The organism is Nonomuraea sp. NPDC049400, from assembly GCF_044466425.1.
GTDB lineage: Bacteria > Actinomycetota > Actinomycetes > Streptosporangiales > Streptosporangiaceae > Nonomuraea.
The window spans coordinates 338348-391338 of sequence record NZ_JBITMP010000004.1 but is presented as its reverse complement, the minus strand read 5'-3'; the positions used below and the strand labels follow the sequence as shown (position 1 = coordinate 391338).

Sequence of the window (52991 nt, the reverse complement as noted above, 5' to 3'; positions counted from 1 at the left end):
GGTAGCCGATCGCGCCCGAGCCGTCGGCCAGCAGCTCGCGCGCGTACAGCTGCTCGACGTGCTGGGACAGCACCAGGATCGGCAGCCCGGGCACCTTCTCCCTGGCCGCGAGCGCGGCCTGCAGGCCCTCGTCCGTGAACGTGGGCGGCAGCCGCACGTCCACGATGGAGACGTCGGGCCGGAGCTCCAGCAGGCCCTTCAGCAGCTCGGGCCCGCTCTCCACGGCCGCCACGACGGAGAAGCCGTGGGCCTGGAGCAGGTGCACCAGCCCGTCCCTGAGCAGGTAGAGGTCTTCAGCGATCAGTACGTTCATCAACACGACATTTTGCTCGGCTGGACACGTTCGAACCAGCGCTCGCGGTTGTGGGTGGAAGGCAGCCAGATGGCCATGGCGTGCATGAAAGTGCCCAACGTGATCATGCCGAGGATGACCGGCCACTGCCAGACCTCGGGCAGGTGCAGCGCGAGGAACCAGGTCTTCTCGTCGACGTCGAAGATCTTGAAGATGCCCGCCACGAGTCCCTGCGGGAACGTCGGGCACCAGGCCGTGGCCCAGAGCAGGATGACCGCGGCCGCCTTCCAGCGCGGCATCTTCGGGAGGTTGCCCGCCCAGTGCTCGGGCAGCGCCCGGGGCAGTTCCATGGTCACGGTGGTGGGGCCGCCGGGCGGGCTGTTCAGGGCGAGCACCCCGTCGAAAGCGGCCAGCCGCCGTTCGATGCCGGACAGGCCGCTGCCCTTGGCCGGGTCGGCGCCGCCCAGTCCGTCGTCGGTGACGGTGACGCGCAGGTCGGGGCCGTTGGAGCTGATGTCCACCGTCGCCGAGCGCGCGTCGCCGTGCCGGGCGGCGTTGGACAGCAGCTCGCTGACCGCGAAGTACACCGCCGCCTCCACCGGAGGTTCAGGCCGGTGCGGCAGATCGACGTCCACCGTGACCTGCATCGGGCTGTCCATGGCCAGGGCACGCACGGCGTCGGCCAGTCCGCGCTCGGCCAGCACCGGCGGGTGGATGCCGCGGATGACCCTGCGCAGCTCGGTCAGCGTCTCGGCGGAGGCCTCCCTGGCCTTGGCGAGCAGGGTCTTGGCCGCTGAGGGATCGTCGTCGACGAGCTGCTCGACCGCGCCCAGCGTCATGCCGATCGCCACCAGCCTGGCCTGCGTGCCGTCGTGCAGGTCGCGTTCGATCCTGCGCATCTCGGCCGCCTGCGAGTCGGCGGCCAGGTTACGCGTCCGCCTGAGGTGGCTCACCTGGCTCGCCAGGCGGCTGGCGGCGGTCGCGCCGAGCAGCAGCTCGCTCCAGAGCGCGTAGACGCGCAGCCCCCGCTCGGGGACCAGGACGAACAGCGGCACCAGCGCCGCCTTCACCACCGGGTCGAGCACCAGCCAGGCCTCGTCCCGCCAGGTAGCGGGGTCGCCGACCAGCCACTTCCACCGGTTGTTCCAGGCGGGTATCCGCGGCGTCTTGTAGAGGGTCCGGTCGGAGCGGTACATGCCGTCCGCCTGAGGCACCGGAGGCGGCGGCTCGGGCAGGTACGGCGGCTCGATGCCGGCGCCGACCCACTGCCGCATCAGCCGCCGGTTGAGCTCGGCGAGCCTCCTGACCATCATGACCTGCGGGGGGAACAGGAAGACCATGCCCAGCGCGAGCGACAGCAGCAGCGTGGCGATGCTCAGCACGATCGCGGGCACCTCGACGAGGAGGAGCGCGAGCAGGGCCACGACCTGACCGAACCTTCGCGACAGCATGCTCTCAGTCTGCGGCAACGGGTACGGTCCGGCCATTGCACCTAGGTACACCCTTGACCGACACCCAGCCGGATTCCCCGATAAAGCCCGGGTTTCTAGCGTCGATGGCATGAAAGTCATCGAAGTCAGGAATCTGCGCAAGCAGTACCCGAAGCACCTGGCGGTCGAGGACGTCTCGTTCGACGTCGCGGAGGGTGAGATCTTCGGCATCCTCGGGCCGAACGGCGCGGGCAAGACCACCACAGTGGAGTGCGTGGCCGGCCTTCAGGCGCCGGACGGCGGCACCGTACGCGTGGCCGGTCTGGACCCGCGGCTGGACAGGGGCGAGCTGCGGCACGTGCTGGGCATGCAACTGCAGAGCGCGGCACTCCCGGAGAAGATCAAGGTGTGGGAGGCCATGGACCTCTACGCCTCCTTCTACCCCGACCCGGCGGACTGGCATGAGCTGCTCGACCGGGTCGGCCTCGCCGGCAAGCGCGACACGGCGTTCAAGAAGCTCTCCGGCGGGCAGCGCCAGCGGCTCTCGGTCGCGCTGGCCCTGGTGGGCAGGCCGCGCGTGGCGGTGCTCGACGAGCTGACGACCGGACTCGACCCGCAGGCGCGCAGGGACACCTGGGAGCTGGTCGAGCAGGTACGCGAATCCGGCGTGACGATCGTGCTGGTCACCCACTTCATGGAGGAGGCAGAGCGGCTCTGCGACCGGCTCGCGCTCATCGACGCGGGCAAGGTGGTCGCCACCGACACGCCCGCCGGGCTCATCGCGCAGGTGGGCGTGGAGCAGCGGCTGAGGTTCCGCCCGTCGGCGCCCGTCGAGGACGGCGTGCTGCTGGCCCTGCCCGAGGTGCGCGAGGTCGCCAGGAGCGGCGACCAGATCGTGGTGAGCGGTACGGGCAACCTCGCTCCCGCCGTCACGCTCGCCCTGGCCCAGCACCAGATCGTCCCAGGAGACCTGCGGATCGAGCAGGCCACGCTCGACGACGCGTTCCTCGCACTCACCGGAAGGAAGCTGTCATGAAGCTGCTCCTCGTGGAGACCAAGCTGTACCTGCGCGAATGGCCCTTCTTGATCTTCACGATCGGGCTGCCGGTCGGGCTCCTGGTCGTGCTGGGCCTCAGCATCCCGGACATGACCCAGCGCGCGGCGTCGGGGGAGAGGGCCGTGGACACGCAGATGCCGAGCCTGATGACGCTGCTCGCGCTGCTGACCCTGGCCTGCAGCGTGGTGCCCGCGGTGCTGACCGCGTACCGCGAGCAAGGGGTGCTCAGGCGGATGTCCACCACGCCCGTGCACCCGGCAAGACTGCTGGCTGTGCAGCTCCTGATCAACCTGGCGGTCGGAGCGGTGTCCACGGTCCTGCTGATCGTGACGGGCTCGCTGCTCTTCGGCTCGTCGGCGCCGCGGCAGTGGGTGGGATTTGTCCTGGTCTTCCTGCTCGGCAGCGCCGCGCTGCAGGCCATCGGGCTGGTGATCGCCGCGCTGGCGCCCAACGCGAAGGTCGCGCCCGGGATCGGGTCGGCGGTGATGTTCCCGCTGATGTTCCTCGGGGGCATGTGGGTGCCGCGCGACGTCATGCCGGACGCGCTGCGGGCGGTCAGCGACTACTCCGTCGCGGGGCCGTTCGCCCAGGCGCTCAGAGACACCTGGGCGGGTCACCCGCCGCAGCTCGCGCACCTGGCGGTGGTGGCCGCCGGGCTGGTGATCTTCGGCGGGCTGGCCGTGCGGCTGTTCAGATGGGAGTGAGGCTAGCGCCTGGCCCAGACCGGGCGCGCGCCGGTGACGTTGGTCATCAGGGAGTAGAGCGAGGACGAGGCCGTGATGAACATCCGGTTGCGCTTGAGCCCGCCGAACACCAGGTTGGACGTGGCCTCCGGCAGCTTCAGCCGGCCGATCAGCGTCCCGCCGGGGTCGTAACAGAGCACCGCCTTGTCTGCCGCGGCCCAGACGCGGCCGGTGTCGTCGAGCCGGAGGCCGTCGAAGTTGTCCTGCTCCGTGCCTTCGGCGAAGACCTTGCCGCCCGCCAGCGTGCCGTCCTCGCGCACGTCGAACACGCGCAGGTGCTTCATCCTCGTGTCGGCGATGTAGAGCCGGCTCTCGTCGAGCGAGAACGCCAGTCCGTTGGGGCGGACGAAGTCGTCGGCCACGATCCGGACCTCGCCCGTCACCGGGTCGGCGCGGTAGACGTGGCAGCCGTCGATCTCCTGCTCGGCGGCCCAGCCCTCGTAGTTGCTGATGATCCCGTACGGCGGGTCGGTGAACCAGACGGACCCGTCGGAGCGCACCACGACGTCGTTGGGGCTGTTGAACCGCTTGCCCTCCCAGCGGTCGGCGATCACCGTGATCGAGCCGTCGTGCTCGGTACGGGTGACGCGGCGATTGCCGTGCTCGCAGGAGATCAGCCGGCCCTCGCGGTCGAGGGTGTTGCCGTTGGTGTAACCGGACGGCTGGCGGAACGGGCCGACCGCACCGGTCATCTCGTCCCAGCGCAGCATCCGCTCGTTGGGGATGTCGCTCCACACCAGGAACCGGCCGGCGGGGAAGTAGACAGGGCCCTCCGCCCAGCGTGTGCCGGTGTGGAGCCGTTCGATCTGGTCGTCTCCGCCGATCGCGGCGAACCGCTCGTCGAGCACTTCGAACTCAGTAGGGATCGTGTCCGTCATGCCGCCTACCATACGCTGTTCGGCATGAAGGGCATATCACCGGATACCATCTAGTCGTGGATGATATCGACAGGATGCTGATCGGCCTGCTGCTGGAAGACGCGACGCAGTCCTACGCGGTCCTCGGCAAGGCGGTGGGGCTGTCGAGCGGGGCCGCGCACGAACGGGTGCGCAAGCTGCGCGAGCGCGGCGTGATCAGGCGCACGACGATCGAGGTGGACCAGGCTGCGCTCGGGCGCTCGGTCACGGCATACGTGCTCGTGGACGGCAGCACGTGGATGGGCGACAGCGCGGACCGGCTGGCGGCGATCCCGGAGGTCGAGGAGGCGCACGTGATCGCAGGTCCCGCGTCGGTGCTGCTCAAGGTCCGTACGTCCGGGACGGCAGAGCTGCAGGACGTGTTGCGCCGGGTGTTCGGCCTGGACGGTGTCACGGGGACGCAGACGGTCGTGGTGCTGGAGACGTTCTTCGAACGAACTCTCAAGTAATCTCTAGGTATGACGAAGGTCGCCTGGAACACAAAGGAGCTCTCGGTCGGCCAGCTCGCCGAGCGCAGCGGGGTCGCCGTGTCCGCCCTGCACTTCTACGAGGCCAAGGGGCTGATCAAGAGTCGTCGTACGGCGGGCAACCAGCGCCGCTACCACCGCGACACCCTGCGCAGGGTCGCGTTCATCAGGCTGGCCCAGCGCATCGGCATCCCGCTCAAGACCATCAAGGACGCCCTGTCCAAGCTGCCGGACGAGCGCACCCCCAACCGCGAGGACTGGGCCCGGCTGTCGGCGGCCTGGCGCGGCGAGCTGGACGACCGGATCGAGCAGCTCCAACGGCTGCGTGACGACCTCACCGACTGCATCGGGTGCGGGTGCCTGTCGCTGGACCGGTGCCCGGTGGCCAACCCGCACGACCGGCTGGGTGACGAGGGGCCGGGCGCGCGCCGCATCGACGTCCAGCTGTGCCGGCCGCAAGCCTCCGGCGGCCCGTGCGCGCCCGCGGCTGCCGGCGGAGCTCCACAGGCCGCCTGCTCCACAATTCCCGCAGCCTCGTAGCGGCCGGTGTGAGGGCCGAGGGGGCGGCTCAGCGCGGGGTCTTGGCGGGCGGGACGATGAGGGTCGGCCGGTGCGCGTGGTGCAGCACATGGTTGGACACGCTGCCGAGCAGCACCGACCTGACCCCGGCCAGACCGCGCGAGCCCGTGACGATCAACGAGGCGTCGATCTCGTCCGCCACGTCCACAATTGTCTTCCAGATCGACTCGTTGTCGGCCACCGCCCGGTAGGAGACGTCGGTGAGCCCGGAGGCGATCGCCAGCTCGGCACCCTCCTTGGCGTGCTGCTCGGCCAGGACCTTGGCCTCGTCCTCGGTGCCCGGGTCAATGGCGGCCGCGGCCAGCGGATACTTCTTGAGCTGGACGAGCAGCGGCTCCCACACCGTGATGACGACGGTGGGCTCGGCGGCAAGGTGCTTGGCCGCGAACTCGATCGCGGCGCGCGAATCGGCGGAGCCGTCGTAGGCGACAAGAATGGTCATGACGTTTTCCCTTTCGCTATTCGCTCTTTCGCTAGAGCAATGAAGCGATCAGGTGCCATTCCTGGGTGAGTTGTCTGTTTTGTCACACCCTTTTAGGGGTGGCAGGCAGTCAGGACTCGGTGAGGGCGATGAGGATGTGCTCCATGCAGGCGTGGCCGGCCCGCTCTGCCGCCGCCGCGTCGCCCGCCGCGATGGCGCGGGCGATGGCGTCGTGCGGGATGTAGGTCTTGTTGAGCGAAGTGCCCGCCGCCGTGATGCTGGCCCGCAGAGCCGCCGAGAAGTCCTCGTACAGGTCGATCAGCACCAGGTTGTGCGTCGCGTGCGCCACGGCCATGTGGAAGGCCAGGTCGGCCTCCACGAAGAAGTCGGGGTCGTCCAGCTCCCAGGCCCGGTCCCGCTCGGCCAGCGCCGCCTCGATGCGCTTGATGTCGTCGTCGGTACGCCGGGTCGCGGCCAGGCGCGCAGACTCGACCTCGAGCGCGCGCCGTACCTCGAGGATCTCCAGCTGCTCGGCCTGCTTCAGCCGGCGCAGCATCGCGCCGGACAGCTCGCTGGTCGCGCGGACGTAAGTGCCGTCCCCCTGACGGCACTCGAGCAGCCCGGCGTGCGTGAGCGCGCGTACGGCCTCCCGAACGGTGTTGCGACCCACTCCGAGTTGCTCGGCGAGCACCGTCTCGGTCGGGATCTTGCCGTTCATCGGCCACGACCCTGAGGTGATCTGCTCCTTGAGCTGATCGATCACCTGGTCGACGAGCGAAGCCCGCTGCGCCGTACGCAGACTCACAGTCCGCCTCCTCCGGGGAAACCAATCATCCTATGAGTCAATGACTGGTAGACCCTAATTATTCCACGCTCCAAACGCCAAATCGGAGCGGGGGGAGGTTCAGCGGGGAACTGCGGCGTCCACCGTCACCCCTGCCAGCGCGGAGCGGACTCCGGCGGCTTCGAGCGCTTTACGATATGCCGCCGTCTGCTGTGCCCTGGAGTCGACGTGGCCGTACAGATCGCCGAGCTCGCGCCAGCAACGGGCGGCCTGCCGATCGGAGCCGAACACCGGCCGGTCGAGCGCGTCGAGCGCCCGGTGCGCGTTGCCCAGATGCGTGGAGGCGTCGCCGCCGAGCTCGATCGCGATGGTGGCCAGCACGAGGTGGGCCTCGGCAGCCGTCGTGCCCATGCGGTCGACCACCGGCTCGAGAGCGGCGCCCGCCAGCTCGCCCGCGCGCGCCGGCTTGCCGGCACGCAGGCTGACCCGCGCGTGCACGATGAGGCTCTCGCCGTGCTCGCTGCCGGTGGCAGGGGAGCCCGCGAACGCCTTGGACGCGGCCGCGATGAGCCGCTCGGCCTCGTCGACCGGCACCGTGGCCAGCCTGGACCAGTGCATGGCGGTCCTGGCGAGCTGCAGCGACAGCCGGGCCTGGCGGCCCGCCATGATCGCGTCGTCGGCCAGGCGCACGGCCAGCGCGGAGTCCTCGCCCGCCGCGGCGGCGGCACTCGCGTACCACAGCGCGCGAATCTCTCCGGAACGGTCCACAACTTCAGGAACGCCGGTCAGGTCCAGCACCCGCTTGACGTATTGGAGCTCGGGGGAGTCGCTCTCGCGCTCGCTGCGCGCCTCGACCAGCGCGGCGGCCAAGTCGATGGCGATCTCGCCCTGCGTGATGGACAGCCGCACGGCCTGCTCGAGGGCGGCGGAGGCCAGGTCACGGGCCCGCAGCCGGTCGCCCGCCTGCTGGTAGCAGCGGCTCAGCGCGATCGTGAGCGGCAGGTCGGCCAGCCGCTCGGGGTGGGCCGCGGCCTCCCTGCGCAGGCGCTCGAACGCCTCCACAGCCTGACCGAGGCGGCCTTGGGCTTCGAGGGCGCGCGCCCTGCCGAACCGGGCGTGCGCGGTCAGCATGGCGTTTTCCTCGTCGGCCGCCTTCACGATCTCCGTGAAGCGGTCCGCCGCGACGGCCGGGTCGCCGTGCTGCAGCTCCAGCTCGGCGTGGCGCAGCCCGAGCTCGGTGTCGATGCGCTGCCGAGGCTCGATCCCGTGAAGGAGGAACTCGGTCGTGCACCCCAGCCGCTCGGCGAGCAGCCGAGCCACAACAGGAGTCGGCGTGCGCTTGCCCGACTCAATGAGCGAGACATAACTGTCAGACAGGTCGGGTCCGGCCAGTTGGGCCTGGGACATCCGCCTGTTCAGCCGCAGTCCGCGGACGCGGTCACCGATGGTTCCCTGACTCGGCATCTCATCTCTCAAGGCGGGGAAGGGTCAACAACACGCAATGATTGCATGAAGTAGCCGAATCGGGTATCCCTGCTGAAGAATTCCCCGCCGGGAGATTAATCGTCGCTCTCGTCCTTGCTCGGAAAAAGCATGCCGCAGACCTCGAGGTACAGGGTCTCCGGATACGGAATGTACTCAACTGTGGACAGTGCTTGATCCTGACCGGCCGACTCAAGGATGAACTCACCGTAACCGAGCATGCGCCCAAGCAGAGATCTTTGGAAGCTCATGTCGGTGACCTTGCCCAAAGGCATCATCGCGACCTTCCGGGTGATGAGCCCGGTGGTCAGCAGCATGCGCTTGGAAGTCACCACAAAGTAATCGACCGACCACTCCGCGACCTTCCATACGAAACGGACAAGTAGCAGGAGCCACAGCCACCACACGACGACCAGCGCGGTGCCGCCCTGATCGCTGCCGCCGAAGACCTTGCTGAGCAAGCCGGCGACGATCAGTCCGGCGAGCACCTCGGCGACCGGGCGCAGCAGGATGGCAGGATGCCGCCGGACCATGATGAACTGTTGTTCTTGGGGGAGGAGGTAGCGGTTGACCGACGACGGAGCGGAGTCCCCGTGGGTCACAAGTCTCATGAGAGGCTGTTCACAAATTGCGCCAGCGAGTCGGCTGCGTTGAACACTGTGTCGAACGCTCCCTTCACCGAGTCCGCGGCGTCAGATGGACGCGCGAACAGGTAGTACGCCACAAATGCGATGCCACCGTATGTGAGGACTTTTTTGACCTGCACCGTTGCCTCCGTGCCCTTACCCACTCCACCCGCCCTATACATTACCCACCCGGCTGCCCGGGTAAAGGTGACTTGACGGGATAGTTTTGATCTTGCTTAGCCTCGTTCGCTGGCCACCAGGGCCAGGACGTGAAGGTGCTTGCGCGCGATGCGCTCAACAAGGCTCGGATGGGCGTAACCGGTGACCTCCAGCGCGCCGTAGTGCGCCGCCTCGACGCACCGCGTTACGGTGGTCGCGGAGTGGATGCCGGCGAACTCGTCGCACAGCACCGTCTCGACCTCCGCGTACGGAGTCGGATCCGCCTCGGTGTGATCGCTCATCGTGCTCCCCACGCGCATGCGGAAGTTGCCTTCCTACCTCTTCGTACCCACCTGACAACAGTATGTAACGAAGCGGTGACTGCTTGTGACGGGAAGGGTGCTTTTAAGCCCACGTCGCAGGATCAGACGACGCCGTAGAGCCGGTCTCCCGCGTCGCCGAGGCCGGGCACGATGTAGCCGCTCTCGTTGAGCCGCTCGTCGAGCGCGGCGGTCACGACACGGATGGGCTTGCCCGAGTTGGCGAACACCTTGTCCATGTAGGCCAGCCCCTCGGGAGCGGCCAGCAGGCAGATGGCCGTGACGTCCACGGCGCCCCGGTCGAACAGGAACTGCACGGCCGCCGCCAGCGTGCCCCCGGTGGCCAGCATGGGGTCGACGACGAAGCACTGCCGGCCCGAGAGGTCGTCGGGCAGCCGCGTGGCGTACGTCTCTGCCTTGAGCGTGGACTCGTTCCTGATCATGCCGAGGAACCCGACCTCGGCCGTGGGCAGCAGCCTGGTCATGCCGTCGAGCATGCCGAGCCCCGCACGCAGGATGGGCACGACCAGCGGCTGGGGCTTGGCCAGCCGGACGCCGTGCGCCGGGGCGACCGGCGTCTCGACGGTGACGTCGGTGACCCGCACGTCGCGGGTGGCCTCGTACGCCAGCAGCGTCACCAGCTCGTCGGCGAGCCTGCGGAAGGTCGGCGAGTCGGTGCGGACATCACGCAGCGTGGTCAGCTTGTGCGCCACGAGCGGATGATCTACGACGAGGGTTTCCATAAGGGACAACGTATCTGGTGGTGGACAATGATGTGGACCCCTGTCAGCTGCGCATGATCACAGAACGCGGCCGCCTCGGAGTCATTGGTTTTGATCACAATTTGGTCGGAGAGCCACACGCGGAGTGGCCGGTTCTGGAACGATTGGGTGCTGGTGATATCTGTCGGGTGAGGTCGGGTGGAGATGGCGATGACAGACGAAGACTCTCTCGACTTCGCCATCGTGGTCTACCGCGAGGACGATCGCTGGGATGCCGAGCTCCTGCCGGCCACGCTCACGTCCGACCTGAAGGGGCTCATCCACGCCCTGCGCCAGCAGCCGAGCGAGAGCGGCACGATTGGCCTGGTCGCCGTGGGGGATGAGTTCTTCGTGGCGCTGCGGGTCCTTGGCGAGCGGGTGGACGTCTTCCTGTCCGACATCGCCGCCTCCTGGGACTTCCCGCTCGCGCGCCAGGTTCTCGACTATCTGGACGTGCCGGTGCCGGACGAGGAGGAGCTCGACGAGATCCTCCAGGACGAGGAGACCGTGCTCCCCGCCGGAGATCTGTCGATCTTCGCCGATCTCGGGTTGGACGAGATGGAGCTGGGCATCCTCTCCGGCGACATTGACCTGCTGCCCGAAGATGTGCTGTCCAGCATCGCCGCGCGGCTCGGCTTCTCCGAGCCGTTCGAGCGTGCCATCGAATCGGTCTTCGGCTGACCCCCCTGGAGCGCGGACATGGCGTCCAACACCTTTTCTGCGGCCTTCGTCAGGACCTCCGACGGCTGGAGCGGCGCCGAGGTCGATCTCAGCGACGCCGAGATCGTCGACGACCTCGGTGACACGGTCACGGAGGCGCTGGGGCTCGGCGGCGACGAGCTGGCCCTGCTCTGCGTCGAGGTCGAGGACGAGTGGTTCGCCATCGCCCGATACCGGGGCGAGGACGAGCCGCGCGTCTTCCTGTCCGACGTGCACGCGGTGCTCTCCGACCGGCTGGGCGAGCTGTTCGCCGAGTTCGCCGGCGTGGTGCCCGACAAGGAGGGCAACGGCCTCGGCGTGCGCCCTGCCGGCGACTTCGAGCTGCTCAGCGACCTCGGGGTGAGCTCTGAGGAGCTGCTTGAGCTGAGCATGGAGGAGGGCATGCTGCCGGCCGACATCCTGTCGGTGATCGCCGAGCGGCTGTCCTTCGCCGACGAGCTCGACCGGCTGCGGTGATCTGGCTCTCGCCGTGACGTACGAGGAGGCCATGCGCCTGGCGCTGGCGGAGGCCGTCACGGCGGGCGCCGGCGGCGAGATCCCCGTGGGCGCGGTCGTGCTCGGCCCGCTCGGCGAGGTCCTGTCCATGGCGGGCAACGACCGCGAGTCCTCGGCCGACCCGACGGCCCACGCCGAGGTGCTCGCGCTGAGGCAGGCGGCCATGGGGCGCGGGCAGTGGCGCCTGGGCGGCTGCACGCTCGTCGTGACGCTGGAGCCCTGCACGATGTGCGCGGGCGCCGCGGTGCAGGCCAGGGTGGACCGGATCGTGTACGGCGCCGTGGACGAGAAGGGCGGAGCCGTGGGCTCGCTCTGGGACGTCGTACGCGATCGCCGGCTCAACCATCGGCCCGAGGTCGTCATGGGGGTGCTGGCCGATGAGTGCTCGTCTGTACTAAAGCGGTTCTTCGCCACTCGGCGGATCCGGTAAGCTCATGCGCGGTGGTGTCGCCTAGTGGCCGAGGGCGCACGCCTCGAAAGCGTGTGATGGGGCAACTCATCCGTGGGTTCAAATCCCACCACCACCGCCGCTCAAGAGGGCCTCCGACCTGTGCGAACAGGTCGGAGGCCCTCTTGTCTTCCAAGGTCATGGGGCATTCGGGGTGCACATGGCATCGGCCGAACCGCCCAAAGGCGGCGGGACATACCAGAGCTGGTGGTCAGCAACGTGGTGTGGCGCTTTAATGTCTTTGACCCTCCTGTGTCAGATGTGGTTTTTGGGACTGGAGTGATGACATGGCTGCGGCAGCCCAGGATGACGAGCCCACCGGCGAAGCGGAGGCCGCCGGAGGATTAGTGCGTGCCGTCGTCGGTGAGGACGGCCTGCTGGCCGGACTGCGGCTGGACGCGCGGGCGATGCGGTTCGCGTCTCAGGACCTGGCGGAGCACATCGTCTCCGCCGTACGGGCGGCGCAGCAGGATCGGCTGAGGCGCGTCGGCGATCCTCCGGAGCCTCCTGAGGAGGGCGTCGACATGGAAGAGTTCCTGCGCCGATTGGACGCCATGGAAGAGCAGGCGGCCCACGATTTCGGCAAGTTGACGGCGAGCCTCGATGAGACGCTGCGTCGCCTGGACGAGAGGTGACCTATTCGTGACAGATGATGGCGTCGTGTGGGATGTGGCTGGTCGGCAGGCGTCCGCTCAGCAATTCCGTACGCTCACAGATGAGCAGCAGCAATTCCTGCAGAGCTTTCGCGCGGAGCTGGGCACCGGAAGCCTGTTGCAAGATCCCGACTTCGATGGTCCTTACCAGACATTCTTGAGCGCGTTGTTCGGTGGCTTCGAAGAACAGGTCGCCGATCTGGGGCGCGTGGGAGAAGGTCAAGCCCTGATGGGCGCCAGGGACAGGGAGGCCGAGAAGGCGAACGAGGTGATCTTCGACCATGGCGGCAGCTGGGCTTGAGGCGGTCGGTTTCAACATGCTGGGTGTGGCGCCGCCACCGGACACCGGCGAGCTCGCGCGTCATGCCGGCCTGCTGGAGTCGGTGGCGGGTGTGCACCGGTCAATCGGCGATGACGGCGCTCGCGCGTACCTGGCCGCCGGGAGCAACGTCGGCGCCGCGACCGACGCGCTGGCCGAGCACGTGGCGGGGAAGGACGGCGTGTTCCCGCGGAGCACCGCGGACGGTCTGCATGTCTCGGTGGCGGCGAGCGTGATGAAGGTCACGTTCGCCGGGCACGAGTGGGCCAAGAACCTGCTCATCGGGCTGGCCGGGATCGCGGGCGGGGTGGCCGCGGTCGCCGCCATCAGGCCGGAGCTGGTGGTGGCGATTCGGGCACGGTTGCGGCTGTTCGCTCAACGGGTGCAACAGTGGATCAGAATCATCAGGCAGACCATCGGCCGGCACATCTCGCGCCTGGCCGAGCTCCTGCGCAGGCATCCCTCCAAGAAACAGATCGGCAACAACCTGGCGGCGAAGCAGCAGCTGATGGCGGCACGAGGGCGGAGCACCTTGGCAGCGCGCGACACGACCAGGGTCGCACATGCCGCACAGGCCAGGACCTCACTACACCGGGCCACTGAGGGCCTGGATCAGGCCGGGCGCGGGGTGAGCAAGGCCGAAATGAGCGTGAGCAAGGCCAGGAGCAGGGTCAACGCCGACATCAACGCGGCAGTCCGCCGCGGAGACATCGATGCCGACACTTCGGTATCGATCAAGGCCGATCGCAAGGGCCTGATCCACCACGATTCGCTGGACTACGACACCAGGCAGGAGCTCTCCCAACACGCGGCAAAGTTGAAGCAGGTCGAAGCGCAGCTCGGCGGGCACGCCCGCGAGCTGTACAGCGCGGGACGCCACGTGGACGAGGGGCTCGACATCGCAAGGAAATACGGGCTGGATGCCTCCGAGCTCCAGAGTCTGCAGCAGAGGGTGCACGAACTTAGCGTCCGGCGTGGCGACTTGGCCCACAGGGCGTCGACCACCCGAATGGACATCGAACGCCCCGACGACCTCTACAACGTGCACCCCTTCTGACGGCGATCCATCGGGAAACGCCGGGCATCGGCACCAGGACGCCTCGAAGGCGGCTGCCACGACCGTGCGGACCTCGTCCATGGAGCGCGGAGCCCGACGCGCGGCGCGACATTCTTCATAAATGATGTTGGAAAGGCGCGGCGTCCGGGCTGCCGGGCAGGCGCGCATACGAAAAGGGAGCCGCGAATCGCGCGGCTCCCTTTTCCATTCTCAGCTGGGCAACTCCAGGACTCTGGCGTGCAGGATCGATCGTTGGTGCAGGGCCGCGCGCAACGCGCGATGCAGGCCGTCCTCCAGATACAGCTCGCCCTGCCACTGCACCACGTGCGGGAAAAGATCCCCGTAGAAGGTGGAGTCGGCGGCGAGCAACGAGTGCAGGTCCAACATGGCCTTCGTGGTGATCAACGAGTCGAGCCGGACCTGCCGTGGAGGGATCTGCGCCCACTCTCGGTGCGTCAGACCGTGTTCGGGATAAGGGCGTCCGTCGCCGACAAGCTTGAAGATCACCCCCCCGATTTTAGGAGAGAATTCGAATCCTTGCGTTGTCAGGACGCGTCAGCGCAGTTCAGCCAGCCCACAGTCGTCGGGCCGGCCGTTTTCGTAGCCGCGCTGGAAGGCGTTGACGCGTTGCTCGGAGCTGCCGTGCGTGAACGATTCAGGATCGATTCTGCCGGTGGTGCGCTGCTGGATTCTGTCGTCGCCGACCGCGGCGGCGGCGTCCAGGGCCTCGGAGATTTCCGGTGCGGTGAAGGGCTTGTCGTAGAAGCCGGTCTTGACCGCGTTGTGCGCCCAGACGCCCGCGTAGCAGTCGGCCTGGAGCTCGATGGGGACCGACGAGGCACCTGAGCCGAGCGCGCCCAGCAGGTCCTGTACGTGGTGGCCGTACTCGTGGGCGATCACGTACGCCTGCGCGAAGGGGCCGCCCTTGGCGCCGAGCTGGCTGTGAAGCTGTTCGAAGAAGCTCAGGTCGAGGTAGACGCGCTGGTCGCCGGGGCAGTAGAACGGGCCGACCGCCGAGCTGGCCGTGCCGCAGCTCGTCCGTAACCGGCCCGAGTAGAGGACGGTCTTGGACGGCCGATATCCGGAAATTTCCTGCTTCCAGTAGTCCTGGATGCTGTTGACCACGCCCACCACCCGGCACCGCTCCGACTGGTCGGCGTCCTTGCCCGTCTGGCACTGATCGGACAGGTTGGAAGGAGGCCGCCGCTGGGCCGGCTCGGCGCCGCCGCCCATGTTGTTCAGCACGAAGACCAGCACGAGGGCGATCAGGCTGACGATGCCGCCACCGCCGATGATCATGCCGCCGGGGAAACCGCCGCCTCCGCCTCCGCCCGAATAACCGCCGGCGTCCTCCACCTGCGAGGGGTCGAGTTTGACGTCGTCTCTGAAGTCCATCCTGACGTCCCTTCTGGGGTGCCGCCCGACTGACAGCTTCCCCGGCGGTCCGTCTAAATGCCTCCGGAGAACGTGTCGCACCGCTTCGGGTCCCCGCTCTCGTACCCGGCGGTGAACCACTTCTCCCGCTGCAGCGACGTGCCGTGCGTGAAGGCGTCGGGGGTCACCCGGCCCTGCGTGCGCCGCTGGATGCTGTCGTCCCCCACCGCCGCGGCGGCGCTGAGCGCCTGATCGATGTCTCCCTGGGAGAACGGCTCACGGTAGAAGCCGGTCTTGACCGCGTTGTGCGCCCAGACGCCCGCGTAGCAGTCGGCCTGGAGCTCCAGTCGTACCGACGGGCTGCCGGCGCCCGGCCTGCTGTTGCGGCCGACCCTGCTCATGGTGCCGAGCAGGTTCTGCACGTGGTGGCCGTACTCGTGGGCGATCACGTACGCCTGCGCGAACGGGCCGCCCTCGGCGCCGAAGTCGCGCTGGAGCGTGTTGAAGAACGTCAGGTTGAGGTAGACCTTGCGGTCGGCGGGACAGTAGAAGGGGCCCACGGCGGAGTCGGCCGTGCCGCAGGCGGTGTTGACCGCCCGCGAGAACAGCACGGTCTTGGCGGGCGCGTACGTCTTGCGTCCGCGCTCCTCGAACGCCTGCCGCCAGTACGACTGGATGCTGTTGACCGTCCCCACGACGCGGCAGTCCTCGGACTGCGCGGCGTCGGCCCCGGTACGGCAGCGCGCGGCCAGGTCGCCGGTCGGGGCGCGTCCGGCCGGCGCGCTCGGCTGCTGGCCGCCACCCTGAAGGCCGCTCTCGTTATCGCTGAACGGCGACGGGAAGACCCCGAACAGGAACATCCCGGCCACCGCCAGGATCAGCAGGAGGCAGCCGCCGCCCCTGCCGCCGATGGGCAACATGCAGCCGCCCCCGCCCGGTTGCGGACCCGAGGCCCGCACGTCCTCGACCTGCGACGGGTCAAGCTGCGCGTCGTCGTCGAACTGCATGTCCCACCTCCTCCCCCGTAGCGACCTGATTACGCGGCGCAATGGGGCCTGTGCTGCGAAATCAGGTATATGTCCGCTAATCTGCCGACATGACGGGTGGATTGATTGGTATTGCGCTGGTTTCGCTGGGCATGGTTCTCACGCCCGGGCCGAACATGATCTATCTGGTCTCACGTTCGATCACTCAAGGCCGCCGAGCCGGCCTGATCTCCCTCACCGGCGTCGTCCTCGGCTTCACCGTCTACCTGACCGCGACGTGTCTGGGGCTGACGGCCGTCTTCGCGTACGTGCCGGCCGCGTACACGGCGCTCAAGCTGGCCGGCGCCGCGTACCTGCTCTGGCTGGCCTGGAACGCCGTCAAGCCGGGCGGCGCCTCGGCCTTCCAGCCGCGCGAGCTCGTGCCTGAGCCCCCGCGCAAACTGTTCGGCATGGGCCTGTTCACCTGCCTGCTCAACCCCAAGATCGCCATTCTGTACCTGTCGCTGCTCCCGCAGTTCATCGACCCGGCCATGGGGCACGTGCTGCTGCAGAGCCTGGCGCTCGGCTCGGTCCAGATCGTCGTCGCGACCACGGTCAACGCCCTGATCGCGATCTCGGCAGGCGCCCTGGCCGCCTTCCTGGCCCGCCGCCCGCTCTGGCTCCGCGTCCAGCGCTACGTCACGGGCACGGTGCTCGGCGTCTTCGCCGTGCACATGGCCACGGACCGCTCAAAGGCCATGGTCGCCGCCTGATTACGACATCGTCAGGGGAAACGCCGGACATCATCAGGGAGTACCGGCACCTGCCAGTGCTGGTGCCGTGGCGGTGACCAGTCGTGCGAGAACGGTCCCTACCGCGACTCGATCAGCGCGACGACTTCCTCGCGAGCCGCAGTGACGAACTCACGGTTGCGCCACAACGACGGCCGTTCGGCGGCTCCCTGCGCAGCCGGGGCAGTCATGACCCATCCCTGCCGTCCGGGGTGGGGAATGCGTGGAACACCACGGTGATGTGCCGGCTGTCGGGGGATGTCTTACCAGGCTCCCGGTGCCAGCGGTTGAGAAAGGCGATGTATTCCTCGCCGAACTCGGCCAACTCCTCAGCGCTGAGCATGGTGCTGCCGAAGGAGTGCATGGCGGCGGTGGCGAACTCGCCGAACGACTCCCTGCTGGACAGGTAGGTGGCGAGATCGCGATCAGCACGGACCATCCACTGCCGGCCGATCTCGTCAGCGGCAGCAGCAACCTCCGGATCCGCCGAGCGGCGCGGAAGCCGTACGTCCTGCGGGATGGGCCGCCAGTACTTGCGTCGTCCAGAGGAACGTTCCGTGTCCTCCTCGATGAACTCGAACCGGGCCAATTGCCGCAGGTGATAGCTGGTCGCGCCGCGATCCGCGCCGAATTCGGCGGCCAGGTCCGCAGACGTGGCGGAGCCATGACGCTGGAGCCAGGCCAGCAACTGTTGTCGCAGTGGGTGAGCAAGTGCCTTGAGCGCGTCAATGTCAGAGAGCTCGCGCCGTCGTGATGTGGACATGATGAGAAGATATCTATGCAAAGATTTCTTCTCAAGCCTGGATTCCCGAGCCGCTCGGCCTTCTCCGGCCGCCACGCGGCGTCGTGTCAGCGGCCGCGTCAGGGCGACGACGGCCCGGTATCAGAGCGGTCGGCGATGGTGGATGCCATGAACGGTTCAGCGCTTGCGGCCCCAAGGCCCATCCGTCCGTTCAGCTGGACTTCCGTAACACGTTCGAAGGAGCGCACCATCATGTCCATCACCCTTTCCGACCAGGACAAGCTCACCCTGCGGATCGCCGCGTGGGGCGCCGTCTCGCTGATGTCCGCCGCTGGCGCCGCCGGCTCGGCCCACAAGGTCGCCACGCACGGCTCCATCGCCCTGACCTCCGCGACCGGTCTGGTCGGGCACGTGCTCACCAAGGCGCCCAAGGGCGTGAAGTACGGCAAGAGCGTCGCCGAGCTCGCCGACCAGGTGCTGCCGGCCCTGACGGCAGCCGTGAGCCTGCTCAGGCAGCAGGCTCCGGCGGAGGCGGACAACTTCCGACGCACCGTCATGGTCGCCATCGAGGCAGCCGCCCGGCCCCAGCAGGGCGAGCCCAGCCCAACTCTGGCTGAGATGGCCCGCAAGATCACCGGAGCCCTCGACGCCGCTTGATGGGATGCCGACCCGCGCAGCTCCAGCACGTCACCGACGCCATCCGGGACACGGTGGCGCCCGCGTAGGCGCATTCGTCACGGCCCCGATCGATGGCACGTCCTGAGCCGGCGGCGTGACTCGACACGAGCCGCGCCGCCGCTGGCGCGTGCTGTGGGGGTCAGACCGTCGCGTACGTGGCCGGCTGTGCGGCCGTGTCTGCGACGGTGGCGGTAGGGCGGGTGCGCAGGCTGCCGGCCAGGCACAGTGCTACACCGAGTGTGAGCCAGGTGGCCAGGACGGTGGCGGAGTGGGCGGCGCCGTGGCCGTCGAAGAAGGCGGTGGAGCGCAGCAGTTGGCCGCCGGCCCCGGGTGGCAGTAGTTGGCCGAGGGTGCCGGACCAGCCGGGCAGCATTTCGGGTGCGGTCGCGGTGCCGGACAGGGGGTTGCCGATGAGCATGATGGCGATGGCGCCCAGGCCGAAGCCGGCGTGGCCGAGCAGTGCCTGTAGTCCGAGGATGCTCAGGGAGGTGGCCGCGATGGTCAGGGCGATGGCGCCGGTGTTGGCCCAGTAGGAGCCGTTGAGTGAGCCGAGCCAGAACTGCAGGATCGCTGCCACGGCAAGTCCGCCGGTGATGGCGAAGGCGAGCGCTCCGGTGACGCGGCGGGCGGTGCCGCGCACGAGTCTGGTCAGCAGCAGCGCGGCGAGCAGGCCACCCATGGCCAGGGGCAGCGCTCCGGCGGCCAGTCCGGCGCCGCGCGGGTCGTCGGCCGGCAAGGCGATGAGGTCGCGCACGGCGACCACCCTGCTGGTTCCCTGCGCCTGCGCCTGGCTGAGGCCGGCCGCGATGCCGTTCAGGGTCTGGACGACGGCGGCGCTTGCGGCGGAGGCGGTGATGATCTGCGGGGTGCCGGAGCTGAGGTCGATCGCCCCGTACACCTTGCGGTCGCGGATCAACCGTTCGGCGGCAGCGGTGTCAGCGACCTCGCTGACCTCAAAACCGCCCGGCAGCCGTTGGCCGAGCACGGCGGTGACCCGCTTGACGGCGGCGGCGGGCCCGGCGACGGCGATCGGCACATCATGCACCGATGAACGCACCGACGGCCAAGCGAAGGCGGTGAGCAGCACGGAGATGATCGCCGTGAGCAAGACGACTGCCCCGGCCACCCTCGGCCAGGGTGACGGTGGTGTGTCGGCTGCCGGCGGGGCCTGAGTGGACATGTCTACTCCTTCAGAGGGGGAGTTCATCGCCGGGTGAGCGGGGTCTCGGACTCGACGCGGGTCAGCTTTTCGGGACTGCGGACGTAGCTGCCGCTGATGCGGGCCTTCTCGACCGTCTCGGCGGAGGCATCCGACGCGGCGGCCAGGCGGTGCCTGCGCTTGGGCAGGCCGAAGGTCGGGTGCGAGTTGGCCCACAGCGACACCTTGAGGATGCCCGCCTTGACCCGCGCGGCCTTCCGGCCGCCCATGTACTTCGGCTTTGCTTGCCCTTCGTCGTCGATCGGCTGCAGGATCCCGTCCCGCCGCCCGAGGCTGATGTGGTTGTACGTGTAGACCAGCTTGGTCTTCGCGATCTTTCGGCCGGTCAGGCGTCCCACGATCGCGTGGATCGCCTGCCCGCCGGTGTAGCCGGCCGACGCGCAGGACATCGGCAGCGGCCGGCCGTTGTCGCCGATGGCGTAGGCGCTGTCGCCGACGGCGTAGACGTTCGGGTGCGAGACCGACCGCATGGTGCCATCGACGGTGATCCGACCGTTCGTGGTGACCTCCAGCCCGCCGGCGGCGGCGATGGGGCTGACCGCGAACCCGGCCGTCCACACGGTCGCGTCGGACGCCAGAGCGGTGCCGTCGGCGCACAGCACCCGCGTCGCTTCGACGGCTTCGACGCTGGTGTGCTCCAGGACGGTGATGCCCAGCCGGTCGCAGACCTGGCGCAGGTGGCTGCGGGCTCCGGCGGAGAGCCGGGCGCCCAGCTCTCCGCGGGCGACCAGCGCCACCGACAGGCCGGGCCGGGATTCGGCGATCTCGGTGGCGGTCTCGATGCCGGTCAACCCGTCGCCGACGACCAGCACCCGCCCGCCTTCGCCCCGCCTGCCCAGGCTGTCCAGGCGTTCGCGCAGGCGCAGCGCCGAGGTCCTGGCGGCGATGTCGAAGGCGTGCTCGGCCACGCCGGGGACACCTTCGACGTCACCGTGGCTGCCGAGCGCGTAGACAAGCGTGTCGTAGCCGAGTTCGCCGCCGCCGTCGGCGTCGGCCAGAGTGACGACCTGGCGGTCGGGGTCGACGGCGGTGACACGGGCCAGGCGCAGCCGTATCTCCGTGCCCGCGAAGACGTCGGCGAGCTTTTGAGCCTCGATCTCCCGGCCGGCCGCGAGCTGGTGCAGCCGCAGCCGCTCGACGAAGTCCGGCACAGCGTTGACCACGGTGATCTCGGTGTCCGCCGGGGACAGACGGCGGACCAGGTTCCCGGCCACATAGGCCCCGGCATAGCCGGCGCCGAGGACGACGATGCGGTGCTTCATGTGTTGCTCCTGTCGGTTCGCTTGCTCCCGGTGAGTTGAGCGGTCACCACGCAATGGGCCAAGGTGATCGCTCGGGGAGTTGTGTGCCGCGCGGATCGTTCGCGCGGCGTCCTGACGACCAGGAGGCGCCGGCGACCCGAACTTTGTGACAGTGCGGCCATGTGATGTACGCCACCGATCACGGGGTGTCACATAGCGGTGCGGGCCGGCGTCTTATGCGTGGAGCACCCCGGCTATGAACGAGGGCAGCGAGCCAACAACGGGATCAGTCGAGCCGATGGCTGGTGGCGACTGGATGGACTCGGCCACCGAGGCGATCGAGACATTCCACGCCCACCGCAACCTGCTGTTCACCGTCGCCCAGGAGAGGCTCTGGCGATCTTTATGTGCATAGGCCTGCTGCCCCGTGGGGATCTTGTTCGACCGAGAACGAGATCAGCATTTGAGCGGTGCCGGGCGTGCGGCACATCCTCCTCGCCGGTGTATGGCCGCTACCGCCGCCTGACCTGCCAGAGCCAGGCCTGCCCGGTCCGGGCGTTTGCCGAACCGGCGCCCGGTCTCACTCAGGGGGCCCCGCTGACTAGCGGAACCCGCTAATGCCGGATTCCGTTCCAGTAGACCGCCGGGTCATCGCGGGTCGTTCGCTGTCACGCTTGCGGTCTGGGGCCCATCCCGGCGAAGAGTGCTTGGAGCACTCGGTCGATGTAGTCGTGTGTCACCGGCTGCTGTCGATCAGGTATCGGAAGGTACAAGGGGCCCGACAGGATCTCCATCGCCAGGTCGAGGTCGAAGTCGGGTGACACCTGCCCCTGCTCTTGGGCCGTCCTGAGACGGGCGATGGTCTTGTGCGTCTGCGGCTGGATGAAGCGTTCGTTGAGGCCGGCAGCAACTGCGGGATCGTGCTGCGCCTCGCCCACCAGGGCCTGGTAGAGCGGGCCCCATGGCGGATTGCCCAGCAGGTCTGCTGTTGCGTGGATTTGCCGGCGCAGGTCGGCCAGGACATCGCCGGTGTCGGGATAGTCGAGCACGGACACGTTCAGCGACAGGAGCGAGTCGAGGAACAGCAGGCCTTTGGAAGGCCAGCGGCGGTAGACGGTGTGTTTGCCGACGCCGGCGCGGGCCGCGACGGCCTCGATGCTGAGCTTGGCGTAGCCGACCTCCCGGGCCAGGTTCAGCGTGGCCCGCATGATCGTTTCGGTCCGGTCGTTGGCGCGAGTGGGACGGCGGTCGGTCATGTCGGCACCCTAGCGGAACGGCACGTGCCGTATTGACAAAGTGGGCCCAATCGCCGACGCTAACTCCTGAATGGCACGGCCCGTGCCGTGTCGGTGGTTGATCGGCATCTCATCGCCGATGGCCAACAGCGAAAGAGCGGAAAGACATCATGAGCAAGGTCTGGTTCGTCACCGGTTCGTCCCGCGGCCTGGGCCGCCACTTCGTCGAGGCCGCCCTGTCGCGCGGCGACAAGGTGGCCGCGACCGCCCGCACCACCGCGAGCTTCGATGAGCTGGTCGCCGCCTACGGCGAGGCGGTGCTTGCGCTGGAGCTGGACGTGACCGACAAGGCCGCCGTCTTCGACGGGGTGAAGCGGGCCGCAGAGCACTTCGGCCGTCTGGACGTCATCGTCAACAACGCCGGCTACGCCCAGGTCGGCGCGATCGAGGAGCTGACCGAACAGGACCTGCGCGACCAGCTGGAGAGCAACCTGTTCGGCGCGATGTGGGTGATCCAGGCCGCGCTGCCGTACCTGCGCGAGCAGCGCTCGGGGCACATCATCCAGCTGTCCTCGGCCGCCATGGCCGCCTGCGTGGCGCCCGGCCGCTTCTTCCTCAAACCCCTCGCCGGCTGACGATGAACACAGTTCCCCGGTCTCCCCTGGTCACATCCGCCCCCACCAGATCGACGAGACAGCGCACCGCACGGTGACATTGGCCCGCCGCCCCACATTCCCGGCAGCTGTTTTGCCGGACTACTGAGACGCCAGCTCGCCAAGCCTCGACCACCGCTGACATAGAGAACGGAACCTCACCATGCCCACGCACACGACGACGAAGCCGCGCACCCTCATGTTCTTGCATGCCGCGATCACCCTGCAAACCGTGGCTGTCTTCGTCCAGGCGATCACCGCCGGGCTGTTGTTGTCCTCACCCGATCGTGGCGCACTGCACAGTGCGGGGGCGTACACGGTGTTCATCGTGACGCTGCTGCACCTGATCGTCTCGATCTTGGTGTGGCGGCCGGGTGGCGGCCCAGCCAGGCCCATCCTGTACGCGGCCGGGTTCTTCGGGCTCGCCTCGGGGCAGGTAGCGCTGGGCCTTGCGCATGTGACGACGCTGCACGTCCCCTTGGGCGTGCTGATGTTCGGCATGAGCGTCCTGCAGCTCGTCCAGATCTGGACCGACCGCGCCGGTCGGCCGCCGCGGCATTGACGGGCTGTCCTCACGGCGTGGTCACGCCTACCTGCGGCTGGACCTGCCCCGGCTGTGAGGAGAGGACAACGCGGTGGCGGCCGGCGGGCACCGTTCCTCCTCGGCGCAGATGAAAGGGCCGCTTCATGCACGCCCGGACGGGGGGTCGCCGCAGGCCGCCGCCTCCCCGTCGGGGCATACATCGGGCGGGGACGAACGAGCGCGGCTCAGGTCTCGTAAAGCTCGGCCCTGTGTCACCGATTTTCTTGATCGAGGTTGCCGTGAGCCTCCGCCGAAAGGTCCTGCCAGTCGGCCCAGGTCTTGAGCCGGTCGGCGTAGACCTGCTGGAGCATCGGGTAGAAGCCCTGGCCGAAGAGCACCCGCAAGGGTGGGTTGTCGGAGTCGACGAGCTTGAGGAGCGCCTGGGCCGCGGCGGCCGGGTCGCCGGCGGGCTGCTTTCCCGCGAACGCGGCGATGCGCTGGCGAAGGCCGTCGTAGATCGGGTTGGGCTCGGCCATGTGGCCGTTGTTGAGGGGATCGGGGTTCTTGCCGGACCGGGTGGCGAAGCCGCCGGGCTCGATCACGGTCACCTTGATGCCGAAGTCGGCGACCTCTTGGGCGAGGGATTCGTTCAGGGCTTCCAGCGCCCACTTGGAGGCGCTGTAGGCGCCGCTGAGCGGCATCGCCATGAGCCCGGCGGCGGAGGACAGCTGGATGATGTGCCCCGAGCGCTGCTCGCGCAGGTACGGCAGCGCGGCCTGGATCACCCACATCGCGCCGAACAGGTTGGTCTCCAGCTGGTCGCGCAGGTCCTGTTCGGTCAGCTCCTCGATCGCGCCGACCTGGGCGTAGCCGGCGTTGTTGACGATGACGTCCAGACGGCCGAAGTGCTCTGCGGCCCGCTTCACCCCGTCGAAGACGGCGGCCTTGTCGGTCACGTCCACCCCGAGGGGGAGCACCGCCTCGCCGTAGGCGGCGACCAGCTCATCGAAGCTCGCGGTGGTCCGGGCGGTCGCGGCCACCTTGTCGCCGCGCGACAGGGCGGCCTCGACGAAGTTGCGGCCCAGGCCGCGGGAGGAACCGGTGACGAACCAGACCTTGCTCATGATGTCTTTCCGTTCTTTCTGCGGTGGCGGTTGCGCGGCGGTCACCACGCAACGGGGCCAAGGTGATCGGTGTGTGCCGCGCGGATCGTTCGCGTGGCGTCCTGACGACCATGAGGCGCCGGCGCCTCGAACTTTGTGACAGTGCGGTCATGTGATGTACGCCACCGATCTTGGGGTGTCACACAGCGGTGCGGGTCGGCGTCTTGTGCGTGGACCAGGAGTTGAGGGTGAACAGGCAGGAGCCAGGTATGAACGAACGCAGGGATGCAACGACGGGCACAGCCGAGCCGATGGCTGGTGGCGGCCGGATGGACGGCGCCACCGAGGCGACCGATGTATTCCTCACCCACCGCAACCTGCTGTTCACCGTCGCCTACGAGATGCTCGGTTCGGCTGCCGACGCCGAGGACGTCCTGCAGGAAACCTGGCTGCGCTGGGTCAAGGTCGACATCGCACAGGTGTCCGACCAGCGCGCCTACCTGGTCCGGATCACCACCCGGCGCTCGCTGGACCGGCTGCGCACCATGAAGCGCCGCAAGGAGGCCTATGTCGGCCCCTGGCTGCCCGAGCCGCTGCTCACCACGCCGGACGTGGCCGAGGACGTCGAGCTCGCCGAGAGCGTGTCGATGGCGCTGATGCTCGTCCTGGAGACGCTGTCGCCGACGGAGCGCGCCGTCTTCGTGCTGCGCGAGGTCTTTGACGTCAGCTACGAGGAGATCGCGGCCGCCGTCGACAAGAACCCGGCGACCGTCCGCCAGATCGCGCACCGCGCCCGCCGGCACGTCGAAGCCCGCCGCCCCCGCGAGGAGGTCTCCCCGAGCCAGGCCCGGGCAGCTCTGGAGTCGTTCCAGCGCGCATTGGAAACCAGGGACCTGCAGGGTCTCCTCGACGTGCTCGCCCCTGAGGTCGTCCTCATCAGCGACGGCGGCGGCATCAAGCAGGCCTCGCCACGGCCGGTCATCAGCGCCGACAAGGTGGCCCGCATGATCGTCAACGGCCTTGGCAAGGCCCAAGTCGCGCTCACCAGTCACCCCACCGTGGTCAACGGCAACCCGGCACTCGTCCTCCGCATGGACGGCGAGATCGACGGCGTCATAGCAGTCCGCGTGGAGGACGCCCGCATCACCGGCCTGTACTACGTCCGCAACCCCGAGAAGCTGACCCGCATCGCATCCGAGACCCCACTCACGCTGAGGTAATCCTTCAGCCGCCACTCCCTGATCACGGTATCGGCGACAGTGCGGAGCACCCCGAGCGAAGGCATCCGCTCATCGGCACACGTACGAGCCGGCCCGGCCCCGTCACCACGTGAAGCACGCAAACGTCCTCTTCGAGGAGTAGACATGTCCACTCAGGCGCTGCTCCGCTCCACCGCCTTCTTCGACGGCCACGGCGCCACCCACTCCGCCACCGTCCTGGTCACCTGGCTCACGCTCGGTGTAGCGCTGTGCCTGGCCAGCGGCCTGCGCACCCTCCCTACCGCCACCGTCGCGGCGAGACTGCTGAGGACGCCCGCATCACCGGCCCCTACGACGTTCGCAACCTCGACGAACTGACCCGCACCGCATCCGCGACCCCACCACCCTCGGCGGGAAGCCAGACGCCGGTGCCTGGTCAGCCGCGGCTGTTCCGCCGCCGGTGCTCACCGCAGAACAAACCCGAACAGGCCGAACAGACCCGAACAGACCCGAACAACTCAACCAGATCTCTTAGTAGGAGGTTAGTCATGACGAAGAACGTCGCCGGCGGACCTTGCCTCCAGCGCATCCACGCTGCGGGCAAGGCGAGCCGGGATCTGGGCACGGCGACCGGCCGGCCCGTGAGTCCGTACACCGACTGCCACGAGTGGAAGGCCCTGCGCAAGGCCGCTGGTCTACGGGACGGAAGCCTTCACGACGCCCGCCACGGTGTTGCTCATCCTCGGCGTGCCTGCACGCACGGTCATGGCCAGCACGGGGTGGTCCGGAGGGACCAACTGAGACCCAAAGCAAGAGGAGGGTCATGCCGCTGATGACGGCGTGACCCCTCTGAGCTGGCGGAGGATAGGGGATTTGAAGCCCTGACAGGTTGCCCGATGACGATCAGGGTGTACGTCGTGGACGACCAGGACCTCGTGCGGACGGGCACGGGCATGGTCATCCAGGCCCAGGACGACATGACCGTGGTCGGCGAGGCCAGGGACGGCGCCGAGGCCGTTGCCGGCCTGCGGGCCGCCCAGACCGACGTGGTCCTGATGGACGTCCGAATGCCCCGCATGGACGGCGTCGCGGCCACCCGCGCTCTCCTCGACGGCCAAGAACGCGGCAGCCAGGGGCGCGACGCCCACGAGATCGACGGCCAGAGGATTGACCACGATCAGCCCGTGCCCAAGGTCGTCGTGCTGACCACCTTCGACCTGGACGAGTACGCCTTCGCCGCGCTGCGTGCCGGCGCCTCCGGCTTCCTGCTCAAGGACGCCCCCGCCACCGACCTGCTGGCCGCCATCCGCACGGTGTACCGGGGCGACGCAGTGATCGCCCCGTCGACGACCCGCCGCCTGCTCGACCACGTGGCGCCCACGCTGCCCGCGCCGGACAGCACGCCTGATCCGCTCACCAACCGCGAACGCGAGGTCCTTATGGCCCGCGGCGAGACCAACGCCGAGATCGCCGAGCTCTGAGGCTGAATCCGGCGTCGAAGGCGACGGTGAAGCCGAGCCTTGGTCGGGTCAGGCGGTGCGGCGGGCTCGGGACAGGGCGAGCCCGCCCAGGACCATGCCGATCAGCCCGAGCAGGAGGGCGAAGATGGCCCCGGCCAGCCCGTTGCCGGTGCCGAAACCGCCGGCGGAGTTGGCCGCATGCAGTCCACCGATGATCAGGCTGGTCAGCCCGAGCGCCAGGGCCGTGACGGCGCCGGCGCGCCGGTTGCCGATGCCGATACGACCCGCGGAGCGGGCCCGGGCCAGCCCACCGATGACCACGCTGATCAGTCCCACCACGACGGCCACGCTGGGCAGCGTGCGCCCGGAGCCGATGTCGTAACCAGCGGCGGCGACGGAGAGCTGCACGGCCTCGGGTGCGGCGAGCAGGAGACGGATGGACATTGAGGATCCTTTCGATTGTTCTGGGCGAACCGGAGCACAGTGGATCGGTCGAGGTGCCGGCGCGGAGCGCCCAGGAGGGTTTCAGGTGTGATGTGGCGATGGGGCGGAACTGGCCTTTCAGGGTCGTTCGGGGCCGGGTAGCTGTCCGCGGCGTTATCGCCAGTTGCCGTTCTGCTCGACGAAGGCCTGTCCGGTGATCGGCTTGCCCCGGTACTGTCCGGTGACGGTGGCGGCGCCTTCGTAGAGGCCGCCGAAGGCGCTTTGGAGTTCGTGTCCCGGTTTGGCGGTGATGGTGAGGCTGGTATCCAGCGTGGGGATGTTCACGATCCAGCGCGTGCCGTACCGCTGGCCGCTGGTGGGGCTGGTCCAGTAGCCGGAGGTGGTGTCGGCGAGCGGGTTCACGGCGAGGACCTCGTGGGTTCCGTCGGGGCGTAGCACAGTCGCGTAGGGGAACTCCTTACCCTCGGCGAACAGGTCCCAGAGGTTGATCCGGTCGCCGTTGGACAGTTGCACGGCCATCCAGGTCCACTTGTGCATGGTGCTCCAGTCCCAGGAGCCCCATTGACGGTCCAGCCAGGACTGTCCGGTCACGGGGTAGGTGTGGTCGTTGACCTTGAGTGTGCCTTGTGTCGCCAGGCTGGGCAGGGAGTAGTAGTAGCTCGTGCCGCCGAGGAAGGGGATCAGCCCGGTCCCGTTGTTGTACAGGACGGGTCCTTGCGCCGTGAGGTTCAGATCGAGTTCGCCGACCGGCAGCGTCGCGCGCAGGCGCATTGCTTCCATCGGCCCGGACAGCGTCGCCGTCGGTGTGCGGATGTCCAGCTCGGTGGTGGAGAAGCTGGTCTGGTCGAGCGGGTAGGTCTTGGTTTCGGTGTAGAACGCGCCGGTCGTCTTGTCAGTGATTGCGATCATGACTTGTGGTCGTCCGGCGCCGCCGATCGTGACCTGGTAGCCGAACCGGTGGCCACGGGCGTCGACGTGTCCGACGAGGTACCACCATTCCTGGCGCGCGTCCGGATGCGCCGCCTGATCGGCCGGCAGGCGCACGAACGTCGGGAAGCCAGGTGCCGTGGCTGCCGCCGGCTTGCCCGTGCCCGCTGGGGCGGGAACGGGCTCGGCCGCCGCTGCCGGCGACGGCGACGCCGTCATGGTCAGCGCCGCGCCGAGCGCCAGGGCGGCGATCGCCGCGACTGATCGACGTTGCTGTCTTTTCATCCGAATTCCTCATCTCTAACTGGCGAAATTGCACCTGTTCACGTGGCCGGCGCCATCCCCCGGGGCGAGCCCGAAGCACAGCGGGCCGCCCCTCCACGGGGTCGACCATCACGCGGTCGAAGCGACCGCGCCTCCTCCTGCTGATGGCGGTCGATCTAGGGTCAGCCGATGAAGGACTCGGGGCCGAAGCGGCCCCACGCCACGAAGGCGGCCAGGGCAAGGTAGATCAGGTTTCCCGCGGCCGACATGACCTCACCACGGCGCAGGTGCGTGACCATCGCACCCACCATCAGCACCACCACACCGACTGCCGCCACCGGCACCAGAACCGGCGCGATGCCGGTCACGGCGGGCAGGATGAGTCCCACCGCTCCCAGGACCTCGATGGTCCCGAGGATCTTCAGGAACCCGGCGCTGAAGTCCGCGGTCCATCCCGCGCCGCGCATGGCGGCCATCTTCTCCTGGGGCACGATCAGCTTGCCGACGCCACCGGTGAGGAGGACAACAGCCAGCAATCCGGCGCAGATCCATAGAGCGAGGTTCATGAGATTTCTCCTGACAAGGGTTGTAGGCGTATCCGATCTCTGGCATCGGCCGGTCCTGCTCGTTACCCGTGCTGGCCGGGCTGGTAGTCGCCGGCGGGCTGCCGGGTGATGACATTCACGCGGTTGACGGCGTTGATGAGGGCGATGAGGGACACCAGGGCGGCGAGTTGGTCCTCGTCGTAGTGCTTGGCGGCATTCGCCCAGACCTCGTCGCTGACGCCACCGGCCGCATCGGCGATGCGGGTGCCCTGCTCGGCCAGCTCCAGGGCGGCGCGCTCGGCCTCGGTGAACACCGTGGCCTCCCGCCAGGCCGCGACCAGGTTGAGACGGGTGGAGGTCTCCCCCGCGTGTGCGGCGTCCTTGCTGTGCATGTCCACGCAGACCGCGCACCCATTGATCTGACTGGCGCGCAGCAACACCAGCTCGCGCGTCACGGGCGGCAGCGTCGAGTCCGCGACCACCTTGCCCGCCGCCAGGATGTGCTTCAGAGACTTGACCGCGACCGGGTTGCCGAAGAGGTTCAAGCGAGCATCCATCGTGCTCTCCTTGTCGTTGTTCCGTTGTCGCCCCTCTAGGACAGGGCAGTCCGCCGGCCTGTGACGGCGGCGAATGTGACGTGCGTCTCCTCTTCCGCGCGGGCGCCACACGGCGTGATCCACGGCAAAGCTCCTCGGCTACCCTGCGGTACGTCATGCGCAAGCGTCCTCGACGAGGGCGGCCGGCAGAAGGGCGCGGCTGGGCACGGCCGTACGCGAGTTGGGGAGGAATCCGTGCCGGGATCAACCGCTCAGAGAGAGGCTGCCGGCTACCGGCCGCTGCTGTTTTCCATCGCCTACGGGATGACCGGGTCCGTGGGCGATGCCGAGGACATCGTGCAGGACGCGTTCCTCGGCCTGACCCGGGCGTACCAGGCGGGGACCGTGATCGAGAATCCGAAGGCGTACCTGACCACGGCCGTGACGCGACTGGGCCTCAACTACCTGAGTTCGGCCCGGGTCCGCCGGGAGACCTATGTCGGCGAGTGGCTGCCGGAGCCGGTCGTCGTGCTCGCCGACATGCCTGGACCGGCCGAGCACGCTGAGCTGTCCGACTCGCTGTCGATGGCCTTCCTGGTGCTGCTGGAGTCGCTCTCGCCGGTGGAGCGGGCCGTGTTCATGCTGCGCGAGGTGTTCGGGTACGGCTATCCGGAGGTGGCGGGGATCACCGGCAAGACCGAGGCGAACTGCCGGCAGATCTTCGCCCGCGCCCGGCAGCGCATCGCCGCCGGAGGGCAGGTCGCCGACAGCGCGCTGTCCCGCGAGCGGCGGGCGGAAAGTGAGGAACTCGCGCGTAGGTTCTTCGTGGCCGCCGAGGGTGGCGATATGGAGACGCTGCTCGGCATGCTCGCGCCTGACGTGGTGCTCCACGGGGACGGGGGCGGCAAGGTGCGGGCCTTCGGAAGTCGGCTGGCCGGGCGGCCGGCTGTCATACGACTGCTCCTCGGTGTGTTCCGCCGGGGCGGGATCCTGGGCGTCTCCCTCCGGCCGGCCTGGATCAACGGCCGTCCGGGCGCCGTCAAGTACGACTCCGAAGGCCGCGTGATCGGTGTGGTCGAGCTCGACATCGCCGACGGCGTGGTCCGCGCGATCCACGCGGTGGCCAACCCCGACAAGCTTGCCCACATCGGGCCGGTATCCGATCTAGGGCGGCTGCCGGAGTGATGACGCACCTCACGGTAATCACCAGGCCGCCTCAAAGGCGCAGATGAACGTCCATTCGTCGGTATAGCTGGTGGTCGCGAAATAGTTGGGCCGCGGCCAGCGTCGGCCCCAGTCCTCCGGGTAGTGCAGCACCAGCGACGCGACCACGTCGTCGAATGCACCGTCGGCGAACGGCAGCGGATCACGCACGTCGACCACGTGCAGGCCCGCGACCGTGGTCGCGTTCGTCACTTTGCGTTACGCCTTCGCCTGCTGGATCCGCCCGTTCGGCACCTGCCGCAAATGCGACGGCATGGATCTCGACAGGGCAAGCCGCGAGTACGCCGGGGGCGCCAGCGCCCGAAGTACGAACATGGCTGCCGAGAGAACTGCGGACGCAAGCCTGGCTACTGCCCCGAGCGTAAGCAGGTGCGAGCCGAGACCGCTGACACCAAGTCCCGCGCTGGCCGCCGCACCATCGGGCTTTCGGCTCAGCTCATCGCTCTACCACGCAGACATCGGGAAGAACAGCAAGCGGAGCGCGCCAAGGCGCGCCAGGTCTGGAAAGAGGATGACTGGGTTTTCACCACTGCGACAGGCCGCCCCGTCTGCCCTTACAGCGACTACCACGAGTGGAAAGATCTCCTGGCTTCCGCCGGGCTGAGGGACGGTCGGCTCCACGACGCCCGGCACACCGCCGCGACCGTCCTGCTGATCCTCGGAGTTCCTGAGCGAACCGTGATGGCCATCATGGGGTGGTCCAGTAGCGGCATGGCACGCCGGTACCAGCACGTCACCGACGGCATCCGGAACACGGTGGCCAAGCAGGTCGACGGCCTGCTCCGGGAAGTGGGTGAGGAGGGAGACGGGCTCTCCGAAGAGGCCAACTGAGACTGGAATAGCGAAAGGGGCCGACTTGGATGGGGTCGGCCCCTTTGCGTTTACTGCCTCAACCAGGCGCGGAGGATAGGGGATTTGAACCCCTGATAGGTTGCCCTATACACGCTTTCCAAGCGTGCGCCCTCGGCCACTAGGCGAATCCTCCGCCGACGAGCTTACCGGACTTCTGGGCGTGCGCAGACCACCTTTTCCGGGGTGGAGCGAGCACTGCGGCATCCGGCTAGACTGTGGAAGGACCCCTCGCGCGGCGTCATCCTGTGAACCTCCCCAGGGCCGGAAGGCAGCAAGGATAAGCGGGCTCTGGCGGGTGTGCGAGGGGTCTCTTCGTTGGGAGCCCCCTCGCAGGCGGGATGGTCGCATGAGCCTTGCGCTTTACCGCAAGTACCGGCCCGGGACGTTCGCCGAGGTCAAGGGTCAGGAGCACGTCACAGACCCGCTGCGGCAGGCGTTGCGTACAGGCCGGATCAACCACGCCTATCTCTTCAGCGGTCCCCGCGGGTGTGGCAAGACCTCCAGCGCCCGCATCCTGGCGCGCTCTCTCAACTGCGAGCAGGGCCCGACGCCCGATCCGTGCGGCGTCTGCGAGTCGTGCGTCGCGCTCGCCCCGACCGGGCCCGGCCATCTCGACGTCATCGAGATCGACGCCGCCTCGCACGGAGGTGTGGACGACGCGCGCGACCTGCGCGAAAGGGCATTCTTTGCCCCCGTCTCCGCGCGTTACAAGATCTACATCATCGACGAGGCGCACATGGTGACCCGTGAGGGGTTCAACGCGCTGCTCAAGCTCGTCGAGGAGCCCCCGCCGCACCTGAAGTTCATCTTCGCGACGACCGAGCCGGAAAAGGTCATCGGGACGATCAAGTCGCGCACACACCACTACCCGTTCAGGCTGATGCCGCCCGCCACGCTCCGCGCGTTGCTGGAGGAGATCCTCACCTCCGAGAACGTGCCCTTCGAGCCCGCCGCGCTGCCCCTCGTCGTGCGGGCGGGCGCGGGCTCCGCGCGTGACTCGCTCTCCATCCTCGACCAGCTCCTCGCCGGAGCCGAGGAGGACGGCATCACGTACACCAAAGCCGTCTCCCTGCTCGGCTACACCGACGGCGACCTGCTCGACGAGGTCGTCAACGCGTTCGCGGCACGTGACGGCGGACAGGTGTTCCACGCGGTCAACCGGGTGATCGAAGGCGGCCACGATCCCCGCCGCTTCGCCTCCGACCTGCTCGAACGCTTCCGCGACCTGGTAATCCTGGCGAACGTCCCAGAGGCGGCCTCGAGCGGGCTGCTCGACCGCCCCGCCGACGAGCTCGAACGCCTCGTCCAGCAGGCCGCCTCGATGGGTCCGGCCGAGTTGACCCGCGCGGCCGAGGTCTTCAACGCCGGTCTCACCGAGATGCGCGGCGCCACGTCGCCGCGGCTGCTGCTCGAGCTGATGTGCGCCCGCGTGCTGCTTCCCGGCGCCGCGCAGGGTGAGGAGGCTCTGCTCGCCCGCCTCGAACGCCTCGAACGCGGCGGTGCCGTCGCGCAGATGGCCGTCCGGGCCGCTTCCGGCGCATCCGTTCCGGCTGCCGCACCCGCTCCCGCCTCGGTGCCCATCCCGCGACCCGGCACCTCGTCGTCCGGCCGGGTCAGCACCCAGGTCCCAGCGGGGGCCGCCAACGATCCGGCCGGTGCGGACTCCCACGGGCCGGCCGCGCAATCCGCCGCCGCTCCGGCTGCGCAGCCATACGCCGGTTCGACCGCACAGTCTCATGCCGGTTCTGACTCGGCGAGTGCGGGTGCGAGTGCGGGTGTGGGGGTGAGCGCGGGGGCTGATGACTGGCCTGAGCCCGCCCGCCCCGGCTCTCCGTCGGCGGGCGGATCAGGCGGTACGCAGACGGCCCCGGCGATGGGCGGCGCGCCGCAGGCGTCCCAGGCGGGGAGCGGGGCACAGCAGGCCCCTCCGGTTGCCGGGGCTCCCGTGGGGAGCGGAGCCGGCGCCGTACAGGCTCAGTGGGCTGCCGTGCTCGCCGCGCTCAAGCAGCGCAGCATCGTGGTCTGGGCGAACGTGAGCACCAACGCCCAGGTGGTGGGCGTGGAAGGCAATATCGTCACACTGGGCTTCACCCAGGTCGGCGCGATGAAGAACTTCACGGGCGGCGGCAAGGACGCCGTGGTGGCCGGAGCGCTCGGCGACGTGCTCGGCGGCACGTGGCGGGTCGAAGCGGTCGTCGGCGGCTCACCGCCTCCTCCCCGAGGCTCTTCTCGTCCCCCTTCGCACAGCGGCCCGGCCGCAGGTCACGGCGGCCCGGCTGGTGGTCACAACGGCGCGGCTGGTGGTCACGGTACGGCGGTGGGCTCGGCGGGCGCAGCTGGGCCTCAAGGGGCGGCAGGCACACCTGCCACGACCCAACCCCAGGGCCGTACGGCGTCGCACGGCGGTTCCCACGAGGACCGTGGCGCCCAGGAGCCAGGCCCCGGCCAACCTCCGGCCGCATCCCCTGGACGCCAGACCACGGACGAGTCCTGGCCCGACGCTCCAGACGACTTCGGCCCCGGCTCCCCACCGAGCCCTGACCCGACGCAGACCATGCCCGCCACACAACACGCCGCCGCACCGGCGGGGGGCTCCCCGGGAGGCGGTACGGGCTTGGCCGCCGCGAGGTCGGCGGCGCGAGCCGCCGCGCAGGCGGGACCCCGCGTCCCGTCCGCCCGTGGCGGCGCCGCGGCCTGGCCGGAGACGGTCCCCGGCCGCAACAAGGTGCCGGATTCGGACGACGTCGACCCGTTGAACGACGCGGACGCCGACGTGGACGCGGTCTCGGGCATGGCCCTGCTGGAGCGCGAACTGGGCGCCCAGGTGATCGGCGAAATCGACCACACCTGACCCGACCGGGGCCTGGCCCCTCGACGAGACGACACGCCGGCAGGCCCCACGACGCCACGATGGCGACGCCTGCCCCGCGACGCCACGATGGCGACGCCTGCCCCGCGACGCCACGATGGCGACGCCTGCCCCGCGACGCCACGATGGGCGACGCCTGCCCTACGACACCAGGATGGGACGCCTGCCCCACGACGGCCACGATGGGCATGGGGAAGAGTGCGACGTTACGGCCTGAACTCGTGGTGAAGTGATGGCCGCAGTGACGACGTTCCGTGAGAAACGGCCGTAAAGGGCTCAGACGCCCAGGCGGGAGCGCGCGGTGGCGGAGCGGGGGTCGGTGGCGGGGAGGGCGGCGAGGCGCTCCAGGACCTCGTAGTCGTCGTGGCCGTTGCAGGTCTGCGCGTACACCCACAGCTCGTCCGGCGAGCCGTACCGCAGCAGGCAGGCCCGCACCTGGGCCTCCAGCTCGTCACGTTCGCGGCGGATCTCCGGTGACTCCGAGCGCAGCAGCAGCGGACCCGGGTAAGCGTGAGCCAGGGCGCGCGGGTCGTTCAGCGACAGGTGGCGCCGCACCTCCAGAAAGTCGGCCTCCAGCGGGCAGGTCAGCCGGTAGGGCTTGGCCGCGATGGCGTCCCCGAGCTGGGCCCGCAACCGATGGATCTCCGCCCTGATCGTCACCGGGTTGCCCTCGTCCCCATAGAGGTAGAACGAGAGCTGCTCGGCCGTCAGCCCGTGCGGATGCAGCGCCAGCAGGGCCAGGATCTCCGCGTGCCGGAGCGACAGGGGCCGGTCGAGGTCGCCGAACGTGGCCCTGGGCGGCCTCTCGCCGAGGAAGGTGAGAGTGAGGGCGGCAGGCGCGGCGGACGGCGTGGGCCGCAGGAGGAAACCGTCGGAGAACGGCTCGACCAGGGCGACGGACCCGTCGGCGAGTATCACCCGGCGGCCGGTGAGGCGCAGGCGTTCGCCCAGGTCGCCCGCCGGGTCACCCAGAAGGACGCGGCCGGTGGACGACAGCAGCACCCCGGGCCGTCCGCGCAGGGACTCGTAGCGCCGGCGCAGGCGTTCGTCGCGCTCGTGCATGCGCAGCGCGAGCTGGGTCTCGGCGAGCTTGGCCGTGGCGGCGACCAGGGCGACGGTGGCCGGGTGCAGGCTGCGCGAGGTGCCGCTGACGTCGACGCAGCCGATGACGAGGCCCGAGTCGGGATCTGTGATGGGGGCGGCGCTGCACGACCAGATGTGCAGCACCCGCATGAGGTGCTCCTCGGAGTAGACGTGCACGGGCCGGCCGGCGGCGAGCGCGGTGCCGATGCCGTTGGTGCCGACGCTGTCCTCGGTCCATTGGTGCCCGTCGGCCAGGCCGATCTGGTCGGCGCGGCGCATGATCGTGTGGTTGCCGTCGCGCCACAGGATCCGGCCTTCACCATCCGTGACGATCAACACCTCGTCCGCCAGGCCGGTGAGGGTCTGCGCGATCAGCGGCACCAACGGCTGCAGCGGGTGGGCCTGGCGAACGTCCTTTATGCGGGAAACGTCGTAAACCAGGGGTGCACCCTTGCTTTCCGGGTCGATCCCGGCCTCCAGGGAACGTTCCCAGGATGCGGTGATCAGGCTGCGGGGCAGCTCCTGCCAGTCGCGGCCGGTCGCCGCCGCTTCGTGTGCTCCGCGCAGAAGACGGGAGTACGCGTTGAGATGGGCGTAACTCATCGGTCACTCCAAGTAGTCAATTAGAGCATCCGTCTTCGAGGCGATCCGCGCAAGCTATTCGGGGGGATTGCGGAGGGTGATTGAATGAACGCAACCTGTGTGCAACGTTCGGCTCATTAGGTTCCTGAATCAACGCGTCGGCGTGGTGCGGCCGCTCCGCCGACGTGGTGGCCGGGTCTCGGACGCTGGAGGGGGGCCGAGATCCGGCCAAAAACATCCCATAGGCGGGGCACCCCAGTACATGACGCCGCCCAAACCCCGTAGGCTCGTGGAGTCAAGAATGCGGAGCCACGAGGAGCGCACCACGGTGAACCCAGGGGATGTCAACCTGCAGCAGCTGCTGGAGCAGGCCCAGCTCATGCAGCAGCAGCTTGTGAGCGCCCAGCAGGAGCTCAACGACGCGCAGATCGAGGGCTCGTCCGGCGGCGGGCTTGTCACGGCCGTCGTCAACGGTTCGGGCGAGCTGCTCGAGCTCAAGATCGACCCGAGCGTGATCGACGCCGGCGACCCGCAGGACACCGCCGACACGATCGCCGACCTGGTGATCGCGGCCGTCCGCGACGCCGTACGCGCCGCTGCCGACCTGCAACAGGAGAAGCTCGGCCCGCTGGCCCAAGGGCTGGGCGGCGGCGGCCTCGGACAGTTGCCAGGGTTCTAGGCATGTACGAAGGGGTCGTCCAGAATCTGATCGACGAGCTCGGCCTGCTGCCCGGCGTCGGTCCCAAGAGCGCGCAGCGGATCGCGTTCCACCTGCTGGCGGCCGATCCAGCCGACGTCAAGCGATTGGCGCACGCGTTGCTGGAGGTCAAGGAGAAGGTCCGCTTCTGCCGGGTCTGCGGAAACGTGGCCGCGGAGGAAGAGTGCCGCATCTGCCGCGACCAGCGCCGCGACACGCACGTGATCTGCGTGGTCGAGGAGTCGAAGGACGTCGTGGCGATCGAGAAGACGCGCGAGTTCCGCGGCACCTACCACGTGCTCGGCGGCGCGATCAGCCCGATCGACGGCATCGGCCCCGATGACCTGCGCATTCGCGAGCTCATGACGCGTCTGGCCGACGGCCGGGTCACCGAGCTCATCCTCGCCACCGATCCCAATCTCGAGGGTGAGGCGACTGCTACCTACCTGGCCCGTCTGGTCAAGCCGATGGGCATCAAAGTGACACGACTGGCCAGCGGTCTGCCTGTGGGCGGTGACCTCGAATACGCCGACGAGGTGACCTTGGGCCGCGCGTTCGAAGGACGGAGGCTGCTGGATGTCTGACCAGTGGAGCGCCCTTGCCGAAGAGATCTCCGGGCACGCGCAGGACTACGTCGACGGCCTGACCAGGGTCGCGGGCGGCGAGGGCGGCGACGCCATCTGGTCGCTGCTGCTGGTGGAGGTCGCGCAGGTGAGCCTGGCGGGCGCCAAGCTCGGGGCCAACCGCGACGTGATCCTCGCGGGCAACAACGAGCCGCCGATGAGCGAGGATCCCGACATCGACGGCGTGCGCACCGCGCTGGCCGAGCGGCTGGAGGCGGTCGACGACTACGCCGAGGTGTTCGACCCGTACAAGGACACCGCCGTCACGCCGTACCGGCTCTCCGACGACCTGACCGCGGTCGCCGCCGACCTCATCCACGGGCTGCGCCACTACCACGCGGGGCGCCCTTACGAGGCGCTCTGGTGGTGGCAGTACTCCTACTTCAACACCTGGGGCAACCACGCGGGCGCCGCGATGCGCGCGCTGCAGGCGCTGGCCGCGCACTCGCGCCTCGACGTGGCCGAGGAGACCACCGCCGTCTGATCATCCATATAGTGGTATGGGCCATCGGCCGCATGAGAGGCCCCCAGTAGACTGACAGCTCACAGTCCAAACCGGGAGACTCTCGTGGCGCTCGTTGTGCAAAAGTACGGTGGTTCGTCCGTCGCCGACGCGTCCTGCATCAAGCGGGTCGCGCAGCGGATCGTCGCGACGAAAAAAGCCGGCAACGACGTGGTCGTGATCGTCTCCGCCATGGGCGACACGACGGACGAGCTACTCGACCTGGCCGAGCAGGTGTCGCCGCTGCCTCCTGGCCGCGAGCTCGACATGCTGCTGACCTCGGGCGAGCGCATCTCGATGGCCCTGCTGGCGATGGCGATCGCCAACCTCGGCCACGAGGCCCGTTCGTTCACCGGCTCGCAGGCAGGTGTGATCACCGACTCCACCCACGGCAAGGCGCGCATCATCGACGTGACGCCCAGCCGCATCCGTGAGGCGATCGACCAGGGCCACATCGCGATCGTGGCCGGGTTCCAGGGCGTCTCGCAGGACACCAAGGACATCACCACGTTGGGCCGTGGCGGGTCCGACACCACGGCGGTGGCGCTGGCGGCGGCCCTGCAGGCCGACGTGTGCGAGATCTACACCGACGTGGACGGCGTGTTCACCGCCGACCCGCGCATCGTTCCTGCGGCGCGGCAGATCCCCAGGATCTCGTACGACGAGATGATGGAGATGGCCGCCTGCGGCGCGAAGATCCTGCATCTGCGCTGCGTGGAATACGCCCGCCGGTTCGACCTGCCGATTCACGTCCGCAGCTCGTTCAGCACCAGGGAAGGCACGTGGGTCGTCTCCGACCCTTACACCGAAGGAACCGAGATGGAGCAGCCGATCATCTCCGGCGTCGCGCACGACCGGAGCGAGGCCAAGATCACTGTTGTCGGGGTCCCCGACAAGGTCGGAGAGGCTGCCTCGATCTTCAAAACGCTGGCCGACGCCGAGATCAACATTGACATGATCGTGCAGAACGTCTCGGCCGCGGCCACGGGCCGCACGGACATCTCCTTCACGCTGCCCACGGCGGACGCCCAGACGGCGCTGTCGTCGCTGAAGAAGATCCAGGGCCAGATCGGCTACGAGTCGCTGCTCTTCGACGACCAGATCGGGAAGGTGTCGCTGATCGGCGCGGGCATGCGCTCGCACCCCGGCGTCACGGCGACGTTCTTCGCGGCCCTCGCCGACGCGGGGGTCAACATCGAGATGATCTCCACCTCGGAGATCCGCATCTCAGTGATCGTCGAGCAGGACGGCGTCGACGCGGCCGTGGCGGCCGCCCACCGCGCGTTCTCGCTCGACGCCGACCAGGTCGAAGCCGTGGTGTACGGAGGTAGTGGACGATGAGCAGGCCCAGTCTCGCCCTGATCGGCGCCACCGGCGCGGTGGGCACCGTCATGCGCGACATCGTGTCGTCGCGTGAGGACATCTGGGGCGAGATCCGTCTCGTCGCCTCGCCCCGCTCGGCGGGCAAGGTGCTCCAGGTACGCGGCGAGGACGTCGTGGTCCAGGCCCTCGCGCCCGAGGTCTTCGACGGCATCGACGTCGCCATCTTCGACGTGCCCGACGAGGTGTCGGCGGTGTGGGTGCCGATCGCGGCCGAGCGCGGCGCGATCGCGATCGACAAGTCGGGCACGTTCCGCATGGAGCCGGACGTGCCGCTGGTCGTGCCCGAGGTCAACCCGCTCGACGCGCGTAACCGGCCGCGCAACATCATCTCGACCCCCAACTGCACGACGCTGTCGATGATGGCGGCCATGGGGGCGCTGCACGCCGAGTTCACGCTCACCGAGCTGGTCGTCGCCTCCTACCAGGCGGTGTCGGGCGCCGGTGTGGCGGGCTCCGCGCGGCTCTACGACGAGGTCGAGGCGCTGGCCGGCGACCGCACGATCGGCCAGGCGGCCGGTGACGTGCGCAAGGTGCTGGCCAACAAGCTGCCGGAGGAGTCGCCGTTCCCCGCGCCCATCGCGTTCAACGTGGTGCCGTGGGCGGGCTCGTACAAGGACGGCGGCTGGGCCTCAGAGGAGCTCAAGCTCCGCAACGAGTCCCGCAAGATCCTCGGCATCCCCGACCTGAAGGTCTCGGCGACCTGCGTGCGCGTGCCGGTGGTCACGACCCACTCGCTGGCCGTGCACGCGCGGTTCGAGCGCGAGATCACGGTCGCCGACGCGCACCGCGTCCTTGAGGCGGCGCCGACGGTGGTCCTCGTGGACGACCCGGCCAACGGCGTGTACCCGACGCCTCTCGACGTCGTGGGCACCGACCCGACCTACGTGGGCCGCATCCGGCAGGCGATCGACTTCCCCAACACGCTCGACCTGTTCGTGTGCGGCGACAACCTGCGCAAGGGCGCGGCGCTCAACGCGGCGGAGATCGCCGAGCTGGTCGCGGCCGAGCTGTAGTCCGTCTGATGGTGTGACGCCGTGCTTCCCGGCGCGGCGTCCGCCGTCTTACGGCCGCGTCACCGGAACAGGCCGCGTCACCGGAACAGAATGTCCCAGTGGTCGCTCTCGTCGGCGAAGATCGTGCCTGAGTCGGCGCGGTACAGCCGCGCGCCGTCGCTGCGCGTTCCGGCCTTCTCGTGATTTTTCGTGATGTACGGGTCGATGCAGCTGTTGTGGGAAATGTCGAGCTTGTAGCCGTTCCCGTGGCTGTAGACCCCAGGAGCATGGCCTGCCTCCGTGCCCCCGGTGACCATGATCGGGCAGCCGCTCTCGCGCTTCAGGTCCATGATGCCGGCGATCGTCCCGGTCCGCACCGAGTCGAGCGAGGTGCAGTTGTGACCGTGCTTGCTCGTGCAGTTGCCGCTCGACCTCGTCTTCACGCCCCCGCTCTTCAGCCACCCGGCGGCGGTGGTGTGGGACATCTGTATGGCCCCCTGCCGCGGCAGGACGCGCGTCAGATCGACGCGAGAGTGCTTGCCCGCCAGGCGTGGCCGTGCCCGGGCAATTCGTGCCGTCCGGACGTGTGCGGGCCTCTTGGCGGGCTTGACGGCCGCCGAGCGCGGTTTTCGCGGCCCGATCGGGCGCTCCGTGCGCCAGTCCCGCGTGTCGGCCGATTCGCCCATCGGCGAGTCCAGGAGGGCCGCCAGTTCCTCGCGGTCCGTCATGAGCGGTTCGAAAGCCCATGGCTCGCCCAGGTGCGGTCCGACCTCGTAGTCCCAGTCGGTAAGTCCGGCCGTGTCGTGGCTGCTCCCTGCCGGCGACCCTCCGGGGTGGGTAGCGGCTGAAGCGGCCGAGGCCAGCGCGATTATGGAGATCTCAACGCCGAGGAGTGCGACTACTGTGAGGCGCACTGTTCCACGTATCCACATGTCGATGCCTTTTCGCGGAAATAGCCCTTCCGCCTGAAACGACAATCCCACCATTCACGGGAGATAACTCATGCCGCGGAGGCAACTTTGCCTTGTGGCGGCGATCACCGTGCGGCTCCATGACCTACGAGCGGAAAACCACGTAAAGTGACGAACGTGTCCGAAGCCCGAAACCGAGGATCGGAGAGCACCCGAGAGGTCATTGTCGAGACGGCACTGCGGTTGTTCAGGGAGCGCGGCTTCGACGCGACCACAATGCGTGCCATCGCCGCCGAGGCCGGGGTGTCCGTGGGCAACGCCTACTACTACTTCGACAGCAAGGAGGCGTTGATCCAGGCGTACTACGACCGCGCCCAGGCCGAGCACGAGGAGGCCTGCAGGCAGTTCCTGGCCACCGAGACATCGTTCGCGGCCAGGCTGAGCGGAGTGCTACGCGAATGGGTACGCGTGTCCGAGCCGTACCACGAGTTCGCCGTCAAGTTCTACAAACACGCGGCCGAGCCGACCAACCCGCTGAGCCCGTTCAGTGAGCAGTCCTCACCTGCCCGGGAGGCCTCCATCGCGATCTACCGGCAGGTCGTGGAGGGGTCGCGCGACCGCATGAACGCCGAGCTGCGGAAGGAGCTGCCCGAGCTGCTCTGGCTGCTGTCCATGGGCATGGTGCTGTTCTGGGTGCACGACACCTCGCCGGGTTGTGCGCGAACGTACCGGCTGATCGAGGTGACGGTGCCGCTGGTGGACCGGCTGGTCGGACTGTCACATCTACCGGGTTTGAGGGGGATCACGAAGGACTTCATCGCGGCGGTCCACGAGCTGCGCGCCTAGAACCACATACCGGTCGGTTGGTACGGTGCGGGAATGAGTCAGAACTGGGGCATGACCATCCCGTTCTCCGACCGCTCGCTGTCGAAGTCGCGGGAGCTGATCGCGGAGCTGCCCGGGCTCGGCTACACCGACGCGTGGTCCGCCGAGGTCAACGGGGCCGACGGGTTCGTGCCGCTGGCCATGGCCGCGCAGTGGGCCCCGGGGATCAGGCTGGGCAGCGCCATCGTGCCCGTCTCGACGCGCGGTCCCGGGCTGCTGGCCATGTCCGCGGCCACGCTGGCCGACCTGGCGCCCGAGCAGTTCGTGCTGGGCATCGGCGCGTCCTCGCCGGCGATCGTCGAGCGATGGAACGCGGGGCGGTTCGAGCGGCCGTACGCGCGCACGCGGGACACGCTGCGTTTCCTGAAGAAGGCCCTGGCGGGGGAGAAGGTCTCGGAGGCGTACGAGACGTTCGAGGTCAAGGGGTTCAAGCTGGAGCGGGCCCCGGAGATCCCGCCCAAGATCGTGCTGGCCGCGCTGCGGCCCAGGATGCTCCGGCTGGCCGCAGAGGAGGCCGACGGCGCGATCACGAACTGGCTCTCGCCCGACGACGTACGCAAGGTGCGCGCCGAGCTGGGTGAGGGCACGGAGCTGATCGCCCGCCTGTTCGTCTGCGTGAGCGAGGACGTCGACCGGGTGCGGGAGATGGCCAGGTGGATGCTGGCCAGTTATCTGACCGTCCCGGTGTACGCCGCCTTCCACGACTGGCTGGGCCGGGGCGAGGTGCTGCGTCCCATGCACGAGGCGTGGCGGGCCGGCGACCGGCAGGCGGCGCTCAAGGCCATCCCCGACGAGGTGGTGGACGCCCTGATCGTGCACGGCGACGCGGCCACCTGCCGGGCCAGGATCCAGGAGTACGTGGACAACGGGCTCGACACCCCTGTACTAGCGCCCGTCCCGGGCGGGGAGGTCTCCATCGAGCAGGCCGTGCGGGCGCTGGCCCCCGAAGCATAGGAGCGGGCATGGACGACGTACTCGGGCTGGACGCGGTCGGTCAGGCCCAGGCGGTCAGGGACGGGCAGGTGTCGGCTCGGGAGCTGGCCGAGGCCGCCATCGCGCACATCGAGGCCCATGACGGCGAGCTGAACGCGGTCATCCACCGCCGGTTCGAGCGGGCGCTGGCCGAGATCGACTCCATCCCGGAGGACGCGCCGTTCCGCGGCGTGCCGATCCTGCTCAAGGACCTCGGCTGGCGGCAGGCGGGCGAGCCGTACGGCGCGGGCTCGAACGTGCGTGACGGCGTGGAGCCGGGCATGGACGGGTACGGCGTCGTGCGCCTGCGCGAGGCCGGGTTCGTCATGCTCGGGCGGACGAACACCCCCGAGTTCGGCAGCACGATCACCACGGAGCCGGTGGCGTTCGGGCCGACGCGCAGCCCGTACGATCCCGCGTACTCGCCGGGGGGTTCGAGCGGCGGGTCGGCGGCGGCGGTGGCGGCTGGGATGGTGGCGCTGGCCACCGCGAGCGACGGGGGCGGCTCGATCCGCATCCCGGCGTCCCTGTGCGGCCTGGTGGGGCTCAAGCCGTCGCGCGGGCGCGTGAGTGCGGGGCCGGCCATGGGCGAGGGGTGGAGCGGGTTCTCGTGCGCGGGATTCGTGAGCAGGAGCGTGCGTGACACGGCGGCGGCGCTCGACGTCGTGTCCGGCATGTACCCCGGCGACCCGTACGACGCCCCCGCCCTGCCGGGGCCGCTGGCCGCCGAGGTGGGCAGGGAGCCGGGGCGGCTGCGCGTCGGGTTCCTCACCAGTCATCCCAACAGGGCCGTGCCCGACTCGCCCGAGCTCACCGAGGCCGTCACCAGGGCCGCCGCGCTGCTGGAGTCGCTCGGTCACGACGTCGCGCCCGGCGGCCCCGAGGCGCTCGCCGAGCCGAACTTCGCCCAGCAGTTCGGCGCCATCGTGGCGAACAACCTGGCCGCGCACGTGGCGAGCCTCGGCGAGCTGCGCGGCAAGCCCGTGCAGCCGGAGGAGCTGGAGCCGCGCAACGCCGCCATGCTCGCCGCGGCGGTCAAGCACAGCGCGGCCGACCACATCCTGGCCACCCAGTGGGTGGACGGCTTCCGCCGCCGCATGGCCGCGTGGTGGAGCGCGGGCCACGACCTGCTGCTGATGCCCTCGCTGGGCGTCGCGCCGTTCCCGCTGGGCTGGATCCCGCCGGACGACCTCAGCACCGCGTTCGGCAGGACCGGGCACGCCGTGGCGTACACCTCGCCGATCAACGCGACCGGACAGCCGGCCATCTCGCTCCCGCTGCACACGACCGAGGCGGGGCTGCCGGTGGGCGTGCAGCTCGTGGCGGCGGCGGGGAGGGAGGACCTGCTGATCAGGGTGGCCGCGCAGATCGAGCTGGCCAGGCCGTTCGCGCACGCGGCCATGCGCTGATCGCCAGGAACTCGTGGCCGTGCCGACGCGTTATGTCGTGAGAGGACGGGGGTAGGGGGTTTCTCATGATGGCGAAGGCAGCACGGGCGGCGGCGGCGTGGCGGACGTACCGCGAGGTGACCAAGCCAGGCTCGCCCAGCCTGATGACCAGGGTCAGGGCGATTCCGCGGATGGTCGGCGCGGTCATGCGCGGGCAGTACGAGGGCATGGGCAAGGGCAGGCTCGCCCTGCTCGGGCTCGGGGTGGTCTACATCCTGTCGCCCATCGACGTGGTGCCCGACTTCCTGATGCTGATCGGCGTGGCCGACGACTTCGGCGTGTTCCTGTGGCTCGTCGCCTCGCTGCTCGGCGAGAGCGGTCGCTACGTCGAGCACGAGCGGCACGTCATCCAGGGGCGGCTCCTGGAGGAGGAGGCCTAGATCTCCTCCATCCGCAGCCAGGCGCGTGAGGGCAGCGGGTGGCCGAAGAGGCGGGCGGCGTTGCCGTAGGCGACCCTGGCGATGTCGGCGGGCGGGAGCGTGCCGAGGTTGCGCGCCACGGACTTCTGCGTGTCCGGCCAGGTCGAGTCGGAGTGCGGATAGCCGCTCTCCTGCAGCACGTGGTCGAGCCCGACCGCGAGGCGCACGCCCGACAGCGCGTGGTCGTCGAGCGTGCCGAAGAAGAAGTTGCGGCGCAGCACCTCGCTGGGCTTGAGCCCGCCCTCCCAGGACGCCTCACTGGCGACCGGGTGGTCGAGGGCGTAGTCGGCACGCTCGGCGAGCATCGGCAGCCAGCCCACGCCGCCCTCGACGATGAGGATGCGCAGCGCGGGGAAGCGCAGCGCCACCCCCGACCAGAGCCAGTCGGCGCAGGCGAACATGGCGCTCGTCGGCATCAGCGTGGTGATGGCCTCGATGGGCGTGTCGGGAGAGGGCACGGGAGACCACGACGAGTCGCCCGCGTGCAGGGCGATGACCGTGCCGGTCTCCTCGCAGGCGGCGAAGAACGGGTCCCAGTGGCCGGAGTGGATCGACGGCAGCCGGAGCCGGGTCGGGAACTCGGGGAAGACGACGGCCTTGAAGCCGCGGGCGGCGTTGGCGCGGATCTCCTTGGCGGCCACGTCGGGATCGGGCAGCCACGGCAGCTGCAGGCCGATCATGCGCTCGGGGTAGGTGCCCGCCCAGACGTCGATGTGCCAGTCGTTCCACGCCTTGACCAGGGCCAGACCGAGCTCCTGGTCGCGCGTCCTGGCGAACGGCATGCCCGACTGCCCGGCCAGCATGCCGGGGAAGCACATCGCGGCCCAGATGCCCGCGATGTCCATGTCCTGGATGCGGGCCTCGATGTCGTGGCAGCCGGGGCGCATGTGCTCGAACCTGATCGGCTCGAGCGTGCGCTGCTCGCGGGGCAGCCCGGCGCCCACGTCGATGCCGGCGCACGGGTAGGTCGCCCCGCCGTAGCGCCAGACCTGGTGACCCGCCTCCGTCTCCACGACCTTGGGCGCGACCTCGGCATATTTCTCCGGCAACCGGCCTTCGAACAAGTCGGGAGGCTCGATCAGGTGATCGTCGGCGGAGATGATCACGTAGTCGCGCCGCCTCGGGTCAGGGTCGGGGAGCAGCGGCGTAGTCACGCAGGTAACCGTACGACGGCGGGATAACGTCGAACAAGCTGCGACGTATCCGTTGGGTCTCCAAGATTTTGGACCCGGGACCGCCGGGAGGGGGATTGCGGGCGGTCCCAGGCCCGGGATGGGCCGCTCGTCTGGACGCAGCAGACGGGACCCGGCCTGCCACTACCCGCTTGTGCCCGGTTCAGTCAGCAGGTGGTCGCGCAGTTCTGCGATGGTGGCGGGGGAGACGTTCAGGACCTGTGTGACGTACCTCTCGATCGAGCCGTGCCGCGCCGACAGATCGGTGAGGAAGAACCGCATGGCCTCCGCGGGCGCCGTGCCGAATCCCGGCCACAGGCGCGCGTCGGGATGCCTCCTGCGCCAGTCGGCGATGAAGGCCTCGGTGGCCAGCCCGGTGAGGGCGTAGTCCGCCACGATGTCGTCCTCGCCGACGCCCGCCAGCGACAGGACCAGCGCGGTGAGCACGCCGGTGCGGTCCTTGCCCGCAGCGCAGTGGATCACCACGGGGGCGTTCTCGGCCCGCGCGATCGTCTCCAGCGCGGTCCTGAGGTTCGCGACGCCGTCCTCGCTCACCTCGAGGTAGCGGTCGGCGAGGTATCTCCCGACCCCGATCTCCTCGCGGTACGGCGTGAGCTCCCAGCGGCGTCCCTCGATGGGCAGGTTGTGGTAGTGCTGTCCCTCGGTGTCGGGAACGCGTCCCGCTTTCTCGATCTCGAACGAGTGCCGCAGGTCGATGACCGTGCGCACGTGTAAGGCGCGGAAGGCCGCGAGATCGTCCCCGGCCAGCCAGCCCAGCGAGTCGGCCCGGTAGAGCCGCTGCCATTGGACGGTGCGCCCGTCCTGGGTGGCATATCCACCTACGTCGCGAAAATTCCGGATACTGGCGAACTCAATGTGGCGGATCACCCTCAATACCTTAATTGGCGGCGGCTACGGAGTCCTTGGAGTGCTCCCCGGCCTTCCGCTCGGCCACCTCGCGCCGGATCAGCAGGATCCATCCGACCACGGCGATGCCGATGAACAGCCACCACTGGATCCCGTACGCCAGGTTGAGTCCGCCTCCGGCGCCCACGTCCGGCGCGGGCACCGGCGCCGGCGCCGCGGCGGGCTTGGGTGACTGCTCGGTCAGCTCCACGTAGCCACCCACGAGCCGGTACGGCAGCCCCTGCCCGATCTTGTCGGCGTTGATCAGCAGCACTTGGCCAGGCGGCAGCCCGGAGCGCTCTCTGATGCCGCTGGACTCCTCGGTCTCGCTGAGCCGTAGCCGTCCGGTGACAGTTACCTGCCCGGTGGGCGGAGCGGGCACCTCAGGGGCGGCGTCGGCGGTGGCGCCTGCCTTCACCCAGCCCCGGTTCACGATCACCGCCGTGCCGTTGCCGGTGACGAGGGGAGTCAGGACGTAGAAGCCGTTCTGCCCCTCCTGGGGGCGGCGGCGTACGAGCAGCGCGTGGGCCGGGTCGTACGCGCCGGTGACCTCGACCTGTCTGAACCGGTCCGCGTCGCGGACGGGCTGCCCAGGGGTCGCCAGCTTCTCCAGCGGCACAGGCGCGGCCTCGATGTTGGCGGTGACCCGTTCGCTGTTGGCCGAGCGCTCCTCGAAGCGCCCGAACTGCCACCGCCCGAGGAACACGAAGGCGGGGATGACCAGCAGCACCACCACGTGGAGCGCGAGCCATCTGGGCGTCAGCAGGAACCGGTACACGCTCTCAAGACTAGGCACCAGCAGGGGTGCCCCCGCACCCGCCTATGCGCTCCTGAGCTCGGCGCCTGCCCCCGGAACCGGGGTCACCTCGCGTGGCCCGCCCACCTCGTGGCCGTCGGCGCACCGGAAGTGCTGCTCGATGGGGGCGCCGCAGTCGCGGTGGGTGAGCACCACGGCCGGGCCCTCCTCGTCGGCCAGGTATTTGTCGCCCCAGTGCATGAGCGCGACCAGCAGCGGATAGAGATCCCGGCCCTTCTCGGTGAGCCGGTATTCGTCGCGCTGCCGCTGACCCGGCTCGCGGTAGGGCTCCTTGCGCAGCAGGCCCTCGTCGACCAGCCGGGCCAGCCGGGCGCTGAGCACCTGACGGGGGGCGCCGGTGATCGCCTGCATGTCGGCGAACCGCCGCACGCCGCTGAACGCCTCGCGCAGCACCAGGAAGGTCCACTTCTCCCCGACGATGTCCAGGGTGCGCTCGATCGAGCAGTTGTTCACCCGGAAGGGAACGTTCATCTTTGTATTATACCTGAGTTCAATTGACAGACTCAGCCTCTGCTGGGACTCTGAGTCTATGTGTGGAACTCAGATCCGCCCCGCCCGCGCGGACGACGAGGAGCGGATCAGGTGCTTCTTGGCGGGGCTGTCGCTGCACACGCAGACGCTCCGGTTCTTCACCGGCGTCAGCACCCCCGCAGCCGGGCTGGTGCGCAAACTGATCGCGACGGACGAGCGCCGCGACGCGCTCGTCGCCACCACCGTGGAGTGCGGCGAGATCGTCGGCCACGCCATGAGCTTCAAGGGCGGCTGCGCCGACGTGGAGATCGCCGTGGTCGTGGCCGACCGGTGGCAGGGGCGGGGGATCGGGCCCCGGCTGATCGACACGCTGCTGCTGCGGGCCTCCGTGCGGGGCGCGCGGACCGTGGGCATGGACGTGCTGGGCGAGAACCGGCGCGTGCTCAGGCTCATCCGCAGGTTCTGGCCGGACGCCCGGATGACGGTCTCCTCCGGAACGGTGGAGGTGACCGCCAGGATCGATCCGGCCGGTCTATTTGCGGAACAAGGTTCTGGTAGCACACCATTGACAGCGTGAAGAGTGCCAAGAACGGACGCGACGGCCGGACCCGCATCATCGAGGGCGCCCTCCGCCGCTTCAGCCAGGACGGGGTGTCGGCCACCACGCTGGCCAGCCTCCGCGAGGAGAGCGGCGTCAGCGTCGGCAGCTTCTACCACCACTTCGCCAGCAAAGAGCACGTCTTCGGCGTGTTGTACGCCGAGATCCTCACCGCGTACCAGGACGCCTTCCTCGCCGAGCTGGTCAGCCACCAGGAGGCCCGCGACGGCATCGAGGCCGTCGTGGCCTTCCACATGCGCTGGGCCGGCGAGCACCCGGAGAAGGCCAGGTTGCTGATCAGCGAGCGGCCGCCGCGCAAGCACGAGCCGGGCGGCGCGGAGGTGGCCGAGGCCAGGCGCGCGTTCTTCCGCCAGGTGTCCGACTGGTGGCGGCCGCACATGAAGAACGGCCTGCTCCAGCCCGTTCACCCGACCATGTGCTACGTGCTGTGGCTGGGGCCGGCGCAGGAGATGTGCCGCCTGTGGTTCGCCGGTGCGCACACGCCCACGGAGGAGGAGATCAAGGGACTGGGCGCGGCGGCCTGGCAGAGCCTCCGCCAGCAGTGACGGCGGACGGCGGACGGCGGACTAGAGAGGCTGCCGTGACGCCGGACGGCGGACGGTCACGGCGGCCGGCCGGAGCCGGGTGGGGACGCGCCAGCTCGCACGGTCGAGTGAGATGTCCAGCCGCAGATCGCCGCGCTGCCTGCGCAGACCGGGCACACGCACCCGGGCGTGCACGTTGAACCTGCCCCGATGCGGATAGCCGAACCCCAGCTCGCCCGGGAGCACGCGCAGCTCGTCGCGGTTGCCGCAGTGCGGGCACGTCCAGGACACGAGGTCCATGCCGCGGTTGTAGTCGGAGCAGGCGCTGAAGTACTCGTCGGGTCCGAATCGGGACCCGCAAGCCAAGCAGGGGATCAGCATCGGTCCGCTCCTCGGGACGGTGTGGTGACCTCCCTAGAGATACCGCTCACTGCTTGTCCGCCGCTTGCAGAACGCTTAGCACCTGAGTAACAGTATGAACACTCTGCGGAGCGGCGAGCCTGGGGCGGAGAGCGGCAGCTTGCGTGACCAGCGGAGCCCCGTGCGAGTGCGACCATCAGAACTGCGGTGGATCATGCGTAAGTGTTCGCAGTGAAAGGATGGGGCTGTGGAACGACTGCGCCATCACCTCCTGGAGTCCGGTTACACCATCGACGGCGTACGCGATCGGCTCGGCAGCGTGGCCGCCTCGGCGCTGGCCCGCGAGGAGCTGGTCCCGGCCCTGCGGGCGACCGCTGACGGCGATCCACTGGCCACGTTGATCAGGTTGTGGTGGCTCGGCGTTCCCGTCCCGGCCAAGTCCGTCGCGCCGGAAGTGCTCGACTCCGGGCTGGTCGGCGCCGACGGCGACCAGGTGAGGGCGACCGTGCACCTGCAGCCCTGGGAGACCGGCGGCTACCTGGTCTCCGACCGCAAGGTGCGCCCTGGCGACCCGGCGCTGCGGCCCGACCACGTCGTCGGCGCGGGCGGCGCCTCGGCCAACCTGGCCCAGCTCGTCACCCGCCGCCCGGTGGGCCGCGCGCTCGACCTGGGCACCGGGTGCGGGGTGCAGGTGCTGCACCTGGCGGGGCGGGCGGAGCGGATCGTGGCCACCGACGTCAACCCACGAGCCGTGGAGCTGGCCAGGCTGAGCTGGGAGCTGTCCGGCATCTCCGACGTGGAGGCGCGTACGGGTTCCATGTTCGAGCCTGTCGAGGACGAGCTGTTCGACCTGATCGTGAGCAACCCGCCGTTCGTCATCGGCCCGAAGGGTGAGCTGACCTATCGCGAGACAGGCGGCGACGGCTTCTGCCGCGATCTCGTACGCCACACGCCCCGCCACCTCAACCCCGGCGGCCAGGCCCACTTCCTGGCCAACTGGCTGCACGTCGAGGGCGAGGACTGGCACGACCGCGTGGGCGGCTGGCTGCGCGAGACCGGCTGCGACGCGTGGGTGGTCCAGCGCGACGTGCAGGACCCGGCCGAGTACGTCGAGCTCTGGCTCAGGGACGCCGCCGAGCAGGGCACCAAGGGCTACGCCGAGCACTACGACCGCTGGCTGGCCTGGTTCGACGAGCGCAAGGTCGAGGGCGTCGGGTTCGGCTGGATCACCATGCGCAACTCCGGCACGCTCGACCCGGTCGTACGCGTCGAGCACCTGGACCACCAGGTCGGGCTCCCGGTCGGCGACTACGTGGACTCCGTGGTCGACGCCATCGCCGCCGCCCACCGGGCCAAGGGCCTGGAGGCCGCGCGCCTGCGTACCGCGGACGGCCTGCTGGACGAGCGCATCGGCCTGCCGGGCGCGGAGGACCCCATCCGCATCGTGCTGCGCCAGACGCAAGGGCTGCGCCGCAGCCGGGAGGTCGGCACGGTGGAGGCCGCGCTGGCCGGCGTGTGCGACGGCGAGCTGGCGCTCGGCCCGCTGCTCAACGTGATCGCCGAGCTGGTCGGCGACGGCGAGATCGCCGACGCCGACGCGATCAGGCCCCTGATAGCCGAAGGTTATTTCCTGCTTTAATCGGCCGTTGATTCTATGTTGACGCCTCGGGTGAAGGCTCAGTGCCAGGACACGGACCTTGGGGGGTTCGAGGGCCGTGTCAGGGTCCGGCCGGTCGTCTGGAGTGAGGCGGCTGGCCGTTACGCGGAGCATCCGGACAACCGGGCCCCCTAGCGACGCGTGGCGGTCAAAGATGACCGGCCGGGCTGCTTTCGAAAGGACAGCCTTGATCAACCATGTGTGGATGACACGTCTGGACGACGAGCTGTACTCAGGACTCGACGACGGCGGGCTCGGTGACGAGGTCGGCTACGGGGATGCCGTCGAGCAGGACCTTGAGGTCTCCGGCCTCGGGGGCGCCGAGCCGGGAGAAGATGTCGAACGCCTGCCGTAGGCAGTCCAGGCTCTTCATGGTGTTGCCGAGACCGTGCAGCGCCTTGCCGAGCACGGTGAGCGACAACGCCTGGCCGTAGGGGTGGCCGATCTCGCGGGAGACCACCAGGGCCTGCTCGGCGTGGCGGACGGCTTCGGGGTGGCGCTCGGCGGCGATGAACGTCTCGGCCAGCCGGGAGCAGACCCGCTGCTCCCAGACCCGCTGCTTGCTGGCCCGGAAGAAGGCCAGGCACTCGGCGTGGTGGTGGACGGCCTCGGTGAGCCGGCCGACCCGGGACAGCACGATGCCGAGGTGGTAGCGGGCGCGGGCGGTGCCGGCGCCGCTGCCGATCTCGGTGAAGATGGCCAGGCCCTTCTGCGCCGCGGCGATCGCGTCCTCGGCGCGGCCCAGACCCAGGTGGTCGCGGGCGGAGTAGCTGAGCACGAGAGCCTCGCCGGCCGGCACGCCGTTCTCCCGGTAGAACCGCATCGCGGAGTCGAACAGCTCGAGCGCCTCGACGTGGCGGCGCTGCCTGCCGACGACGACGGCCAGGGCGTTGAGCACCTCGCCGGTGACGATCTGCTCGCCGCGGGCCGTGGACAGCTCGTACACGATCCTGAAGTGCTCCTCGGCCTCCTTCAGCCGGTTGCCGGCGAACAGGACCCGGCCCAGGACGTACCGGACGCGCAGCTCGCTGGCCGGGTCGCCGAGACCCTGGGCGGCGGCCAGCACGGCGCGGGTGGCGTGGCCGAACTCGCGCGTGTGCGTGCCCGACTCCAGCAGCGGCTCCATCGCCAGCAGCAGGTCGGCGGCGGGCAGGAGCTGCTCGGCGGTGCGGGCCGCGGCGGCGGCCTGGTTGATGGTCGCGAACAACGAGTCGCCCTCGGCTGTCAGCCAGGCCACGGCCTCGTCGGCGGAGCTGAAGGCGCGCCCGCCGCCGATCACCACGAGACTGCCGGGGATCATGCTGCCCTCGTACGCCAGCCGGTGCGCGGACTGGGCCGAGGCCAGGTAGAAGCCGAGCAGCCGGCGCAGCGCCAGTGTCCTGGCCTGCGGTCGC

63 protein-coding genes, 2 tRNA genes, 1 other RNA gene and 1 pseudogene (2 of these 67 running past the window's edge) are annotated in these 52991 nt (G+C 69.2%); 35 read left to right on the top strand and 32 right to left on the bottom strand.

All coding sequences use genetic code 11. The features are described 5' to 3' along the window. Together ACIBVN_RS07895 and ACIBVN_RS07890 are read right to left on the bottom strand one after the other, a co-directional pair. Positions 1-313 carry the start of a response regulator gene (locus tag ACIBVN_RS07895; protein ID WP_397133850.1) on the bottom strand. It extends 335 nt beyond the left edge of the window, so the window shows 313 of its 648 coding nt (coding positions 1-313); it begins with the start codon at positions 311-313; its stop codon lies off the left edge, out of view. After that, positions 313-1743, bottom strand: coding sequence for a sensor histidine kinase (locus tag ACIBVN_RS07890; protein WP_397133848.1), 1431 nt, complete (start codon positions 1741-1743; stop codon positions 313-315). Before ACIBVN_RS07890 ends, ACIBVN_RS07895 begins: the two co-directional genes overlap by 1 nt. Before the next feature lie 109 nt (positions 1744-1852). On the opposite strand from ACIBVN_RS07890, the gene ACIBVN_RS07885 reads away from it, so the two are divergent. Both ACIBVN_RS07885 and ACIBVN_RS07880 read left to right on the top strand, forming a co-directional pair. Then, positions 1853-2758: an ABC transporter ATP-binding protein gene (locus ACIBVN_RS07885; protein WP_397133846.1), complete on the top strand. Its 906-nt coding sequence runs from the start codon at positions 1853-1855 to the stop codon at positions 2756-2758. Beyond that, positions 2755-3483, top strand: a complete 729-nt coding sequence (locus ACIBVN_RS07880; RefSeq protein WP_397133844.1) for an ABC transporter permease — start codon at positions 2755-2757, stop codon at positions 3481-3483. Before ACIBVN_RS07885 ends, ACIBVN_RS07880 begins: the two co-directional genes overlap by 4 nt. Positions 3484-3485: 2 nt before the next feature. Here ACIBVN_RS07880 and ACIBVN_RS07875 read toward each other — a convergent pair whose 3' ends face one another. Then, positions 3486-4400, bottom strand: a complete 915-nt coding sequence (locus tag ACIBVN_RS07875; RefSeq protein WP_397133842.1) for an SMP-30/gluconolactonase/LRE family protein — start codon at positions 4398-4400, stop codon at positions 3486-3488. Positions 4401-4456: 56 nt separating this feature from the next. On the opposite strand from ACIBVN_RS07875, the gene ACIBVN_RS07870 reads away from it, so the two are divergent. Further along, positions 4457-4888, top strand: coding sequence for an Lrp/AsnC family transcriptional regulator (locus tag ACIBVN_RS07870; protein ID WP_349447648.1), 432 nt, complete (start codon positions 4457-4459; stop codon positions 4886-4888). A 9-nt stretch (positions 4889-4897) separates the two neighbouring features. Continuing rightward, positions 4898-5446, top strand: coding sequence for a redox-sensitive transcriptional activator SoxR (soxR, locus tag ACIBVN_RS07865; RefSeq protein ID WP_397133840.1), 549 nt, complete (start codon positions 4898-4900; stop codon positions 5444-5446). Positions 5447-5474: 28 nt separating this feature from the next. Here soxR and ACIBVN_RS07860 read toward each other — a convergent pair whose 3' ends face one another. The 7 genes from ACIBVN_RS07860 to upp all read right to left on the bottom strand — a co-directional run bounded on the left by ACIBVN_RS07860 (position 5475) and on the right by upp (position 10020). Continuing rightward, the gene (locus ACIBVN_RS07860) at positions 5475-5927 is read right to left on the bottom strand and encodes a universal stress protein (protein WP_397133838.1); all 453 of its coding nucleotides are present in this window, start codon (positions 5925-5927) and stop codon (positions 5475-5477) included. A 109-nt stretch (positions 5928-6036) separates the two neighbouring features. Beyond that, positions 6037-6711 (bottom strand): FadR/GntR family transcriptional regulator, encoded by a 675-nt coding sequence (locus tag ACIBVN_RS07855; protein WP_397133836.1) that lies wholly within the window; start codon positions 6709-6711, stop codon positions 6037-6039. Between the two features lie 99 nt (positions 6712-6810). Further along, positions 6811-8154 carry a helix-turn-helix domain-containing protein gene (locus ACIBVN_RS07850; RefSeq protein WP_397133834.1) on the bottom strand — a complete coding sequence of 448 codons (1344 nt, stop codon included), beginning with the start codon at positions 8152-8154 and terminating at the stop codon, positions 6811-6813. Positions 8155-8249: 95 nt separating this feature from the next. After that, complete coding sequence (locus tag ACIBVN_RS07845; protein WP_349447642.1) at positions 8250-8783, bottom strand: PH domain-containing protein; 534 nt, start codon at positions 8781-8783, stop codon at positions 8250-8252. Further along, positions 8780-8962: a hypothetical protein gene (locus ACIBVN_RS07840; RefSeq protein ID WP_344999800.1), complete on the bottom strand. Its 183-nt coding sequence runs from the start codon at positions 8960-8962 to the stop codon at positions 8780-8782. The genes ACIBVN_RS07845 and ACIBVN_RS07840 overlap by 4 nt, the downstream gene beginning before the upstream one ends. 72 nt (positions 8963-9034) lie before the next feature. After that, positions 9035-9259, bottom strand: coding sequence for a hypothetical protein (locus ACIBVN_RS07835; RefSeq protein ID WP_345002236.1), 225 nt, complete (start codon positions 9257-9259; stop codon positions 9035-9037). Between the two features lie 122 nt (positions 9260-9381). Then, entirely contained in the window at positions 9382-10020 is a 639-nt protein-coding gene (gene upp, locus ACIBVN_RS07830; RefSeq protein ID WP_349447640.1) for a uracil phosphoribosyltransferase, read from the bottom strand. 183 nt (positions 10021-10203) lie between these two features. Between upp and ACIBVN_RS07825 the strand changes: the two genes are divergently transcribed. From ACIBVN_RS07825 to ACIBVN_RS07795, 7 genes are all read left to right on the top strand, one after another. Then, on the top strand, positions 10204-10719 hold the full coding sequence (locus ACIBVN_RS07825; RefSeq protein ID WP_397133830.1) for a tRNA adenosine deaminase-associated protein: 516 nt from the start codon (positions 10204-10206) through the stop codon (positions 10717-10719). Between the two features lie 18 nt (positions 10720-10737). Further along, a complete protein-coding gene (locus ACIBVN_RS07820; RefSeq protein ID WP_397133828.1) occupies positions 10738-11214 on the top strand; it encodes a tRNA adenosine deaminase-associated protein in 477 nt (158 codons plus the stop codon). A 31-nt stretch (positions 11215-11245) separates the two neighbouring features. Continuing rightward, positions 11246-11683 (top strand): nucleoside deaminase, encoded by a 438-nt coding sequence (locus tag ACIBVN_RS07815; protein ID WP_397133918.1) that lies wholly within the window; start codon positions 11246-11248, stop codon positions 11681-11683. 10 nt (positions 11684-11693) lie between these two features. Next, a tRNA-Ser gene (locus ACIBVN_RS07810) sits at positions 11694-11780 on the top strand. 208 nt (positions 11781-11988) lie between these two features. Then, a complete protein-coding gene (locus tag ACIBVN_RS07805) occupies positions 11989-12336 on the top strand; it encodes a hypothetical protein (protein ID WP_397133827.1) in 348 nt (115 codons plus the stop codon). Between the two features lie 7 nt (positions 12337-12343). Then, on the top strand, positions 12344-12655 hold the full coding sequence (locus ACIBVN_RS07800; protein WP_397133825.1) for a hypothetical protein: 312 nt from the start codon (positions 12344-12346) through the stop codon (positions 12653-12655). Continuing rightward, positions 12636-13730: a hypothetical protein gene (locus tag ACIBVN_RS07795; protein WP_397133823.1), complete on the top strand. Its 1095-nt coding sequence runs from the start codon at positions 12636-12638 to the stop codon at positions 13728-13730. Before ACIBVN_RS07800 ends, ACIBVN_RS07795 begins: the two co-directional genes overlap by 20 nt. Positions 13731-13940: 210 nt before the next feature. Here the strand turns inward: ACIBVN_RS07795 and ACIBVN_RS07790 are convergent, their stop codons facing one another. From ACIBVN_RS07790 to ACIBVN_RS07780, 3 genes are read right to left on the bottom strand one after another with little or no spacing between them, the layout of a single operon-like run. Further along, on the bottom strand, positions 13941-14237 hold the full coding sequence (locus ACIBVN_RS07790; protein WP_349447634.1) for a type II toxin-antitoxin system VapB family antitoxin: 297 nt from the start codon (positions 14235-14237) through the stop codon (positions 13941-13943). A 48-nt stretch (positions 14238-14285) separates the two neighbouring features. Beyond that, positions 14286-15125 (bottom strand): neutral zinc metallopeptidase, encoded by an 840-nt coding sequence (locus ACIBVN_RS07785; RefSeq protein WP_397133821.1) that lies wholly within the window; start codon positions 15123-15125, stop codon positions 14286-14288. Between the two features lie 53 nt (positions 15126-15178). Then, a complete protein-coding gene (locus ACIBVN_RS07780; protein ID WP_397133819.1) occupies positions 15179-16111 on the bottom strand; it encodes a neutral zinc metallopeptidase in 933 nt (310 codons plus the stop codon). Positions 16112-16200: 89 nt separating this feature from the next. Here ACIBVN_RS07780 and ACIBVN_RS07775 point away from each other — a divergent pair, with 89 nt between their 5' ends. Then, complete coding sequence (locus tag ACIBVN_RS07775; RefSeq protein WP_397133817.1) at positions 16201-16842, top strand: LysE family translocator; 642 nt, start codon at positions 16201-16203, stop codon at positions 16840-16842. 205 nt (positions 16843-17047) lie between these two features. Here the strand turns inward: ACIBVN_RS07775 and ACIBVN_RS07770 are convergent, their stop codons facing one another. After that, entirely contained in the window at positions 17048-17623 is a 576-nt protein-coding gene (locus tag ACIBVN_RS07770; RefSeq protein WP_397133815.1) for an ArsR/SmtB family transcription factor, read from the bottom strand. Between the two features lie 231 nt (positions 17624-17854). Between ACIBVN_RS07770 and ACIBVN_RS07765 the strand changes: the two genes are divergently transcribed. After that, a complete protein-coding gene (locus tag ACIBVN_RS07765; protein WP_397133814.1) occupies positions 17855-18259 on the top strand; it encodes a hypothetical protein in 405 nt (134 codons plus the stop codon). Between the two features lie 160 nt (positions 18260-18419). Here ACIBVN_RS07765 and ACIBVN_RS07760 read toward each other — a convergent pair whose 3' ends face one another. Both ACIBVN_RS07760 and ACIBVN_RS07755 read right to left on the bottom strand, forming a co-directional pair. Continuing rightward, a complete protein-coding gene (locus tag ACIBVN_RS07760) occupies positions 18420-19460 on the bottom strand; it encodes a hypothetical protein (protein WP_397133812.1) in 1041 nt (346 codons plus the stop codon). A 23-nt stretch (positions 19461-19483) separates the two neighbouring features. Continuing rightward, positions 19484-20761: an NAD(P)/FAD-dependent oxidoreductase gene (locus ACIBVN_RS07755; RefSeq protein WP_397133810.1), complete on the bottom strand. Its 1278-nt coding sequence runs from the start codon at positions 20759-20761 to the stop codon at positions 19484-19486. Positions 20762-20996: 235 nt separating this feature from the next. On the opposite strand from ACIBVN_RS07755, the gene ACIBVN_RS07750 reads away from it, so the two are divergent. After that, positions 20997-21155, top strand: a complete 159-nt coding sequence (locus ACIBVN_RS07750) for a hypothetical protein (RefSeq protein ID WP_397133808.1) — start codon at positions 20997-20999, stop codon at positions 21153-21155. Positions 21156-21408: 253 nt separating this feature from the next. Here the strand turns inward: ACIBVN_RS07750 and ACIBVN_RS07745 are convergent, their stop codons facing one another. Then, the gene (locus ACIBVN_RS07745) at positions 21409-21996 is read right to left on the bottom strand and encodes a TetR/AcrR family transcriptional regulator (RefSeq protein ID WP_397133807.1); all 588 of its coding nucleotides are present in this window, start codon (positions 21994-21996) and stop codon (positions 21409-21411) included. A gap of 149 nt (positions 21997-22145) precedes the next feature. On the opposite strand from ACIBVN_RS07745, the gene ACIBVN_RS07740 reads away from it, so the two are divergent. Both ACIBVN_RS07740 and ACIBVN_RS07735 read left to right on the top strand, forming a co-directional pair. After that, the gene (locus tag ACIBVN_RS07740; protein WP_397133805.1) at positions 22146-22610 is read left to right on the top strand and encodes an SDR family NAD(P)-dependent oxidoreductase; all 465 of its coding nucleotides are present in this window, start codon (positions 22146-22148) and stop codon (positions 22608-22610) included. Between the two features lie 181 nt (positions 22611-22791). Continuing rightward, positions 22792-23190, top strand: a complete 399-nt coding sequence (locus tag ACIBVN_RS07735; protein WP_397133803.1) for a hypothetical protein — start codon at positions 22792-22794, stop codon at positions 23188-23190. Between the two features lie 233 nt (positions 23191-23423). Here ACIBVN_RS07735 and ACIBVN_RS07730 read toward each other — a convergent pair whose 3' ends face one another. After that, the gene (locus tag ACIBVN_RS07730; RefSeq protein WP_397133801.1) at positions 23424-24275 is read right to left on the bottom strand and encodes an SDR family NAD(P)-dependent oxidoreductase; all 852 of its coding nucleotides are present in this window, start codon (positions 24273-24275) and stop codon (positions 23424-23426) included. Between the two features lie 248 nt (positions 24276-24523). Between ACIBVN_RS07730 and ACIBVN_RS07725 the strand changes: the two genes are divergently transcribed. The 3 genes from ACIBVN_RS07725 (at position 24524) to ACIBVN_RS07715 (ending at position 26934) form a co-directional block, all read left to right on the top strand. Further along, positions 24524-25474, top strand: a complete 951-nt coding sequence (locus ACIBVN_RS07725) for an RNA polymerase sigma-70 factor (protein WP_397133799.1) — start codon at positions 24524-24526, stop codon at positions 25472-25474. 144 nt (positions 25475-25618) lie between these two features. After that, positions 25619-25831: a hypothetical protein gene (locus tag ACIBVN_RS07720; protein ID WP_397133797.1), complete on the top strand. Its 213-nt coding sequence runs from the start codon at positions 25619-25621 to the stop codon at positions 25829-25831. 518 nt (positions 25832-26349) lie between these two features. Then, positions 26350-26934 carry a response regulator gene (locus tag ACIBVN_RS07715; protein ID WP_397133795.1) on the top strand — a complete coding sequence of 195 codons (585 nt, stop codon included), beginning with the start codon at positions 26350-26352 and terminating at the stop codon, positions 26932-26934. A gap of 48 nt (positions 26935-26982) precedes the next feature. On the opposite strand, the gene ACIBVN_RS07710 is transcribed toward ACIBVN_RS07715, so the two are convergent. From ACIBVN_RS07710 to ACIBVN_RS07695, 4 genes are all read right to left on the bottom strand, one after another. Beyond that, positions 26983-27357, bottom strand: a complete 375-nt coding sequence (locus tag ACIBVN_RS07710) for a DUF6223 family protein (protein ID WP_397133793.1) — start codon at positions 27355-27357, stop codon at positions 26983-26985. 153 nt (positions 27358-27510) lie between these two features. Then, positions 27511-28569, bottom strand: a complete 1059-nt coding sequence (locus ACIBVN_RS07705) for a lipocalin-like domain-containing protein (protein ID WP_397133791.1) — start codon at positions 28567-28569, stop codon at positions 27511-27513. 161 nt (positions 28570-28730) lie between these two features. Next, positions 28731-29114: a DoxX family protein gene (locus ACIBVN_RS07700; protein WP_397133789.1), complete on the bottom strand. Its 384-nt coding sequence runs from the start codon at positions 29112-29114 to the stop codon at positions 28731-28733. Between the two features lie 62 nt (positions 29115-29176). Continuing rightward, entirely contained in the window at positions 29177-29650 is a 474-nt protein-coding gene (locus ACIBVN_RS07695; RefSeq protein WP_397133787.1) for a carboxymuconolactone decarboxylase family protein, read from the bottom strand. Between the two features lie 234 nt (positions 29651-29884). On the opposite strand from ACIBVN_RS07695, the gene sigJ reads away from it, so the two are divergent. After that, positions 29885-30814 (top strand): RNA polymerase sigma factor SigJ, encoded by a 930-nt coding sequence (sigJ, locus tag ACIBVN_RS07690; protein WP_397133785.1) that lies wholly within the window; start codon positions 29885-29887, stop codon positions 30812-30814. Positions 30815-30922: 108 nt separating this feature from the next. Here sigJ and ACIBVN_RS07685 read toward each other — a convergent pair. After that, a pseudogene (locus tag ACIBVN_RS07685) lies at positions 30923-31024 on the bottom strand (SAM-dependent methyltransferase); the annotation flags it as partial. 198 nt (positions 31025-31222) lie between these two features. Between ACIBVN_RS07685 and ACIBVN_RS07680 the strand changes: the two are divergent. After that, positions 31223-31684 carry a tyrosine-type recombinase/integrase gene (locus tag ACIBVN_RS07680; protein WP_397133783.1) on the top strand — a complete coding sequence of 154 codons (462 nt, stop codon included), beginning with the start codon at positions 31223-31225 and terminating at the stop codon, positions 31682-31684. 69 nt (positions 31685-31753) lie between these two features. Here ACIBVN_RS07680 and ACIBVN_RS07675 read toward each other — a convergent pair. Then, positions 31754-31838, bottom strand: a tRNA-Ser gene (locus ACIBVN_RS07675). Between the two features lie 86 nt (positions 31839-31924). Between ACIBVN_RS07675 and ffs the strand changes: the two genes are divergently transcribed. Then, an RNA gene (gene ffs / locus ACIBVN_RS07670) (signal recognition particle sRNA small type) lies at positions 31925-32020 on the top strand. A gap of 31 nt (positions 32021-32051) precedes the next feature. Continuing rightward, complete coding sequence (locus ACIBVN_RS07665; protein WP_397133781.1) at positions 32052-34556, top strand: DNA polymerase III subunit gamma and tau; 2505 nt, start codon at positions 32052-32054, stop codon at positions 34554-34556. A gap of 294 nt (positions 34557-34850) precedes the next feature. Here the strand turns inward: ACIBVN_RS07665 and ACIBVN_RS07660 are convergent, their stop codons facing one another. After that, on the bottom strand, positions 34851-36260 hold the full coding sequence (locus ACIBVN_RS07660; protein ID WP_397133779.1) for a GAF domain-containing protein: 1410 nt from the start codon (positions 36258-36260) through the stop codon (positions 34851-34853). A gap of 280 nt (positions 36261-36540) precedes the next feature. Between ACIBVN_RS07660 and ACIBVN_RS07655 the strand changes: the two genes are divergently transcribed. The 5 genes from ACIBVN_RS07655 (at position 36541) to ACIBVN_RS07635 (ending at position 40457) form a co-directional block, all read left to right on the top strand. Continuing rightward, positions 36541-36918 carry a YbaB/EbfC family nucleoid-associated protein gene (locus ACIBVN_RS07655; protein WP_397133777.1) on the top strand — a complete coding sequence of 126 codons (378 nt, stop codon included), beginning with the start codon at positions 36541-36543 and terminating at the stop codon, positions 36916-36918. Between the two features lie 2 nt (positions 36919-36920). Continuing rightward, complete coding sequence (gene recR / locus ACIBVN_RS07650) at positions 36921-37520, top strand: recombination mediator RecR (RefSeq protein ID WP_397133775.1); 600 nt, start codon at positions 36921-36923, stop codon at positions 37518-37520. Then, positions 37513-38043 (top strand): DUF5063 domain-containing protein, encoded by a 531-nt coding sequence (locus ACIBVN_RS07645; RefSeq protein WP_349447620.1) that lies wholly within the window; start codon positions 37513-37515, stop codon positions 38041-38043. Before recR ends, ACIBVN_RS07645 begins: the two co-directional genes overlap by 8 nt. Positions 38044-38127: 84 nt before the next feature. After that, positions 38128-39402: an aspartate kinase gene (locus tag ACIBVN_RS07640; RefSeq protein ID WP_397133773.1), complete on the top strand. Its 1275-nt coding sequence runs from the start codon at positions 38128-38130 to the stop codon at positions 39400-39402. Then, a complete protein-coding gene (locus ACIBVN_RS07635) occupies positions 39399-40457 on the top strand; it encodes an aspartate-semialdehyde dehydrogenase (protein ID WP_397133771.1) in 1059 nt (352 codons plus the stop codon). The genes ACIBVN_RS07640 and ACIBVN_RS07635 overlap by 4 nt, the downstream gene beginning before the upstream one ends. 77 nt (positions 40458-40534) lie before the next feature. On the opposite strand, the gene ACIBVN_RS07630 is transcribed toward ACIBVN_RS07635, so the two are convergent. Continuing rightward, a complete protein-coding gene (locus ACIBVN_RS07630) occupies positions 40535-41164 on the bottom strand; it encodes a hypothetical protein (protein WP_397133769.1) in 630 nt (209 codons plus the stop codon). 360 nt (positions 41165-41524) lie between these two features. Between ACIBVN_RS07630 and ACIBVN_RS07625 the strand changes: the two genes are divergently transcribed. The 4 genes from ACIBVN_RS07625 to ACIBVN_RS07610 all read left to right on the top strand — a co-directional run bounded on the left by ACIBVN_RS07625 (position 41525) and on the right by ACIBVN_RS07610 (position 45032). Beyond that, positions 41525-42193: a TetR/AcrR family transcriptional regulator gene (locus tag ACIBVN_RS07625; RefSeq protein WP_397133767.1), complete on the top strand. Its 669-nt coding sequence runs from the start codon at positions 41525-41527 to the stop codon at positions 42191-42193. 33 nt (positions 42194-42226) lie between these two features. Further along, positions 42227-43186: an LLM class F420-dependent oxidoreductase gene (locus ACIBVN_RS07620; protein ID WP_397133765.1), complete on the top strand. Its 960-nt coding sequence runs from the start codon at positions 42227-42229 to the stop codon at positions 43184-43186. A gap of 8 nt (positions 43187-43194) precedes the next feature. Then, positions 43195-44613, top strand: coding sequence for an amidase (locus ACIBVN_RS07615; RefSeq protein ID WP_397133763.1), 1419 nt, complete (start codon positions 43195-43197; stop codon positions 44611-44613). A 65-nt stretch (positions 44614-44678) separates the two neighbouring features. Further along, entirely contained in the window at positions 44679-45032 is a 354-nt protein-coding gene (locus ACIBVN_RS07610) for a YkvA family protein (RefSeq protein WP_397133761.1), read from the top strand. Here ACIBVN_RS07610 and ACIBVN_RS07605 read toward each other — a convergent pair. The 4 genes from ACIBVN_RS07605 to ACIBVN_RS07590 all read right to left on the bottom strand — a co-directional run bounded on the left by ACIBVN_RS07605 (position 45029) and on the right by ACIBVN_RS07590 (position 48437). Further along, positions 45029-46225: an amidohydrolase family protein gene (locus tag ACIBVN_RS07605; RefSeq protein ID WP_397133759.1), complete on the bottom strand. Its 1197-nt coding sequence runs from the start codon at positions 46223-46225 to the stop codon at positions 45029-45031. The genes ACIBVN_RS07610 and ACIBVN_RS07605 overlap by 4 nt on opposite strands. A gap of 162 nt (positions 46226-46387) precedes the next feature. Next, positions 46388-47131, bottom strand: a complete 744-nt coding sequence (locus ACIBVN_RS07600) for a tyrosine-protein phosphatase (RefSeq protein ID WP_397133757.1) — start codon at positions 47129-47131, stop codon at positions 46388-46390. A 10-nt stretch (positions 47132-47141) separates the two neighbouring features. Beyond that, positions 47142-47927: an SURF1 family protein gene (locus ACIBVN_RS07595; RefSeq protein WP_397133755.1), complete on the bottom strand. Its 786-nt coding sequence runs from the start codon at positions 47925-47927 to the stop codon at positions 47142-47144. Positions 47928-47969: 42 nt separating this feature from the next. After that, positions 47970-48437, bottom strand: coding sequence for a winged helix-turn-helix transcriptional regulator (locus ACIBVN_RS07590; RefSeq protein ID WP_397133753.1), 468 nt, complete (start codon positions 48435-48437; stop codon positions 47970-47972). 58 nt (positions 48438-48495) lie between these two features. On the opposite strand from ACIBVN_RS07590, the gene ACIBVN_RS07585 reads away from it, so the two are divergent. Together ACIBVN_RS07585 and ACIBVN_RS07580 are read left to right on the top strand one after the other, a co-directional pair. Then, positions 48496-49014 (top strand): GNAT family N-acetyltransferase, encoded by a 519-nt coding sequence (locus ACIBVN_RS07585; protein ID WP_397133751.1) that lies wholly within the window; start codon positions 48496-48498, stop codon positions 49012-49014. Then, on the top strand, positions 49011-49601 hold the full coding sequence (locus ACIBVN_RS07580) for a TetR/AcrR family transcriptional regulator (RefSeq protein WP_397133749.1): 591 nt from the start codon (positions 49011-49013) through the stop codon (positions 49599-49601). Before ACIBVN_RS07585 ends, ACIBVN_RS07580 begins: the two co-directional genes overlap by 4 nt. A gap of 21 nt (positions 49602-49622) precedes the next feature. On the opposite strand, the gene ACIBVN_RS07575 is transcribed toward ACIBVN_RS07580, so the two are convergent. Continuing rightward, entirely contained in the window at positions 49623-49961 is a 339-nt protein-coding gene (locus ACIBVN_RS07575; RefSeq protein WP_397133747.1) for a hypothetical protein, read from the bottom strand. Positions 49962-50187: 226 nt separating this feature from the next. Between ACIBVN_RS07575 and ACIBVN_RS07570 the strand changes: the two genes are divergently transcribed. Beyond that, complete coding sequence (locus ACIBVN_RS07570) at positions 50188-51579, top strand: methyltransferase (RefSeq protein WP_397133745.1); 1392 nt, start codon at positions 50188-50190, stop codon at positions 51577-51579. Between the two features lie 250 nt (positions 51580-51829). Here ACIBVN_RS07570 and ACIBVN_RS07565 read toward each other — a convergent pair whose 3' ends face one another. Beyond that, on the bottom strand, positions 51830-52991 hold the end of the coding sequence (locus ACIBVN_RS07565) for an AfsR/SARP family transcriptional regulator (RefSeq protein WP_397133743.1). 1850 nt of this gene lie beyond the right edge of the window; the window shows 1162 of its 3012 coding nt (coding positions 1851-3012); the start codon falls outside the window, past its right edge; it ends in the stop codon at positions 51830-51832.

Coding starts and splice junctions, on each gene's coding strand:
- ACIBVN_RS07890 (WP_397133848.1), bottom strand. CDS start 1,743: ATGCTGTCGCGAAGGTTCGGTCAGGTCGTGGCCCTGCTCGCGCTCCTC.
- ACIBVN_RS07885 (WP_397133846.1), top strand. CDS start 1,853: ATGAAAGTCATCGAAGTCAGGAATCTGCGCAAGCAGTACCCGAAGCAC.
- ACIBVN_RS07880 (WP_397133844.1), top strand. CDS start 2,755: ATGAAGCTGCTCCTCGTGGAGACCAAGCTGTACCTGCGCGAATGGCCC.
- ACIBVN_RS07875 (WP_397133842.1), bottom strand. CDS start 4,400: ATGACGGACACGATCCCTACTGAGTTCGAAGTGCTCGACGAGCGGTTC.
- soxR (WP_397133840.1), top strand. CDS start 4,898: ATGACGAAGGTCGCCTGGAACACAAAGGAGCTCTCGGTCGGCCAGCTC.
- ACIBVN_RS07860 (WP_397133838.1), bottom strand. CDS start 5,927: ATGACCATTCTTGTCGCCTACGACGGCTCCGCCGATTCGCGCGCCGCG.
- ACIBVN_RS07850 (WP_397133834.1), bottom strand. CDS start 8,154: ATGCCGAGTCAGGGAACCATCGGTGACCGCGTCCGCGGACTGCGGCTG.
- ACIBVN_RS07845 (WP_349447642.1), bottom strand. CDS start 8,783: ATGAGACTTGTGACCCACGGGGACTCCGCTCCGTCGTCGGTCAACCGC.
- ACIBVN_RS07835 (WP_345002236.1), bottom strand. CDS start 9,259: ATGAGCGATCACACCGAGGCGGATCCGACTCCGTACGCGGAGGTCGAG.
- upp (WP_349447640.1), bottom strand. CDS start 10,020: ATGGAAACCCTCGTCGTAGATCATCCGCTCGTGGCGCACAAGCTGACC.
- ACIBVN_RS07825 (WP_397133830.1), top strand. CDS start 10,204: ATGGCGATGACAGACGAAGACTCTCTCGACTTCGCCATCGTGGTCTAC.
- ACIBVN_RS07820 (WP_397133828.1), top strand. CDS start 10,738: ATGGCGTCCAACACCTTTTCTGCGGCCTTCGTCAGGACCTCCGACGGC.
- ACIBVN_RS07815 (WP_397133918.1), top strand. CDS start 11,246: ATGCGCCTGGCGCTGGCGGAGGCCGTCACGGCGGGCGCCGGCGGCGAG.
- ACIBVN_RS07805 (WP_397133827.1), top strand. CDS start 11,989: ATGGCTGCGGCAGCCCAGGATGACGAGCCCACCGGCGAAGCGGAGGCC.
- ACIBVN_RS07795 (WP_397133823.1), top strand. CDS start 12,636: ATGGCGGCAGCTGGGCTTGAGGCGGTCGGTTTCAACATGCTGGGTGTG.
- ACIBVN_RS07785 (WP_397133821.1), bottom strand. CDS start 15,125: ATGGACTTCAGAGACGACGTCAAACTCGACCCCTCGCAGGTGGAGGAC.
- ACIBVN_RS07780 (WP_397133819.1), bottom strand. CDS start 16,111: ATGCAGTTCGACGACGACGCGCAGCTTGACCCGTCGCAGGTCGAGGAC.
- ACIBVN_RS07775 (WP_397133817.1), top strand. CDS start 16,201: ATGACGGGTGGATTGATTGGTATTGCGCTGGTTTCGCTGGGCATGGTT.
- ACIBVN_RS07770 (WP_397133815.1), bottom strand. CDS start 17,623: ATGTCCACATCACGACGGCGCGAGCTCTCTGACATTGACGCGCTCAAG.
- ACIBVN_RS07765 (WP_397133814.1), top strand. CDS start 17,855: ATGTCCATCACCCTTTCCGACCAGGACAAGCTCACCCTGCGGATCGCC.
- ACIBVN_RS07760 (WP_397133812.1), bottom strand. CDS start 19,460: ATGTCCACTCAGGCCCCGCCGGCAGCCGACACACCACCGTCACCCTGG.
- ACIBVN_RS07755 (WP_397133810.1), bottom strand. CDS start 20,761: ATGAAGCACCGCATCGTCGTCCTCGGCGCCGGCTATGCCGGGGCCTAT.
- ACIBVN_RS07750 (WP_397133808.1), top strand. CDS start 20,997: ATGAACGAGGGCAGCGAGCCAACAACGGGATCAGTCGAGCCGATGGCT.
- ACIBVN_RS07745 (WP_397133807.1), bottom strand. CDS start 21,996: ATGACCGACCGCCGTCCCACTCGCGCCAACGACCGGACCGAAACGATC.
- ACIBVN_RS07740 (WP_397133805.1), top strand. CDS start 22,146: ATGAGCAAGGTCTGGTTCGTCACCGGTTCGTCCCGCGGCCTGGGCCGC.
- ACIBVN_RS07735 (WP_397133803.1), top strand. CDS start 22,792: ATGCCCACGCACACGACGACGAAGCCGCGCACCCTCATGTTCTTGCAT.
- ACIBVN_RS07730 (WP_397133801.1), bottom strand. CDS start 24,275: ATGAGCAAGGTCTGGTTCGTCACCGGTTCCTCCCGCGGCCTGGGCCGC.
- ACIBVN_RS07725 (WP_397133799.1), top strand. CDS start 24,524: ATGAACGAACGCAGGGATGCAACGACGGGCACAGCCGAGCCGATGGCT.
- ACIBVN_RS07720 (WP_397133797.1), top strand. CDS start 25,619: ATGTCCACTCAGGCGCTGCTCCGCTCCACCGCCTTCTTCGACGGCCAC.
- ACIBVN_RS07715 (WP_397133795.1), top strand. CDS start 26,350: ATGACGATCAGGGTGTACGTCGTGGACGACCAGGACCTCGTGCGGACG.
- ACIBVN_RS07710 (WP_397133793.1), bottom strand. CDS start 27,357: ATGTCCATCCGTCTCCTGCTCGCCGCACCCGAGGCCGTGCAGCTCTCC.
- ACIBVN_RS07705 (WP_397133791.1), bottom strand. CDS start 28,569: ATGAAAAGACAGCAACGTCGATCAGTCGCGGCGATCGCCGCCCTGGCG.
- ACIBVN_RS07700 (WP_397133789.1), bottom strand. CDS start 29,114: ATGAACCTCGCTCTATGGATCTGCGCCGGATTGCTGGCTGTTGTCCTC.
- ACIBVN_RS07695 (WP_397133787.1), bottom strand. CDS start 29,650: ATGGATGCTCGCTTGAACCTCTTCGGCAACCCGGTCGCGGTCAAGTCT.
- ACIBVN_RS07665 (WP_397133781.1), top strand. CDS start 32,052: ATGAGCCTTGCGCTTTACCGCAAGTACCGGCCCGGGACGTTCGCCGAG.
- ACIBVN_RS07660 (WP_397133779.1), bottom strand. CDS start 36,260: ATGAGTTACGCCCATCTCAACGCGTACTCCCGTCTTCTGCGCGGAGCA.
- ACIBVN_RS07655 (WP_397133777.1), top strand. CDS start 36,541: ATGCGGAGCCACGAGGAGCGCACCACGGTGAACCCAGGGGATGTCAAC.
- recR (WP_397133775.1), top strand. CDS start 36,921: ATGTACGAAGGGGTCGTCCAGAATCTGATCGACGAGCTCGGCCTGCTG.
- ACIBVN_RS07645 (WP_349447620.1), top strand. CDS start 37,513: ATGTCTGACCAGTGGAGCGCCCTTGCCGAAGAGATCTCCGGGCACGCG.
- ACIBVN_RS07635 (WP_397133771.1), top strand. CDS start 39,399: ATGAGCAGGCCCAGTCTCGCCCTGATCGGCGCCACCGGCGCGGTGGGC.
- ACIBVN_RS07630 (WP_397133769.1), bottom strand. CDS start 41,164: ATGACGGACCGCGAGGAACTGGCGGCCCTCCTGGACTCGCCGATGGGC.
- ACIBVN_RS07620 (WP_397133765.1), top strand. CDS start 42,227: ATGAGTCAGAACTGGGGCATGACCATCCCGTTCTCCGACCGCTCGCTG.
- ACIBVN_RS07615 (WP_397133763.1), top strand. CDS start 43,195: ATGGACGACGTACTCGGGCTGGACGCGGTCGGTCAGGCCCAGGCGGTC.
- ACIBVN_RS07610 (WP_397133761.1), top strand. CDS start 44,679: ATGATGGCGAAGGCAGCACGGGCGGCGGCGGCGTGGCGGACGTACCGC.
- ACIBVN_RS07590 (WP_397133753.1), bottom strand. CDS start 48,437: ATGAACGTTCCCTTCCGGGTGAACAACTGCTCGATCGAGCGCACCCTG.
- ACIBVN_RS07585 (WP_397133751.1), top strand. CDS start 48,496: ATGTGTGGAACTCAGATCCGCCCCGCCCGCGCGGACGACGAGGAGCGG.
- ACIBVN_RS07575 (WP_397133747.1), bottom strand. CDS start 49,961: ATGCTGATCCCCTGCTTGGCTTGCGGGTCCCGATTCGGACCCGACGAG.